The sequence below is a fragment of the Pigmentiphaga sp. NML030171 genome (genome assembly GCF_002188635.1).
GTDB classification, from domain to species: domain Bacteria; phylum Pseudomonadota; class Gammaproteobacteria; order Burkholderiales; family Burkholderiaceae_B; genus Pigmentiphaga; species Pigmentiphaga daeguensis.
In genome coordinates, this window is the sequence record NZ_NINX01000015.1 from 223284 (window position 1) to 280098 (window position 56815).

Consider the following 56815-nt stretch of genomic DNA (forward strand, 5'->3'; position numbering starts at 1 on the left):
GTTCATCCTTGCAGCATAAGCCGAATCCGCCCTTGATTCGAGTCCCGACAGGCTTCCGGATGCATCCGCCCGGGGTTACTTTGTGTAATGCTTGTCGAGTTCGTTCACAGACAGTCCGGGGCGAATCTGTCACTGTTAACCCAAGCTGCGGCGCGACGGTCGATGCCGCCAGTACACGACTACGTACTATAGGGAGTCACTCATGAACAAGAATCTCATTGCCAAGCTGATGATCGGTGCTGCCATGGTGGTCTCGGCAGCGGGATGTGCCAGCTGGGACAGCATGTCCAGCCGGCAGAAGAGCACCGTGGTCGGTGCCGGCGTCGGCGGCGTGGCCGGTGCGGCGGTGACTGGCGGCGGCATTCTCGGCACGGTGGGCGGCGCGGCCATCGGTGGCGTGGTCGGCGACCAGATCGGCAAGCGCCGCTGATCCCGGGCCGGCTTCGGCCGGCCGCTTCCAGGCACGACAGCCCCGGCTCCTCGCGGAGATCCGGGGCTGTTGCTTTTATACGACAAGATGTATCAGGGTGGCGTGGCGCCTATTCCGGGAGGATGTTGGCCGCCTTCACGACCTCCCGCCACTTGGCCAATTCCGCCTTCGACAGCTCGCCCAGCGCCTGTGCGCTCATCGCGCGCGGCGTCATGCCTTGCTTGAGCAGGGTGCCGCGCACGTCGTCGTTCTCGAGCAGCCGGTTGAAGGCGCCGTTGTAGCGCGCGACCAGTTCGCCCTTCATGCCCTTGGGGCCCCATACCGCGTACCATGCGTCCGCGTCGTAGCGAGGCAGTCCCACGGCCGCCAGCGGAGGCACCGCGGGGTAGGCAGGATCCTGCTCGCGGCGGGACGCGCCCAGGATGACCAGGCGCTTCTCCTGCTGCATGGGCACGGCGACGTGCATGGGCTGGAACATGGCCTTGATGTGGCCGGCCAGCAGGTCGGTCGTGGCGCCGGCCGAACCCTTGTAGGGCACGTGCACCATGTTCAGCCCGAGCTGGGAGACGAGCATCTCCATGCACAGGTGGTGGAAGGTTCCCTTGCCGGGCGAACCGTAGTTGACCGTGCCGGGATGCCGCCGGACATACTCGATGAACTGGGCCAGCGTCGTCACGCCCAGCGACGGATGCACGCACAGCGCGAAGTTGGTCGACCCCAGCATGGCGATGGGCGTGAAGCTGTCGATGACGTCGAACGGCACCGAGGAATAGACCAGCGGCAGCGTGAGCGCCGTGTTCGTGCTGAACGCGATCGTATGGCCGTCGGGCGCGGCCTTGGCGACGGCGCTCAGGCCGATGATGCCGGAGGCGCCCGGCTTGTTCTCGACCACGAAGGTGCGGCCGGTCTGCTCGGCCAGCCGGGGCGAGAACAACCGTGCGCACAGGTCGGGCGTGGTGCCCGGCGTGAAGGGCACCACCACCTGGACGATCTTGTCCGCCAGGCCCAAGTCGTCTCCGGCGGCGACCAGGCGGCCCGGCACGAACGCGCCCGCCGCCAGCGTGGCGATGAACGCCCGGCGTCCGGAAAGGTTTGCGGAATCCTGCATGCTTGTCTCCTCGTTCTGTGTTCGGGATCGTGGCGCCGGCAGCCGCCGGCTATTGGATTTCGTTGGCCCGTCGCACGCTGGCGATCATGGACGAGTTGATCAGGTACTGGCGGTGGGCGTCGGGGTTTGCCACCGTGGCGCGCAATTCGTCCAGGCGTTCGCGGCGAACCTTGGCATCGCGCTCTTCCAACAGGCGCTTGTTGCGTATAGTGATGGCCTGCACGTATTCCACGTTCACCGTCCGGCGCTGGCGATGGTAGCGGTCGAGCAGGTCGTCGGGCGCGCCGTGCAGCATGACCTCGGCCAGCTTGCCGGTCAGGTTCATCGCATCGTGTATGCCGCTGTTCAGCCCCATGCCCCCCAGCGGATTGTTCACGTGGGCGGCGTCGCCGGCCAGGAACACCCGGCGGTCGCGGAAATCCTTGGCGACCCGCTGGTGGACGCGATAGACGCTCTTGTAGGGAATGTCGTAGTCCTGGTCCGGAGACAGGAAGCCCTTGATCTTGCCCTGCACGAAATCCGGCGCCAGCACCTCGGCTTCGTCCATGCCGGGGGCGATCGGGAACGCGATACGCCAGATCGGCGGCGGCCCGTCGTGGGGCTGGATGAAGATCGCGCTCCATTCGTCCGGATCGGCGATGTAGGCGTTGCCGGTATAGCCTTGCTGGCGCAGGTCGTAGCGCGTGGCGAACACCAGGAAACGTTCCGGCCAGGTGAAACCCTCGAACTCGGTGTCCATGGTCTTGCGCACGATGCTGCGCGCGCCGTCCGCGCCGATCAGGTAGCTGGCGCGGATCTCCTGCCGTCCATCGGGACCGGCCACCTGCACGGTGACGCCGTCGGCGTCCTGCTCATAGCCGGCGCACTGGTGCGCGAACAGCAGGCGCGCGTTGCGGTGTTCGCGCAGCGCCTCGGCCACGATGGCCGACAGCTTGTGCTGTTCCACGTGCAGGCGGAAAGGATACGGCGTCAGGTCGGCGATCATGCCCAGGTCGAACTGGGCCACCAGCCCTTCCTTGCGATCGCGTATCTGCCATTCGGGCACCCGCAGCGCCCGCGACCGCAGCGTTTCGCCTATGCCGAGCGTGTCGAGCATCTCGACCGTGGGCGGATGGAAAGTACCGGCCCGCAGGTCCTGGGGAATGTGGTCCTCGCTTTCCAGGACGACGACGTCCACGCCTTTCTGCGCGAGCGACAGGGCGGCCACCAGGCCCACGGGGCCGGCGCCGGAAATGACGACAGGATGCTGTTGCATGATTCGGTTCTACGATGACTGGAGTGATTCGGATACGGGACAGCCGGTCAATCCCGGCTTTCGCGCCACAAGCCCAGCAGTTCCTGCACCGGACGGTCGGAAAAGCTGAACAGGATCGAGGGTTCCCGCGCCACCAGCCGATGCGCGGTCCAACTGGGGATGACGAAGACGTCGTTGGGCTCGGCCATGAATACGCGATCGTCCAGGACGACCTCGACCCGGCCCTCGAGCACCGTGAACACCGTGCCCGACGAACATCGATAGGATGCCGTGGAGAAATCCCTGGGCAGCAACTGCGCATAGGCGCCCATGGTCGGCATGGGCGAGCCGCCGGTCAGCGGATCCACGTAGCGCAGCTTGTAGCCCAGGTGCGGATCGGGCGCGCCCGCGGCCTGCATGCCCAGCAGCGACTCGCGGGTGCGCTCGTACGGATAGCAGAACAGCGGCGAGGCGCGATTGGCCGGCGGCGTCCAATCCACCGGGGCGAGCCCGTTGCCATAGCGCAGCAGGCTGTCTCCCACCGGACGGCGCAGCTCCTGGCGGTCCTCGGACGAGGCCTCGGCGAAGCTGGCGTCCAGCATGGCGACCAGTTGCACGTCCAGTCCGTCGAGCCAGATCATCGGGGCGTCGCTGTCGTTGCCGTGGTCATGCCAGGTCCATGACGGCGTGGTGACGAAATCGCCGCGCCGCATGATGGTCTTCTCGCCCTCGACCGACGTATAGGCGCCGCTGCCTTCCAGGATCAGGCGCATCGCGGCCTGGCTGTGCCGATGGGCGCGCGCCACTTCGCCCGGCAGGATGGCCTGCAGGCCGGCGTACAGCGAGGTCGTGATGGCCGCCTTGCCCCGCAGCCCGGGATTCTCGAGGATGAGCACGCGGCGCTCGGCTTCCTCGGCGGTGATGAGCGAGGTCGCCTCGGTCAGGTAGGGCCGCACCTTGCCGTACGACCAGTGGGCCGGCTGGCAATCGGAACGCGGCGTCCGCGTGACCAGGTTATGCAGCTGTTCCCACAGCGGCGCGAGATTGTCGGCGCCGATGCGGGCGTAGAACGCCTCGCGTTCGGCCCGCGTTGCCGCGGCTGCCGGTTCTTGCCTGGAATCGTTCATGTGTCTCCTCCGCCCTGCGGCGTCTCCGGCGGCGCTCAGCGCACCGCCACGTCCATCTCGCCCAGACCCTCGATGCGGGCATGCATGACGTCGCCCGGCTGCACCGTGTTCACGCCCTCGGGCGTGCCGGTCATGATGACGTCGCCCGGATACAGGGTGTAGACGTGCGAGGCCACTTCGATCAGTTCGGCGATGCCGGTGATGAGGTCGCGCGTATTGGCGCGCTGGCGGGGCTCGCCGTTGACGTCGATCGAGAAATCCAGATTGCCCGGATCGGCGATCTCGTCCGCCGTCACCAGCCAGGGGCCGAGCACGGTATAGCTGTCCGCCGACTTGCGATAGCTGCGATCCTCGGTACCGCGCACGGTCATGTCCAGGCCGATGCAGTAGCCGGCCACGTAGCCCATGGCGTCGGCGGCCGGAATGTCCTTGCCCTGCTTGCCGATCACCACCGCGAGTTCCACCTCGTGGTCGTTGCGCCTGCCCGGGAAGGCGATGCGCACGCCCTGGCTCGCGCCCACCACCGACTGCGCCGATTTCAGGAACACGCCGAACTTGGCGACCGGGCTCTTGAAGCCTTCGTAGTGGGCGATGTGCACGTTGTTGTGGATCTGGGAATCGGCCAGCGACTCGTCCACGTGGGCATGGTAGTTCAGCGGCGCGGCGATGACCTTGGACGGCGTGGCGACCGGGCTCAGCAGCCGGACGTCGGCCAGGCGCCGCGTGGCGGCGCCGGCCTTGGCGGCCTGGATGGCGGGAATCAGTTCGCCCAACCGTTCGATGAACAGATCGCCGGGCGGCACGGGCCAGGCCAGCGCGGGCAGTTGGTCTTTCACGGACGACACGTCGTAGACGGTGTCTCCTTCCACGAGGCCGATCCGGCCTTCGTCGTAGCGGCAAATCTTCATTTGGTCTCCGGTGCCGCTGGGCGGCGGCCATGAAAAATTTTGAGCACGTTCAATTTTAGGGAAACCGGGGGCCGCTAGTCAAGGCGGATGGATCCGATGGATCGCACATTGCGGACGCTTGCGCATCCCCTTGTTGGGGGATGCAGCGGCACGCACCGCAACCTCATACTCCGCCTATCCACAACATGCGCGGCGGAACCGCGCGATTTCACGGGGGAACCTGACATGAAGAAGCACATCAAGACAGCCGGCTCCGTTCTCGCCCTGGCCATCCTGGCCGCCTGTGGCGGGGGCGATGGGAGTTCGAGCGGTTCGGGAGGGAGCGGCGGCGGGGACGGAGGCGGAAGTGGCGGCGGCACGCCGGCCCCCCTGTACACCAAGCAGCAGATGGAATGGGCCGGCCATGAGAGCTTCTACACCTCGGTAGGCGTCACCCAGATCCCCGGCTTGATTGCCCAGGCGAGCCTGGGTTTCGTCCGCTATGCCGTCGAGCACGACATCACGACGGATTCGGAAGAATGCGACGGCGACTCGCCCGGCACGGTTACCGCCACGTTCACCGATGGCAATGGCAACCACAAGATCGACAACGGCGACAAGGTCACCTTCAAGCTCGTCAACTGCCGTGGCCCGGTCGGGGATGAGCTGGTCGATGGCACGGTCACCATCACCTACAGCAACGTGACCGGCGACCTCCTGGACGGATCGGCATCTTCCGGCGCCACCATGACCATCCCGCTGGCGGACTTCAAGCTGGACGGCAGCGAGACCCTGAACGGGACGGTCGTCATCGACTACGCACGTGACACCAAGGATACGGTGGACGACAGCGACGACACACTTTCGGTCCAGACCACAGCCGATCAACTGGACATCGGCTACTCCCAGGACGGCAAGAGCTACGCCACGCGCATCGAAGACTATTCCAGCGATTACACCTATGGGAGCGAAACCCGGCTGTACACATTCTCGGCCATCGGCTATCGCACCAGCGGAACGGACCCCCTGCTGGGCGCGTTCAACCACACCGTCAAGATGACCACGCCCCTCGTCTATTGGCGTGATCTGGGCGACGGTTCACCCGACGCGGGAGCATTCGAGACGAAAACCCCTGGTGAAACCATCACGACGACGATCGTCTTGACGGACACCGAGGATCTGGTCGAAATCAAGTCGACCTCCGGCCTTTCGTCGAAAATGGATTTCGCCGCCTTCGACGATCTCTGAGCCTTCCCCGCGAGCATCCCCGCGTCTTCCGCTAGCGGCCCGGTTTCCTCCGGGCCGCTTTTCGTCGGAAGCAGGACTTTAGTCCAATGTGCCGCGCCATCGGCGCTGGCAAGATGCCCTCCACTATTTCCATCGGGGGCGGGGAGCGTCATGAAACCGGGACTGAAGACGGCCGGCGCGCTGGCATTGACGGCACTGCTGGGCGCGTGCGGCGGGGGCGGCGGAGCCGAGAGCAAGAACGACACCCCGCCACCGATGACCCAGGGCGAACTGCGCACGTTTTCCAGCAGCGCCTACACCACGGGACTCTTCCTGCCGTATTTCGCGCTGGGCTACGTCAACGCCCTGATCACCCATGTCGGCGACGGCATGCCCGAAGGGCCGCAGCCGTGCGCGGAGGGGAAAGGCAGCCGCACCTCTGTCTACACCGATGCCGACCATGACGGGAAAATCAGCGCCGGCGACTCGTTGGCGATAGACATGACCGATTGCGCCACGCGGGGCCTGGGCGAGGCGCTGAACGGGCAGGTCAGGATCCTGGTGCGGGAAGTCCAGGGCGATCTTGTCGACGGGTTCAACACCTCGGGCGTCTTCACGCTTGAAGCCCCTGACCTGGCGCTCTCGGCCAACGAATCGATCGCCGGCACGCTGCAAGTCCGGTTTGAACAGACCACCCACGACATACCCGAGGACTCGGCCACGCCCGACGACATCGAGGAGATCCTGAACGTCAGCCAGTCCGGTGGCGATTTCAAGGTCCGCTACACGGAAGATGGCAAGACCTATGGCAATGCGATCAGCGACTATGCCGCCGAATCGCACTACCTGTGCGCCACCGGGACCGAACGCTATACCGCGCTGCAATTCTCCAGCCGCGGGCAAAGCGTCAACGTCGGCGACTTCGAGCAGCGCACGAAGCTGATCGACCCGCTGGTCTTCGTCCATGCCGAAGACGGCGGCGCGCCAGGCCCGATCTCCGGCCGCTTTACCGTGGAGACCCGGGGGGAAACGATCACGACCACGTTCAGCAGCCCAGCCGCGGGCGCCAGCAACGTACTGATCGAATCTTCGTCCGGCGTGCGGTGGAGCGGCTCGTCCGACGACGGCGAGCTTTAAGGCCTGTTCACGCTAGAAGGAGGCTCGCACAGGCCGGGAATGGACTCCTGTCTTCGATCGCTGAAAGCATCGGGGCCCGGCCTGCCTGGGCAGGACCGGGCCCCGGAACACGCCGAAGCGTCCGTTACTTCAGCGGCTTGAACCGCACCCGCTTGGGCTTGGCGCCTTCCTCGCCCAGGCGGCGCTTCTTGTCGGCCTCGTATTCCTGGTAGTTGCCGTCGAAGAACACCACCTGCGAATCGCCCTCGAACGCCAGGATATGCGTGGCGATCCGGTCCAGGAACCAGCGGTCGTGGCTGATCACCATGACGCTGCCGGCAAACTCCAGCAGGGCATCCTCCAGCGCGCGCAGGGTTTCCACGTCCAGGTCGTTGGACGGCTCGTCCAGCAGCAGCAGGTTGCCGCCGGCCAGCAGGGTCTTGGCCAGGTGGAGCCGGCCGCGCTCGCCGCCCGACAGGTTGCCCACGGTCTTGTTCTGGTCGCCGCCCTTGAAGTTGAAGCGGCCCAGGTAGGCGCGCGATGACATCTCGAAGCGCCCCACCGTCAGGATGTCGGCGCCGTCGGCCACGGCGTCGAACACGGTCTTGGTGTCTTCCAGCGCATCGCGCATCTGCTCGACGTAGGCCAGCTTGACGGTCGACCCGCGCACGACTTCACCGCTGTCGGGCTGCTCCTTGCCGGCGATCATGCGGAACAGCGTCGACTTGCCGGCACCGTTGGGGCCGATGATGCCGACGATGGCGCCGGCCGGCACCTTGAAGCTGAGATCGTCGATCAGCAGGCGGTCGCCATAGCCCTTGCTGACGTTCTTGAATTCGATGACCTCGTTGCCCAGGCGCTCGGCCACGGGAATGAAGATCTCGGAGGTCTCGTTGCGCTTCTGGTATTCGTGCGAGCTGAGCTCCTCGAAGCGGGCGATGCGCGCCTTGGACTTGGCCTGGCGCGCCTTGGGGTTCTGGCGCACCCACTCCAGTTCCTTCTTGATGGTCTTCTGGCGGGCGGATTCGTTGGCCTCTTCCTGCTTGAGGCGGTCTTCCTTCTGCTCCAGCCAGGAGCTGTAGTTGCCCTTCCATGGAATGCCGTGACCACGGTCCAGTTCCAGGATCCATTCGGCGGCGTTGTCCAGGAAGTAGCGATCGTGGGTGACCGCGACCACGGTGCCCGGGAACTTCTGCAGGAACTGCTCCAGCCAGTCCACGCTTTCCGCGTCCAGGTGGTTGGTGGGCTCGTCCAGCAGCAGCATGTCGGGCTTGGACAGGAGCAGGCGGCACAACGCCACGCGGCGCTTCTCGCCGCCCGACAGGTGGCCCACCACCGCGTCCCACGGCGGCAGCCGCAGGGCGTCGGCGGCGATTTCGAGCTGGTGCTCGATGTCGTCGTTGCCGCTGCCGCTGCCCGCCGCGATGATGGCCTCGAGCTCGGCCTGCTCGGAGGCCAGCGCGTCGAAGTCGGCATCGGGCTCGGCATAGGCCGCATAAACCTCGTCCAGCCGCTTCTTGGCGGTGAACACGCCTCCCAGCCCGGTCTCGACCGCCTGGCGCACGGTGTGCTCGGGATCGAGCTGCGGCTCCTGGGGCAGGTAGCCGATGCTCAGGTTCGGCATGGGGCGGGCTTCGCCCTCGATGTCCTGGTCCACGCCGGCCATGATCTTGAGCAGCGTGGACTTGCCTGCGCCGTTCAGCCCGAGCACGCCGATCTTGGCGCCCGGGAAGAACGACAGCGAGATGTCGCGCAGGATCTGCCGCTTGGGCGGCACGATCTTGCCGACGCGATTCATGGTGAAAACGTATTGGGCCATGGGTGGACGTACGAAAAGGAAAAAGGGCGCGGGGCCGGCTCGGCCGGCCCCGCTGTGGCGAAGCAGACAGTGTAGGCCGGTTCGCGCGGGAAAGGCGAACCGGCGGCCGCGCTACTCCAGCTTGATGCCGGCCTGCCGGATGATGTCGCGGTTGTTGTCGTACTCGGCGCGGATCAGGCGCGCGAACGCCGCGGCGCTGCCGCCGGTGGGCACGTTGTCGCTGCCGACCAGGCGCGCGCGCAGGTCCGGCTGCGCCAGGGCCTTGTTGATCTCGGCGTTCAGCCGGGCCAGCACCGCCTCGGGCGTGCCCGCCGGCGCGAAGACCCCGAACACCGACATCAGGTTGGCCTTGGGAAAGCCTGCCTCGGCGAAGGTCGGCACGTCGGGCAGGAAATCGATGCGTTCCGGCGCGCCCACGGCCAGCGGCCGCAGCTTGCCGGCCTTGATGTGGCCGTTCAGCACCGGGCCCAGATTGGTGGACAGCAGCTCGAACTGGCCGCCCAGCGCATCGTTCTGCTGCTGGCCGCCGCCCTTGTAGGGAATGTGAGTGATGTCCACGCCGGCCGCGCGCTTGAACTGTTCCAGCGTGATGTGGCCGACCGTGGCCAGGCCCGAGGTGCCCCAGCGCAGCGCGCCCGGGCGGCTGCGCGCCTGCCCGACCACGTCGGCCAGGCTCTTGCCCTGGAACGCCGGCGTGCCCAGCAGCACGACCGGCGAATACATCACGCTGGCGACCGGCGCGATGTCCTTGAACGGATCGTAGTTGACCCGGCCCAGCAACGGGTTCAGCGACAGCGGGCTGATCGAGGAAAATCCGACGGTGTAGCCGTCGGGCGCAGCCTTGGCGACCGCGTCCATGCCCAGCGTGCCGCCGGCGCCGGCCCTGTTTTCGACGATGACGGTCGTGCCGAGCTGGCCGCCGAGCTTGTCGGCCAGGGCGCGCGACACGATGTCGCTGACCCCGCCGGGCGGATAGGCGACGATGATGCGCACGGGCCTGGCGGGCCAGGTCTGGGCCGAGGCGGCGGTGCCGGCCAGCGCCAGCAGGCTGGCGCACAGGGGAAGCAGGATACGGTTCATGGTGGTGGCAAGGGAAGCGGCCGCGACGAAAGCCCCGGATGGCGCGCCGGCGCGGCCCGGCGGACGGCGTCCATTGTAGTGGAGTGCCGCGGCCCGGCCCTTGGTATGCTGTGTCCCAGGACGACTTCCCGTAAACGACGCCATGCTGCCCTTCGACTGGAATTTCCCCTATCCCTCGCAGAAGATGCCGCTGCTGGCGGCCAACGCCGTCAGCACCAGCCAGCCGCTGGCCTCGCAGGCCGGCCTGCGCATGCTGTACGAGGGCGGCAACGCCGTCGATGCCGCGCTGGCGGCCGCCATGGTGCTGACCGTGGTCGAGCCGGTCATGAACGGCATAGGCGGGGACCTGTTCGCCATCCTCTGGCACGAGGGGCGCCTGCACGGCATCAACGCCAGCGGCCGCTCGCCCGCCGCCTGGACCCTGGACCACTTCCGCGGCCGTGCGTCCATGCCGGTCACCGGATGGGATGCCGTCACGGTGCCCGGCCAGGTCGCGGGCTGGCGCGCCCTGTCGGAACGCTTCGGCAAGCTGCCCTTCGAGCAATTGGTGCAGCCCGCCCTGCACTATGCCCGGGAAGGCTTCCAGGTCACCCCGCAGATCGCCCGCCTGTGGGCCCGCCAGGCCCCCAACCTGGCCAAGGAGCCCGGCTTCGCCGAGGCCTTCTTCCGCGACGGCCGCACGCCCAGCGCCGGCGACCGCTGGCGCTTCCCCGAACAGGCCGACACCCTGGCCGACATCGCCCGGACCGGCGGCGACAGCTTCTATCGCGGCGCGCTGGCGCAGAAGATCGTCGACTTCGCGCAGCGCACCGGCGGCACGATGACCCTGGCCGACCTGGCCGCCCATGAAGTGCAATGGGTCGAACCCTTGCGCCAGGACTTCCGCGGCTACACCCTGCACGAGATCCCTCCCAGCGGCCAGGGCATCGCCGCCCTGGCCGCGCTGGGCATGCTCGAGCACCTGGACCTCGAAGGCATGGGCCTGGACAGCCCCGCCATGTACCACGCCATGGTCGAGGCCATGAAACTGGCCTTCTCCGACCTGCACGAACACGTCGCCGACCCCGACGCCATGCGCCTGGGCCCCACCGACCTGCTGGACCCGGCCTACCTCGCGCAACGCGCCGCCCTGATCGACCCCGCCCGCGCCACCACTCCCACCGCCGGCACCCCCAAGCTGGGCGGCACCGTCTACCTGGCCGCCGCCGACGCCGACGGCACCATGGTCTCGTTCATCCAGTCCAACTTCCAGGGCTTCGGCTCGGGCGTCGTGGTGCCCGGCACCGGCATCTCGCTGCACAACCGCGGCATCGGCTTCAACCTGCGTCCCGGCCACGTCAACTGCGTCGCCCCCTCGAAGAAACCGATGCACACCATCATCCCCGGCTTCGTCACCCGCAACGGCCAGCCCGTCATGGCCTTCGGCGTCATGGGCGGTTCGATGCAGGCGCAGGGCCACATGCAGATGATGGTGCGCCTGGGCGCCTTCGGCCAGAACCCCCAGGCCATGAGCGACGCCCCGCGCTTCCGCGTGGAACCCGGCGAGGTCCGCCTGGAAGCCCACACCCCCGCCGCCGTGGTCGACGGCCTGCGCAAGCTGGGCCACACCGTCGAAGTCTCGGAACGCCACAGCCTGGACTTCGGCACCGCCCAGCTGATCTACCGCAGCGACGAAGGCTACATCGCCGCCTCCGACTCCCGCCGCGACGGCCAGGCCGTCGGCTATTAGCGCCCGGCCCAACGAGTCGGCGGCCCGGCCTACACCGGTGCGGGCTGGTCCGCCGACTCCTCCTCCACTTCCCGAGTCTCCAACCGGACCAACCGTCCCCCCACCCTCCGCAAGGGCTCCAGCAACCCCGCCATCAACCCCAGCTGCGTCAACACCAACCGGTGCCCATCATCGGCGTCGTCCTCGGGCAACTGCTCCAGCGCCCGCGCCAACGCCCCTTCCTCGCCCGCGCCGGCATCCAGCCCCCCCTTCCCCGCCAACCCCGCCGCAATCCCGTCCAGCGCCTCGATCACTGCCATCGTCATCCGCGCGATCTGCGCATCGCTCGCATGGTCCGACAGGCTTTCCCGATGCGCCCCCAGCCCCGACAGATAATTCAGCAAGGTGTGCGACAACGTCAGGAACCGCAGTCCCGCGTCCGCGTCCCGCCGGAAATGCCCCGGCTCGGCCAGCATGTTCGACATCGCCATCGACAGGGCCGCGTCCGCATTGTGCGCATTGCGCCGCGCCAGCCGATAGGCCAGGTCGTCGCGCTTGCCCGTCTCGTACTGGATCATGATCTCGCGCAGGTAACGGCTGTTCGCGGCCAGTGCATTGGCCGCCACCTGCGTCAGCCGGCGCCCCTGCCAGTCGGGCATCACCACCAGCACCGCCAGGCCCGCGATGCCCGCGCCGATCAGCGTATCCACCAGGCGCGGCACGAACAGATCGTAGCCGTTGCCGATCTGGTTGAAACACAACAGCACCAGCACCGTGATCGCCGCCGTCCCGATCATGTAGCGCGTGGAACGCGTCGCGAAGAACGCCACGCCCGCCACCACCGCGAACAGCGCCTGCACCAGCAGGCTCGAGAACAGCTTGAACAGCACCCATCCCACCAGCAGCCCCAGCACCGTACCCAGCACCCGCTGCACCAGCCGGGTGCGCGTGGCGCCATAGCTCGGCGCGCAGACGAACAACGTCGTCAGCACGATCCAGTATCCCTGCTGCGGATGGACCAGATGCAGCATCCCGTAGCCCGCCGCCATCGCCAGTGTCAGCCGCACGGCGTAGCGGAACACCGGCGCCCCCGGCGTCAACTGCAGCCGCACGCGGTCGAAGGCCTCGCCCATCGACTGGGGCGAGCGGTCCAGCAGGCTGTTGTCCTGCTGCTGCTCGTCCAGCTTGTCGGGGTTGCTCGCGCTGCCCAGCCGCCGGTCCAGTTCCGCCAGGTTGGCCGACAGCGCGTTCACCGACCGCAGCAACCGCGCCCATTCCGGGCGCCCCTGCCGCCGCAGATGCTCCAGCGAGGCGTCCAGGTCGGCCCGGGCCTGCCGCGCCTCGTCCCCGGCATCGAAGGGCAGGCGCATCCGTATCGCCCGCGCCAGGCGGCGGCAGGCCTGCCCTTGCAGGCCCAGCAGCCGCTGGCAGCGGAACATGATGTCGCTGTGGAAGAATGCGTCGGCCAGTTCGTCATAGGGGTAGTGCGAGGAACTGGCGCGTTCGTGCACGTCCTGCGCAATGAAATACAGGCGCAGATAGCGCGCCGTCTTGCGGCCCGGCCGGCTCTGGCCCAGGCGGCTGAAGATGCTTTCCTTGGCCGCGTTCAGCGCCGCCACCACCTTGCCGTTGAGCTGCGCCAGCTCCAGCCGGCGGGCCTCCAGGTCGATGCCGCGCACGGGCTCGAACAGCGAGCCCTTCAGCACCAGGTAGTCGCCCAGCACGGCATACAGCCGCGCCAGCCGCTGCTGCACGGGCTGGTGCACGAACAGCGCCGCCCACATCACCGACAACAGGCCGTACCACGCCGCCCCCGCCATCAGCAGCGCCGGCTCGTGCCAGAAGCCGCCCTGGCCCCTGCCCTGCTCCACGCCGATGGTGGTGTAGATGGCCAGGATCAGGGTCGCGTATCCGATCGCGCGGTAGCGTTCGCCGATGGCCCCCAGCATGGTCAGGCAGAACGTGGACAACACCATTCCGGCCAGGAACAGCCATGGGTGGGGAAACAGGGCCTTGACGGCGACGGCCGCCACGGCGAAGCAGGCCAGCGTGACGACCTGGGCCAGCAGGCGGCCGCGCCAGTTGTCGTCGGTCTCGGCCAGCGCGCAGGCGATGACCCCCAGGAAAGCCGGAATGACCAGGTCCATCCGGTCGTGCCACCAGCACAGCGCCATGACGCTGGCCAGGGCGATGAACACGCGCAGGCTGTAGACGAAGGTGTCGTGCGCCCAGAGGCGGCGCAGGGTATCGGGAATGGAGGCGGGACGCATGGGCGCAGCAAGGAACGAGCAGACGTAACTATCGCACGCAGGACTCGTGCCAGGGCCCCCGGGGCATACGACGGCCGCCCGGGTTGCGCGGACTTCACGCCACCTGGCCGGACCCGGCGGCATGCGATAATCGGGACCGGCGGGCGTCTTCGGCCCGCCCGTCGCATCTGTGCAGCCCAGGCCCATGAAACAATACCTCGACCTCGTCCAATCCGTCCTCGACAACGGCTCGTGGCAAGTGAACCGAACGGGCATCCGCACCCTCAGCCTGCCCGGCGCCTCGCTGCGGTTCGACCTGCGGCAGGGCTTTCCCGCCGTCACCACCAAGAAGCTGGCGTTCAAGTCCGCCATCGGCGAACTCGTGGGCTTCCTGCGCGCCTCGCGCAATGCCGCGGAGTTCCGCGCGCTGGGCTGCAAGGTCTGGGACCAGAACGCCAACGAGAACGCGCAATGGCTGGCCAATCCCTATCGCGAAGGCGAGGATGACCTGGGTCCGGTCTACGGCGTCCAGTGGCGCCAATGGCCGGCCTACAAGGTACTGGACGCATCGCGCACCGCCCAGTTGCAGGACGCGCTGGGCCGCGGCTATGCCCGCGTGGCCGAGTTCGACGAGGACGGCGCGCGCAAGGTGCTGCTCTACAAGGCCGTCGACCAGTTGCGCCAGTGCCTGGACACCATCCACAACAATCCCGGCGATCGCCGCATCCTCTTCCATGGCTGGAACTGGGCGCAGATCGAGGAAATGGCGCTGCCGCCCTGCCATCTGCTCTATCAGTTCCTGCCCAACGCCACCACGCGCGAGATCTCGCTGTGCCTGTACATCCGGTCCAACGACATCGGCCTGGGCACGCCGTTCAACCTGACCGAGGGCGCCGCGCTGCTGCACCTGGTGGGCCGGCTGACCGGCTACCAGCCGCGCTGGTTCAGCTATTTCATGGGCGATGCCCATATCTACGAAAACCACCTGCCCATGCTGCGGGAACAACTGACCCGCACGCCCTTCCCCGCGCCGCAGCTGGCCCTGTCGGACCGCATTCCCGACTATGCCGTCACCGGCAAGTACGAGCCGGAGTGGCTGGAACGCGTGGAGCCGGGCGATTTCTCGCTGGTCGGTTACCAGCACCACGCGCCGCTGACGGCGCCCATGGCCGTCTAGGGCCGGTTCACCCGGGCGCCAGGCCCAACGCCTCCAGTTGCCGCGCGACGTCCGGCAATTTCACGATGGCCGCGATCTCGCCCTGCAGCTTGTCGATGATCGCCTGCGGCGTCCCGGCCGGCGCCATCACGCCATACCACGAATTGATCTCGTAATCGGGAAAGCGCTCGGCGATGGTGGGCAGTTCCGGCTGCAGCGCCGGGCTGATGGTGATCGGCCCCATGTGCGAGCGCACCTTCGAGCAGCACGGCTTCCCGATGCCGGCCGATTTCGTCGAGGCGCTGTCAGTACAGTTCGTGCTGGCGAACCTCCAGCAGACCGATGCCATCGCCACCATGACGCGCGACATCGCCCACCACTACCGTCGCCAGGGCCTGGTGTCGGTGCTGCCTTTCAATTTCCCGAAATTGATGCGCCCCTTGGGCATCACATGGAACCGCGACCGGACCATGTCCCCCAGCACCACGCTGCTGATCGAATGCCTGGAGGAGGCCGCCGCGTCCGGCGCGCCGGCCTAGGGGGCCTGTTCCCCTGGGACCCGCGGCCGGACCGGCGTACCCGCGTCAGCCCACGTGCTGGCGCAGGAGCTCCAGCGAGCGCGACAGCGCCAGGTCGGCGCTGGGCTTGTCGTACGAACCGCGCATGTCGCAGTTGAAACCGTGGCCGGCCGCATAGGTGTGGACGATCACCTCGGGCTGCGCGGCGCGGACCTTCTCGACGTCGGTCATCGGAATGGCGTGGTCCTTCTCGCCGAAATGCGCCATGGTCGGGATGCGGGGCTTCTTGTCGGCCATGCCGGCGATGCCGCCGCCGTAGTACGGAATGGCGGCCGACAGGCCATCCAGGCGTCCCGCGGCGGCCCACGCCACCGTGCCACCCCAGCAATAGCCGACGATGCCGACCTTGCCCGCCTCGCTGGCGATGGCCAGGGCGGCGGCGACGTCCTTCAGGGCGTTGTCGATGGAGACCTTCTGCATCAGTTCGCGCCCCTTGGCGATGTCGTCGGGCTCATAGCCCAGTTCGACGCCCGGCTGGACGCGGTCGAAGAACGCGGGGGCGATGGCCAGGTAGCCTTCCTGGGCATAGCGATCGCACACGCTGCGGATGTGGACGTTGACGCCGAAGATCTCCTGGCACACGATCAGGCCGCCGCGCGGCTTGCCCGCGGGGTCGGCACGATAGGCGGAAATGGTGACACCGTCGGAGGCGGTCAATTCGATCTGCGTTCCCATGATTCCCTTGTCGATTGGTGATGAATGATTGTCGTTGCGGTCCGGCCGCGGCGCGAACCGGGCCCACAGCCTTGCGTTGTATCAGAAATCCCGCGGGCTGGCAGCCTCCCGTCTCAACGGGCGAGCCACCGGAGGCCCGGGAGGTTCGTGCTAGATTGCGGTCTGGATACGCCAGACTTTTCCCCGCCATGCCCGCCCAGCTCATCCTTGTCGTCGCCTACGCCCGCAACCGCGTCATCGGACGCGACAACGCCCTGCCCTGGCGCCTGCGCGGCGACCTGGCGCATTTCAAGCGCACCACGCTCGGCCATCCCATCGTCATGGGACGCAAGACCTGGGAATCGCTGGGCCGGCCGCTGCCGGGCCGCCGGAACATCGTCATCACCCGCGATCCGGCCTATGCGGCCGAGGGCGCGACGGTGGTGCACACGCTGGAGGATGCCCTGGCCGTGGCCGGGGACGCCGCCCGGGTGTTCGTGATCGGCGGCGCGCAGATCTATGCCGCGACGCTGGATCGGGCGGACACCATCATCGCGACGGAAGTGCACGCGGACGTGCCGGGCGACGCCTGGTTTCCCTTGCTGCCCGCCGGCCAATGGCGCGAATCCTCGCGCGAGGCCCAGCCGCCCGAGGACGGGCTGGGCTACGACTTCGTCACCTACGACCGGATACGGGCTTAGGCTAGGCCAGCGTGCGCCCGGCCAGGCCGTGCAGCCAGGCCATGAACGGCAGGGTCAGCAGGACGCGCTCCCCACGCGTTTCCTGGCCCGCCGCCAGGGCCAGCGGGCAGAAATCCGGCGACAGCATCACCGAATGCAGGGGCGAACCGGGCTGCTGCCGGCGGCACAGGGTGGTCTCGGACTCCAGCCAACCCATGCCCAGCGTCGCGCTGCGCTTGACCAGCAGCGTGGCCTGCCGGTCCGGCACGTCCAGCACCAGCAGCGTGACGCGGCTGCCGGCGATGGCGCCGGCGGCGAGCGCCGCCAGCACCACCAGCACCGATGCGATCACGATCGGTTTGCGCATCGCCGCCTCCCTCAGCGCGCCACGGGACGCAGGGTCCACGAATCGGCCTTCACGGCATCGATCGCGCCGCGGCTATAGACCATCGGGAAGTAGTCGCCCTTGGCCCAGGCCTCCAGCAGGTTGTCGTAGTACGGGCTTGCCGGATCGGCGGACTGCCCCGGCACGTTGATCGCGAGCGACTTGTCCCAATCGGCCACGTCGATGATCTGCCGGTAGGATGCGCCGCTGGTCACGCGGAAATCCGACGTCCGGTAGGAAGCGCGGTGGACGGTATCGCCGGTCCCCCCGACGGGGAAGCGCTGCGTGGCCAGGTCGCCGGCCGTGCCGGCATCGAGGAACGCGGCCAGTTCGTGGTCGAACTTGATGTGGTGCAACGACCCCCACTTCCACGTCGAGACGTCCCCGCCCAGCCGCGTCTTCAGGTCGCCCATGGCCGACTTCAGCGTGTCCAGCAGCAGCGCGTTGCGCCCCGCCACGGGATCGGGCCCGAACACCGCATCCGGCGACGCGAGCCGGGCGAACACCACGGGCTTGGACAGCGTACCGAACACCGAACGCCCCGCAGGCGGCACGATGAGACTGGTCACCTGCGCGGACACCTTGGGCAGCCAGGCCTCGAAGATGGTGGCGGCCACGGAGTCGACGCTGGCCACGTAGTCCCAGGCACGCAGGCGCTGCAAGGCCTCGGCCACGTCCGCATCGCCGGAGTTCAGGCCCGCCAGCATGGGAACCAGCGTGCGCGCGGGTATCGACAATTCGTCGATCTGCAGCTTGGCCGAGTCCCGCACGGTGTGCCGCGTGGAGGTCTTGAGCACCTCGACGATGCGGTCGTAGCGATAGGGTTCGGCCCAGCCCATGGTGTTGGTCAGGTCGCGGTAGGCGTAGTCGTCGGGCACGTTGTACTGGTTGGCCGTGGCGAAGAAACCCTCGCGGGGGTTCAGGATGCGCGGCAGCAGCGAGCCGGACAGGTAGCCCGCCCATTCGTAGCGCCCGTCGCCCGGCACCGGCAGCAGCCCCGACCAATCCGGGTTGGGCCGTATCGGCACCAGCGAACCGCCGAACCAGCCGATGTTGCCGTCCACGTCGGCATAGACCATGTTCTCGCCGGGCGTGAAATGGCGCGCCATGCCTTCGCTGAACTCGGTCCAGTTGCTGGCCTGGTTCAGCCGCAGGCTGGCCAGGTAGGCCGCGGTGCCCGGGAACTCCAGGTAGGCGGCGCGCACGGCGTAGGCCTTGTTGGCGGCGGCGTCCTCGTACACCACCGGGCCGTGGCGCGTGAATTTCAGTGTCACGCTCTGCTCGGCCTGGCCGCGCACGGGCACTTTTTCCTCCACCTTCCTCATGGTTTCCCATGCCCCCTTGTAGCGGTACTGGTCGGGGTTGGCCGGATTGGTCTCGTAGACGTACAGGTCTTCCTCGTCGCCGTAGGCGAAGATGGTCAGGCCGAACGCGATGCGTTCGTTGTGCCCCATCGACACGCCGGGCAGCGCGGGTTCGCCGGCCCCGATCACGTTCCAGCCTGGCGCGTGCAGGTGCACCATGTAGCGCAGCGAAGGCATGCTGATCGCGCGGTGCGGGTCTCCGGCCAGGATAGGCTTGCCGGATGCCGTGCGATCGCCGGACACGGTCCAGTTGTTGCTTTCGTGCTGGAGGGCCAGCAGTTCCTCGGGCTCGCGCTTGGCGGTGCCGCCGCTGGCCGACAGGGCCGAGGCCAGGCGCTCGCGATCGGCCGGCGCCAGCGGGCTGCGCGGGAAATCCCCCACCTCGAACGCCATGCCGTTGCGCGCCAGCTGATACTCGGCCAGGATGGCCGTGGTCAGGGTCCCGACGTCCAGTCCGGCCGGCACTTGCAGGGTCTTGACCGGCTGCTGGTCGGTCAGCTCCTGGGTGGTCGCCAGGCCGACGGCCGCGATGCGGCGCGCCATGGAGATCTCGGTGCTGACGTTGCGCGTGATGCCGTAGATGCGGATCAGCGACGACGTGGGCGACCAGCGGCCGGGTTCGGTGCCGGTCAGGCGGAACTCGATGGGCAGCTTGGCGGGATCGGCCTTGACCTCGTCGATGTAGGCGTTGATACCGTCGGAGAACGCGGTCAGGATTTCCTTGCCCTGCGGGTGGTAGCTGGCGAACTCCGCCTCGGCATCGCCGCGGAACAGGAACTTGCGTGCCGCGCGATCGGCCGGCACGAAGCGGGCACCGAACTGCTCGGCCATCTTGCCTTCGCCGCGCCGCCTCCACTGGTCCAGTTGCCAGAGGCGGTCGCGCGCGGCGTTGTAGCCCTGGGCGAAGAACAGGTCGCGCTGATTCTGGGCAAAGATGTGGGACACGCCATGACGGTCCCGTACGATCTCCACTTGCTCCTTGACGCCCGGCACCTGGGTGCCCGGACCCGGCGGGGGATTCGAGCCTCCGCCGTCACCATCGCCGCCTCCGCCACAGGCGGCCAGCAACAAGGCGGCCGCCGCCAACGACGACCATCGGATTCGTCCGTACCTGTCCATGTCTGTCTCCGTTTTTTCTTTGCGACACTTCAGTCATTGCGTCCACCGCACCGATGCGGCGGGCCGCCTTACGCCATGCGCTTTTTCTTTCTCTCCCCTTGCAGATGAACCGCCCCATGGGCGGGACGGCAGGCGGACCGCGCAATATCCATGCCATCGAGCACGGGCCGCGTGCATGCGAAAACCGGCCCCCATGGGGGCCGGCATTGCCATATCTCAGAAAAACAACGAAAAATTTGTCCGGACAACCGCACTCGGCGGTCCCGCCCGGATCAGCCGCCCCGCTGTCCCGGCTGCCACAGATAGTCGCAACGCGCCACCTCGCTCATCCAGACCAGCCCGTCGCCGACGTGCCCGGTCGTGGCCGCCTGCTTCAGGGCCTGGTACAGGACATCGGCGTGGTCGTCCGCCGCCACCATCTCGATGCGCACCTTGGGCGAGAAATCCAGCAGCTCTTCCTTGAGGTTCTGCGGCTGGTGCCGCCCCGGCGCGCTGCACCCTTCCACGTGACTGACGGTCATGCCCGGAAAACCCGGCGTGCGCATCAGCGCCTCGCGTACGTCGTCCAGGCGCACCGGCCGTATGATCGCCTTGATTTCCTTCATTCGATTTCTCCTTGCGTTCGCCTATGCCTCGGGCGATTCCTCGTCGAACCAGCGGTACAGCGTGGGCAGCACCAGCAGCGTGAGCAGCGTGCAGGTGATCAATCCACCGATCACGACCACCGCCAGCGGCCGCTGCACTTCCGAGCCCGGTCCCGTGGCGAACAGGAAAGGGACGAGGCCCAGCATGGCCACGGTCGCCGTCATCATGACCGGCCGGAACCGCATGGTCGCCCCTTCCACCACCGCCTCGGCCAGCGGCATGCCCTCCATCCGCAGCTTGCGTATGTAGGACACCATCACCACCCCGTTCAGCACGGCGATGCCCCACAGCGCGATGAAGCCCACCGACGCCGGCACGGACAGATACTCGCCCGTCACGAACAGGGCAATGATGCCGCCGATGGAGGCGAACGGCAGCACGGTGATGATCAGCGTCGCGTAGCGCACCGAGTTGAACAGCAGGAACAGCAGGAAGAAGATGGCGGCCACGGTGGCGGGCACGATGATGGACAGGTGGCCCAGCGCTCGTTCCATGTTCTGGAACTGCCCGCCCCATTCCAGGTAGTAGCCCGTGGGCAGTTGCACCTTGCCCTGCACCGTCTGCTGCAACTCCGCCACGAATCCGCCCAGGTCGCGGTCCTGCACGTTGATGGCAACCACCACGCGCCGCTTGCCGCCCTCGCGGCTGATCTGCGCCGGCCCGTCGCGTACCTCGATGGCGGCCAGGCTCTCCAGCGGCACGCGCACACCATGCGGCGTGGTAAGCAGGATCTGGCGGATGGCCTGCACGCTGCCGCGGAACTCCTCGGGCAGGCGCACGGCCGCCGAGAACCTGCGCTCGCCCTCGTAGATCTCGGTGGCCGTCTTGCCGGCGATGGCCACCTCGATCACGTCGTGCACGTCCGACACGTTCAGGCCGTAGCGGGCAATGGCCTGGCGATCGATGTTGATGGACAGGTACTGCTGGCCGCTGACCCGGTCCACCCGCACGTCGCGCGCACCCGGCACCGTCTCGGCCACCCGCGCGATCTCCTGGGCCTTTTGCAGCAGCCGGTCCAGGTCCTCGCCGAACACCTTGACCGCCACGTCCGAGCGCACGCCGGTGACCATTTCGTCGACCCGGTCGGAAATGGGCTGCGCCATGATGATCTGCGCGCTGGGAATCACCTCCAGGCGCTTGCGGATCTCCTCGGCGATGGTGTCCTGGGTCCAGCCCTCCGGCCACTCGTCCTGCGGCTTGAGGCTGACGATGGGCGTGGACTCGTTCTGCGCCTGCGGGTCGGCGGGACTCTCGCCGCGGCCCACCCCGGAGATCGCCGATTTCACGCCGGGCACGCCCATGACGATCTTCATGGCCTGGCGCTCCAGTTCGATCGATTCCTCGAGCGAGATGTTGGGCACGCGGTTGATGCCCGGCACGATCGATCCCTCCTTCATCTCCGGGATGAAGGAGGTGCCCAGGAAAGGCAGCACGGCCACCGACGCGCCGAAGGCAAGCACGGCCATCACGACCGTCTTCTTCGTGTTGCGCAGCACCCAGTCCAGCATGCGCAGGTAGCGCCGTTTCATGAAGGCGATCATGCGCGTGTCGTGCTCGGCCCCGCCCTTGAGCAGATAGGAGGACAGCACCGGCGACAGGGTCAGCGACAGCACCAGCGAGATCGCCAGCGCGATGGCGATGGTGTAGGCCAGCGGCGCGAACATCTTGCCTTCCATGCCCTGCAGCGTCATCAGCGGCAGGAACACCAGGATGATGATGCCGATGCCGAACACCACCGGTGTCGCCACCTCGGCCACCGCCTTGAGGATGATGCGGACCTTGCGCTCGCCGCTTTCCTTGGCATGGCCCAGGTGGGCGAAGGCGTTCTCGACCACGACCACGGAGCCGTCCACCATCAGTCCGATCGCGACCGCCAGCCCTCCCAGCGACATCAGGTTGGCCGATATGCCCAGCCGGTTCATCGCGAAGAAGGTGAGCAGCGGCGTCAGCACCAGGGTCGCCACGACGATCAGCGAGGACCTCACGTCGCCCAGGAACAGGAACAGGATCACGACGACCAGCACGACGCCCTCCAGCAGCACCTTGGCCACCGTCCACAAGGCCGCGTCGACCAGCTCGCTGCGATCGTAGTAGGGCACGATCTGCAGGCCGTCGGGCAGCATGCCCTGGCCGTTGATCTCGGCCACACGCTGCTTGATGCGCGCCACCACTTCCTTGGCGTTGCCGCCGCGCATCATCATGACGATGCCGCCCACGGACTCGGTCACGCCGTTCTTGACCACGGCGCCGTAGCGGACCTCGTGCCCCATCCCGACCTCGGCCACGTCCCGCACGTACACGGGCGTGCCGTTGGATTCGGCCAGCACGATGTTGGCGATGTCCTGCAGGTTCTCGATCAGGCCCACGCCCCGTATCAGGTACTGCTCGGCGTAGTGAGGCAGGATGCCCCCGCCCGAGTTGGCGTTGTTGCGCGCCAGCCCTTCGTACACCTGGTGCAGCGTGATGCCGTAGTGGCTCATGCGGTCCGGGTTGACCCGGACCTGGTACTGCTTCACGTAGCCACCCTGCGAATTGATCTCGGCCACCTGCGGAATCGAACGCAGCAGCGGACGCACCACCCAGTCCTGGACGATGCGCCGTTCCGTCAGCTCCTTCTGCGTCAGTTCCCGATCGCCGTCGTCGGGCCTATCCAGCGTGTACTGGTAGACCTCGCCCAGGCCCGTGGACACGGGCCCCAGCACGGGCGTCACGCCGGTGGGCATGCGCGAGCCGATCTCGATCAGCCGTTCCATCACCAGCTGGCGCGCGAAATAGACATCGGTCGCGTCGGTGAACACCAGGGTGATCAGCGACAGCCCCGGCTTGTTCAGCGAGCGCATTTCCTCCAGCCCGGGCAGGCCGGTCATCGCGATCTCGATGGGCACGGTCACGAAGCGTTCGACTTCCTCCGGCGAGCGGCCGGTGGCGTCGGTGGCGATCTGGACCTGGACGTTGGTGACGTCCGGGAAGGCATCCACCGACAGCTTGCGCATGGCGTCCAGGCCGACCACGAGGGCCACCACCGCCAGCACGGCGATGATCAGCCGCTGCTGCAGGGCAGCGCGGACGATTTTCTCGAGCATGATCGTTACTCCGGATCGACGCCAGCGCGCTGGTTGTTGAGGTGGAAGGCTCCTTCGACGACGATGCGCTCACCGGCCTTCAGGCCCGAGGCCACCACGCGCTTGCCGTTGGACGAGGCGCCCATCTGCACGTGGGTCGCGCGAAAGCGGCCCGGCTCGATCTCGACGTAGACCAGGTCCTCGTTCTCGAAACGCACCACGGCCGACGCGGGAATCACCAATTGCTCGGTGGGCCGGCTGGCGATCAGCATGGTCGCCAGCATCGCCGGCTTGAGCCGGCCGTCGGCGTTGTCGATGGAGGTCCTGACCGGCACGGTGCGCGTGGCGGGATCGACCACCTGGCCGACGAAGATCAGCTCGCCGGAGATCTTGCGGTTGCCCAGCGCCGGCACCTCGATGTCGACCGTCTGGCCCGCCGCCACCAGGTCGGCCTGCTGTTCGGGCACCTCGGCCACCGCCCACACGCGCGACAGGTCGGCCACCGTGAACAACGAATCGGCGGGCTGGACCACCTGCCCCGGCGACACCTTGAACTCGACCACGGACCCGCGCAAGGTGGACACCACCGGCGAGAAGGAACTGATCTCGCCCGACTGCCCCATGCGCGCGATCGCCGACGGCGACATGCCCAGGACGCTCAACTGGTCGGAGGCGGCGCGCAGCTCGGCCGCGGCCACCGCGTATTCGTTCTCGCGCCGCTGCAGTTCGGCCTTGCCGATCACGTCGGCGGCGAACAGCAGCCGCGCGCGCTCGCGGGCGTTCTGCTGCAGCTCGGACTGGGCCTTGGCCTTCAGGTAGGCCAGCTGGGCGCTGCCCAGTTCGGTGCTGTGCAGGCGCGCCAGCACGTCGCCGGGCTTGACCGCCGCGCCCAGCGTGGTGTTGATGTCGGTGACCCGCCCCGTCACCGGAGCGCCGATCCGGGCCATGCGCTGGCGGTCGAAATCGATGCGGCCCGCCACGCGCAGCACGTCGCTGAACGGCTCGGTCGAAACCGGGGCGATCTTGATGCGGGCCAGCATGGCCTCGCTCGCGACCACGATGCTGGGGTCGAGGACTTCGGCCGGCTCGGCCTCGTTCGCGGGCTTGTCGCCGCAGGCTGCCAGGACGAGGCAGACAGCGGCCAGGAGGCTCCACCGCGCGGCGGCGGGCAGGGTCCGGCGTGCGCCGTGGGAGGTCGTGCGGAAAGGGCGCGGAATCATGAGGGGTCACCTGCGGAAGAGTTGGCCAGCAGCCGCTCGATTTCCACGGCGGCCATTTGCAGATCGAATTGGGCGGCGATGAGGTCGTTGCGCGCGGTGCGCAGCACGCGCTGCGCATCGATGTAGTCGATGATCCCGCGCTCGCCGTAGCGGTAGGCGGCCTCGGCCACGTTCAGCGCGGCCTCGGCCTGGCGCACGATGCCCGACTCCAGCGCCTCGACCTGCGAAGCGGCGATCTGGTATTGCTGGTAGGCGGAATCCAGTTGCTGGGTCAGCTCGAATTCGCGGGCCTCGAGCAGGCTGCGCGCGCGCATGGCGGTGGCGGCGGCCTCGTCGATCGGCCCCTGCCGGCGGTCCCACAGGGGCACGCTGACCACCACGCCGAACTGCGTGTCGCGCGTGTCGGGATCGCGGCTGGACGTCGCCTTGAGCGCCACCGAAGGCATGCGCAGCGAACGCTCGTAGTCCACGGCGGTGCGGGCCCGCTGCAATTCGGCCCGGAACTGGGTGAGCTCGGGATTGCCCGCCAGCATCACCTCGCGCAGCCGCTCCAGGTTCTCGAGGGACGGCTTCCCGCTCAACTGGCCTTCCACCGCGAAACCCGCCGGCAGGATGCCGCCGACCTGCTGGCGCAGGAATGACTTGGCCTGGTTCACGCGCAGCAGGGCGCTCTGGCTGTTCTTCTGCGCGTTCAGCAGTTCGGCCGCGACGCGGATCGCCTCGTACTTGGGCGCATCGCCCACGTCCACCCGGACCTGGGCACGGTTGTACAACTGCTGGGTCAGCGCCAGGTCCTCCTGCGCCGCGGCGAACTCGGCCTCGCGCCGGAGCGTTTCGTAGAACCCGCGCTTGACCTGGGCCACCAGCCCCGCCACGAAGAACTCCTGCCCCGCGGTCACGGCCCGCAGCGTGCCCGTGGCCAATTCGTACCGCAGCCGGCGCTGGTTGGGCAGATCGATGCGCTGCGTGAGGGACAGCGTCTGGCCGATGCCGGTGGCGGCACCCGGCTGGCGCGCCGATACGCGGCCAGTGGTGAATTCCACCTCGGGGTTGGGATAGGCGCGCGCGGTGGTCAGGCCGGCCTGGGCGGCATCGACGCCGGCCGCGGCGGCCTCGATACCCTTGTTGCCCTGGAGGGCAAGGGACAATAGCTGGTCGAGCGTGTAGGGCTGCGCCGCAGCCGCGTGGGTACACATGCCCGCCAGCCACACTGACAGAACGAGTGTGATGGGCTTCATGATGATCGTAGGAACGGACACGCGCGGCGGCACAAGGCCGCCGGCAAGGCGCGTGCGGCGGCTACCTGCCGCCGCAGACGAGGGTGACGCGGATCAGGCCGTCAGTGACGGCGGGCGGTAGGCCCGGAACACCGGAGCCGGCGCGGGCGGATGCTGCGACGCGATGAACAGCGAGTCGCCCAGGACGGGCTCGGCGATCGCGACGCACAGGGGAAGATCGAACTCGTGGGGATCGAGCGGCGCCCCCGCGTAGGAATTGTCGTTGGCCGGCGGCCGGCAGACCAGGTCGTCCACCGCCACGTCGCCCCAGTCGGGCTCGGAGATCTGCTCGACGATGTCGAATTCCTCGTCCAGCTCGAATTCCCAGCGCGGCATGTCGATCCGGACGGCGGCGCCGGCCTGGGGCGCCTCGCGCATTTCGTGGCCGGCCGCCACGGGCAGGTGGGACGCGACACGGGCGTGCTGGTAGCTGGCCACCACGTGGGCCTTGAGCTGGCACGCGGCGGACTCCGCCCACACCCATTGCAGGGGCAGGCACAGCAATACGAGGAACACGTACCAATGTCGCATGTGCAGCATTTTAAGCGCTGCGAGAGTTTTTGCAATTCACTCTCATTTCGCCCCGAATGCGCGGCGGCGCGGCCCCCGCGGGGCTCACCGCCCGTCCGGGGTGGTCATGTTGCGGCGGACGCGTTGCAGCAATCCTATCAACTGCCCTTGTTCGGCCTCGGTCAGGCCACGCAGCGCGAAATCGGCCAGCTCGTCGCCCACGTTCAGCGCCTCGGCCAGCATGGCCTCGGCCTTGGCCGTGGCCTCGACACGGAACGCCCGCCTGTCGCCGGGCACCGGCATGCGCGTGACCCAGCCGCCCTCCTGCATCCGGTCCAGCATGCGGGCGACGGTCATGGGCGTGACGTCCAGCGTCTCGGCCAGTTGCGCCTGCGTCATCGGGCCCAGGAAGGACAGGTACAGCGCCAGGCGGCACTGCGCGCGGCTGAGCTCGAGCCGCCCGCGCGCGCGGCGGTCGAATTCGGTGCTCATCAGCCGGCCGATGTCGGACACCAGGAAACCGAAGCGCTTGTCGTAGGGAGTCGCCATGGGAGGACCGGAAGAAGAACGCGCGATATTGTCGCCCATCGCCGTGCGTTCGGGAATATGTAAGCAAGCATATGATATACGTGCATATCATTCCAGACCAGCCGGGCATCCGCCGTGCAAACCTCCGCCGCGCCGCTCAACCGGCGCATGATCACGCTGTCCATCATGCTGGCCACGCTGATGCAGACGCTGGACAGCACCATCGCCAACGTCGCACTGCCCCACATGCAAGGCACGCTTTCCGCCTCGCAGGACGAGATCAGCTGGGTATTGACCTCCTACATCGTGGCCGCCGCCATCGCCACGCCGCTGACCGGCTGGCTGGCCGCGCGGCTGGGCGTCAAGCGCCTGCTGGCGGTCGCGGTCAGCGGCTTTACCGTGGCCTCGCTGCTGTGCGGCATGTCCGAAAGCCTGGCCCAGATCGTCGGCGCCCGGCTGCTGCAAGGCCTGTTCGGCGCCGCGCTGGTGCCGCTGTCCCAGTCCATCCTGCTGGACATCAATCCGCGCGACAAGCAGCCGCAGGCCATGGCGATCTGGGGCGTGGGCGTGATGGTGGGGCCGATACTGGGTCCCACGCTGGGCGGCTGGCTGACGGACAGCTACAACTGGCGATGGGTGTTCCTGATCAACCTGCCGATCGGCGCCTTCGCGCTGTTCGGCGTGCTGACCTACCTGCCCCGCTCCAAGCCCTCGGCGCGGCAGGCCCTGGACTTCTTCGGGTTCATCACCCTGTCGCTGGCCATCGGGGCGCTGCAGGCCATGCTGGACCGCGGCCAGCAGTTGGACTGGTTCGGCTCGCTGGAGATACGCATCGAGGCCGCCATCGCGCTGGTCAGCTTCGTCTTCTTCGCGCTGCATACGGCCACGGCCGGCAAGGGGTCCTTCTTTCGTTACGAACTGCTCAAGGACGGCAACTTCGTCACCGGCACCTGTTTCATCTTCGTGATCGGCGCGGTGATGTACGCGACGCGGGCGCTGCTTCCGCCCATGCTGGAGGCATTGATGGGCTACCCGGTGGCGACCACGGGCCTGGTCACCGCGCCCAGCGGGGTGGGCACCATGGTGGCCATGCTGATCGCGGGACGGCTGGTCGGGCGCATGGACGTGCGCATGATGCTGCTGGCCGGATTCCTGGTGTCGGCGGTCGCCCTCTACCAGATGATGGGCTACACGCTGGTCCTTTCGCAAAGCGACATCGTCTGGCCGGGCGTCATCCAGGGCGTGGGGCTGGGCTTCGTTTTCGTCCCGCTGAGCGCGGTCACCTTCGCCACGCTGGCTCCCGAGCTCCGGGCCGACGGCACGGCCATCTTCAGCCTGGTGCGCAACATCGGCAGCAGCATAGGCATCTCGGTGATCCAGGCCCAGGTCACGCGCAACACGCAGGTCGTGCATGCCTCGCTGGTCGAGCACATGAATCCGGCCAACGCCGCGCTCGTGCAGAACTATGACCTGAGTTCGCCCTCGACGCTGGAGTCGCTGAACCGGATGGTCACGCAGCAGGCGTCGATGATCGCCTACGTCGACGCGTTCAAGCTGATGTTCATCGCCACCCTGTGCGTGGTGCCGCTGCTTGCCATCGTGCGGTCACGCCGGCGCGCGGCGGGCGAGGACGCGCCGCACGTGGCCATGGACTGACCGCCGCCGGGCATGGCCGCTCAGCGGCGGCGGCCGGATACCTGCCGTGGCGTCAGCCGGCGTCGACCGAGGCCTGGTAGCCCGCCGCGTCCAGCAGGCCGGCGGTATCGGCCATGTTGTCCGGCCGGAGCTTGAAGATCCAGGCGGCATAGGGTTCCTGGTTCAGTTGCTCGGGGCTGGCCGAGAGCGCTTCGTTGAAGGCCACGATCTCGCCCGCCACCGGGGCATAGATGTCGGAAGCCGCCTTCACCGACTCGACCACGCCCGCCGTCTCGCCGGCCTGGAGCCGGGCCCCCACCTTGACGTCGCCGACGTAGACCAGGTCGCCCAGCTGGTCCTGCGCATGGTCCGTGATGCCCACCACCAGCAGGTCGCCGTCGGCGCGGATCCATTCGTGGGTCTTGGCGTACTTGAGTTCGGAAGGAAGATTCATGGAGGCGGATCCAGGTAGTGAGTCGAAGAGATGGGGGAATTGTAGTGAACCTTGGGGCGGGCGACGCGGGTCAGGGCTCGCCGCTGTCGAGCACCTTGCCGCGCCGCACGAAGGGCAGCCGGCAGACCACCGCCGGGACGCGCCGGCCGCGGATCTCCACCTCGGCCGCGTCGCCGGGCGATACGCTGTCCGGCAAGCGGGCGAAACCGATGGACGTGCCCAGCGTGGGCGACATGGTGCCGCTGGTGACCATGCCGGCGCCCTCGGCCGTGTGGACCGCCATCTGGGCGCGCATCACGCCCCGGTCCAGCAGCCTGAGCCCCAGCAACTGCCACTTCAGGCCGTAGGCCAGCGCCGCGCGCCCGACGAAGTCGCGCTGCGGGTCATGGTCGGACACGGTCCAGGCCAGTCCGGCCTCGGCCGGCTGGGTCAGTTCGTCCATGTCCTGCCCGTACAGGTTCAGGCCGGCCTCGACCCGCAGCGTGTCGCGCGCCCCCAGGCCGCAGGGCGCGACGCCCGCCGCCAGCAGGTCGCGCCACAGGGCGGGCGCCTCGGCGCAGGGCAGCACCACTTCCACGCCATCCTCGCCGGTGTAGCCGGTGCGCGCGACCAGCACGCCCTCGGCCCCCTCGGCCGTGAACGGCGCCAGGCCGCGCGCCAGGCGGCCCAGCGCCGGCCTCGCCTGCGCCAGCCGTTCCCGGGCCTCGGGCCCCTGGACCGCGATCATCGCCAGTTCGCGGCGCGGTTCGATCGTCACGTCGTAGCCGCCGGCCTGGGCGACCCGCGCCATCCACACCAGGTCCTTGTCGGCCGAGGCGGCGTTGACCACGAGCCGGTAGTGCTCCGGCGTCAGCAGGTAGACGATCAGGTCGTCCACCACCCCGGCCTGCGGATTGAGCATGCAGGAATACAGCGCCCTGCCCGGTTCGGCCAGGCGATCCACGTCGTTGGCCAGCAGATGGCGCAGGTAGGCGCGCGCCTGGCTTCCCGCCACGTCCACGTTGAGCATGTGCGAGACGTCGAACATGCCCGCGCCGCGCCGGACGGCATGGTGCTCGTCGATCTGCGAGCCGTACGAGACGGGCATGGACCAGCCGCCGAAGTCGATCATCTTGCCGGACAAGGCCAGGTGCTCGGCGAAGAGCGGAGTCTGTTTCAGGGGGAGAGACGCGGTCATGCGGATTCCTGCGCAACGGGATGGACGGACGTCAGCCGCGCACCGCGGACCACGAAGCGGGCGAGGCGCCGGCACGCGTGCCCTGCATGGTGCCGCCGTTCACCTTGCCGCGATAGCGCACGCCGTTCACCGAGAACGAGATCTCGTCGCCGCGCAGGGTGGCGTCGTCGATGGGCCGGGCATCCAGGGTGCCGCTCAGCCGCTGGTATTGCTGGGCCAGCTTCAGTTCGCGGCCGTCGAGCTTCCAGGTGCCCTCGACCCTGGCCGGCACGATCCACAGCAGCGCCGAGCACCACGTCTGGCATTGCTCGGTGACCGTGGCCTGTTCGTCGGGCCGCCAGTCGCCCATGGGGAAGGTATTGGATACCACGCGGGTGCCGGGCTTGAGCTCCAGCAGCCTGGGCCGCAGCTTCTCGTTGATGGTGGGCAGCAGGAACAGCGTGATGACCGTGGCGCGGGAAAGATCGGTCTCGAACAGGTCGGCCTTCTCGAACGTGGCGACGCGGGACACGCCCGCGGCCTGCGCATTGCGGCGGGCCAGCTCCACCATGTCGGGGTTGTATTCGATGCCGTGGGCCTTGATGCCCCGCTGGGCCGCGGTGATCACCAGGCGCCCGTCGCCCGATCCCAGGTCGATCAGCGTGTCGCCGGGCGCTGCCTTGGCCATGTCTATCATCTTGTCGACCAGGCTCTGGGGGGTCGGCCCCCACACCACGTCCTTGCCTTCCTGGCCGACGTCGGGAACATACGACGACCCCGGCTTTTCCGCCGCCTGGACACTGGCCAGGGCAGGCAGCGCGCAGGCGGCCAGGACGGCCATCCCCCGCGCGCACCGGCGCAACAACTTCGACTGCGACGAACTACCCAACAACGCGAGCATCATGGGGTTTCCCCTTTTCTGGTGAACGAGTGAGGCGGGACGTGGGTGCGTCGGATTCGATTGTGCCTGACTCGATGTCGCCGCGAAAGCGGGCCGGGCCTCCAGGGGATTCTCAATCACCGAGACAGGTGTTTGACCCGTCTTCGAAGCAGGTGACATAGTCGCCGGCGTCAAGGCGTCGCTGCTTGCGCAGCCGCCTGCGCCGCTCGTGCCGGACGCGGCACGATTCCCACATGAGAAATGCGAGGAGACAGTCATGGCCGCATTCCCTTTCCCCCCTGCCTGGCGGCCTCTGGCCGTCCTCTGTCAGATCGCCCTGCTGGCGGTCTGCGGTTTGCCGCAGGCGGCGGCGCAATATCCCGATCGCCCCGTGCGCATCGTCACGCCCTTTCCGGTCGGCAGCGGGGTCGACGTGAACCTGCGCATGGTGACCGAACGCCTGTCCAGGGCCTGGGGCAAGCCCGTGCTGGTCGAGAACAAGCCTGGCGCCGCGGGTTTCATCGCCATCGAAGCGGTCAGGCGCGCGTCCGCCGACGGCTACACCCTGCTGCAACTGGATAGTGCGCAGATGGCCGCGCAGCCCTATCTGTTCAGCAAGCTTCCCTACGACCTGAAGCGTGACTTCACGCCGGTCACGACCTTGTTCCGCAACTATTTCTTCGTGGCGGTGCCCACGGACAGCCGCTACCGGAGCGTGGGCGACCTGATCGCCGACGCCAAGGCGGCCCCGGGGGCCATCAACTACGGATCCTGGTTCGTGGGCAGCCCCGGACACCTGGGCGGCGCCATGCTCGACCAGGCGGCGGGCACGTCCATGACGCACATCGCGTACAAGGAAATGTCCCAGCTCTACACGGCCGTGGCCAGCAGCCAGGTTCCCTGGGCATTCGGCACCATAGGAAGCATGAACGCGCTCTACAAGGGGGGCAAGCTCAGGTTGCTGGCGGCCGCGGCGCCTTCGCGGGTGCAAGGGTTCGAGTCGGTCCCGACCATGGGCGAGGCCGGCGGGCCGCAAGGTTTCGAGCTCAGCGCCTGGGTGGGCATCCTGGCGCCTCGGGGCGTTCCGGACGCCGTCGCGGCCAGGATCCGCCGCGACATCGCCACGGCACTGCAGGACCCGGAACTGCGGGAACGCTACATGCAGCTGGCCTACGAGCCGCTGGCGATGACGCCCGAGCAGTTCCAGGCCCAGCTCGATGCCGATTCGCGCAGATACGGGCAGATCATCAAGCGCTTGAACATTTCCCTGGATTAGGACCGGGCCTGGGCCAGGATGCTGCGCAGCATGTCCACCAGTCTGAGCGCCGCCGGCGACAACGCGTGGCCGGGCAGCGTGACGATCGCCATGCTGCGCACCAGGGTGGGGCGGACGATACGCAGCTTCTGCACGCTCGGGCCCAGCGTGCGCGGCAGCGCGGTCGCCGGCAGGATGGCGGCGCCCAGGCCGGCCGTCGCCATGGATATCAGCGTCTGCGAATGCATGAACTGAAAGCGCGTGGCCAGGTGCAGGCCCTGCGCGGCCATCGCTTCCTCGACGATGGCACGCAGCGCGGTGCCCTGTTCGAGCACCAGCAGGGGCATCGCCGCCAGGGCCTTGAGCGAGATGGTCTTGCGATCGCCGTCCAGCAGCGCGCGGGGCACCAGCGCGACCAGTTCGTCGGTCAGCAGGGGCTCGAAGCGGAACTCGGGTGAACCGGTCATCACGCTGATGCCGAAGTCCACTTCCCGCTTCCTGACGCTTTCGAACAGTGCCGCCGCGGTGATCTCGCGCACGAAGACCTGGATGCCGGGATACCTGCCCTGGAAGGCGGCCAGCACGTCGCCCAGGTAGGCGCCGGCGATGGTGGGCGCGCAGGCCAGCGCGATGCGCCCGCGCTGGACGTCGGCGGCCTCCTGGATCGCCTGCAATCCGCCCTCCACTTCTTGCAGGGCGCGGCGAACGCACTGGAGCAACTGCTCGCCTTCGCGCGTCAGGGTGACCTGGCGCGTGGTGCGATGGAACAGCGGCACGCCCAATTGCTCTTCCAGGCGGCGGATCTGGCCGCTGACCGCCGAACCCGAGCGGTGGGCGCGTCCGGCGGCCGTACGGAAACTCCGGCTCTCGCCGACCAGCATGAAGGTATGCAGCAGTTTCAGATTGACCGAGGAGATCGGATCACCGGGTCTGGCCATGGAAGCTCGCTGGTTTCGCGGACGAGGGATTGTACGGAAAATCTTCCTAATCCTAACAATAATCGCGATTGTCGTTCCACCGGACGATTCCTACACTGCACGGCATGGAAACCGCACGATGCCCCCGACCGGCGGGCACGATGCGGCCGGACCGCCCAGGTCCGCGCCCCCCGGAGACAAGCCATGAACCGTTCACGATCCGTCGGACTCCTGCTGTCCACGCTGGCCGCCGCCCTGCTCGCGGCCGCCCCGGCCGCCGGTCAGGGCGACTACCCCACCAAGCCCATCCGCATCATCGCGCCCTTCCCGCCCGGGAATTCGTCCGACGTCGCCGCGCGCTTCCTGGGCGAACAGCTGGCTGCGCGGCTCGGGCAGCCGGTGGTGGTCGAGAACAAGGTCGGCGCGTCCGGACAGGTGGGCGCGGCCTATGTGGCCAAGTCCGACCCCGACGGCTACACGCTGCTGATGACCTCCACCTCGGCCACCATCAGCCCGGCCATCTACAAGTCGATCCCGTTCGACATCCTGGGCGACTTCTCGCCCGTCGTCCGGGTCGCCGTCGCCCCCATGGTCCTGCTGGTCCGCGCCGACGCGCCGTACGCCAGCCTGGAGGACTTCGTGGCGCAGTTGCGCAGCCACCCCGACCGCTATACCTACGCCACCGCGGGCAGCGGGACGATCCAGCACCTGGCCATCGCCGCGTTCCTGTCCCGGCTGAAAACGGACGTGCTGGGCGTCCCCTACAAGGGCAGCCCCCAGGCGCTGACCGACCTCATCGGCGGCCAGGTGCAGTTCATGTTCGATGCCGTGCTGTCGGGCAAGCCGCACGTGGACTCGGGACGGCTCAAGCCGCTGGCCGTGGCCAGCCTGGCGCCCATCGCGCAGATGCCGGGCGTGCCGGCGGCCGCGCAGTCCGCCGTTCCGGAGCTCAAGGACTTCGAAATCGAAGGCTGGGTGGGCCTGCTGGCCCCGCGGGGAACGCCGGCCGCGATCACCCGGCGCCTGAACCGCGAGATCGTGGCGGTCCTGACCTCGCCCGACATGCGCGAGCGGCTGGCCAAGGCCAACATCGCCGCCGCCCCGGCCAATACGCCGGAAGAGTTCTCGCAGTTCCTGCGCAAGGACGCCCAGCGCTGGAAGGACATCGTGGCCGCCGCCCGCATCCCCCAGGAATGACCATGGCCCAGGACACCGCCGATATCGCCGCGCTGTGCGCGCTGCTGCGGCAAGCCTCGGCCGCGGCCGCCCACGAAGCCATGGAGCGCGCGGGCCACCTGTCGCCCTCGCTGTCCGCCCTCGTGCCCGGCGTGCTGTGCGTGGGGCCGGCGCACACCGTGCGCGCGCCCGCCGGCTACGGCGACGAGATCGTGCGCGCGGCGGACGAAGCGCCGCCGGGCTCGGTCATCGTGATCGACGTCGGCCCCGCGCCGGACGCCTGCACCTGGGGCGGCACGGGAACGGCCGTCGCCCAGCGCCGCGGCGTCTCCGGCGTCGTCAGCAACGGGCGGGTCCGCGATCTTGCCGAGATACGCCGCGCGCGCTTCCCCGTATTCGCCCACGGCGCCGTGGCCACCGGCTGGTCGAGCGGGCGCCGGGGCGAGACGGGCGTGCCGGTGTCGGTGGGTGGACGGCTGGTCCATGCCGGCGACATCCTCTGCGCCGATGACGACGGCATCGTCGTCATTCCGCGCGCCGGTGCCGCCCGCTTCCTGGAACGGCTGCAGGCGCGCCTGGACTTCGAACGCGAGGCCGCCCGCATCGTGGACGCAGGTGGCCGCTACGCCGATGTCATGGCCCGCAAGGCCGCCCATACGGTACCGTCATGAACCGCATCGCAACGAGGATTCCGCAGACGGGCGCCGAGAAAATCCTCGCGCGCGCCAGCGGCAAGCCCTACGTCCGGCCCGGCGACATCGTTTCGCCCGAACCCGAACTGGTCATCATCCACGACGGCTACGTGGAGTCGGCCTACAACGAACTGTCGAGCCTGGGGTACCGCCGCATCGCCCGCCCCGAGCGCGTGATGTTCGTGACCGATCATGAGGTGGCCTACGCCAGCCCGGCCTCGGCCCTGCGCGCCCGCCGCATCCGCCAGATCGCCCGCGACTGGAACGTGGGCCGCTTCTACGACGCCGGCCGCGGCGGCCACGGGCACCTTTTCCCCATCGAGACGGGCCTGGTGCGCGCGGGCATGTTCCTGTCCTGCTACGACATGCACGCCACGAACTTCGGCGCGGTCGGCGCGGTCGCTTGCGCGCCCGGCCCGGAAATCGTCTCGGTACTGGCCACCGGCTCGGTCTGGGAACAAGTGCCCGCGACCGTGCGCGTGCGCCTGCAAGGCACCACCGGGCCGGCGCTGACCGCCCGCGACGTCGGTTTCCATGTCACGCGCCTCTTCGCCAGCGGCCGGCTGCCCGCGCACGACAACCGCGTGATCGAGTTCGCGGGCGACCATGCGGCCAGGCTGCCGCTGTCGGAACGCGTCGCCCTCTGCAACTCGCTGACCGAGATCGGCGTCGCCAATGTCTGGTTCACCCCGGCCGGCGATGGCGCCGTCCACGCCGGCGATGCCGACGCGCCGGTCGAGGCCGAGGTCGACATCGACCTGGCGGGCCTGGCGCCGCAGGTCGCCCTGCCCGGCGGCCCGCACCTGGGCACGGATGTCGGCGAAGTGGCCGGACGGCACGTGGACCACGCCTACATCGGGTCGTGCGGATCCGGCATGTACGAGGATTTCGCCGCGGCCGCGGCCCTGCTGCGCGGCCGCCGCATCGCCGGCCACGTGCGCATGTTCATCGTCCCGGGCACCGTCGAGACCTCGCTGCGCATGGCCCGCGACGGGCTCGCGGCGGTGTTCCAGGAAGCCGGGGCGATGCTGCTTCCTCCCGGATGCGGACCGTGCGCGGGCGGAGTGATGGGCCCCCTGGCCGATGGCGAGACCTCCATTTCCACGGCTGCGACCAATCATGCCGGCCGCTTCGGCGCGAAGTCCGCCCAGGCCTACCTGGGCAGTCCGCTGACGGTCGCGGCATCGGCCCTGGCCGGCTGCATCGCCGATCCGCGGGAGCTTGCGCCATGACCGACACCATGCGATGCGTCGGGCGCTGCCACGTGTTCGGCGACGACATTCCCCTGGACGACGGCCTCATCCCCTTCGAGATGGCGATACGCCGCATCGACGATCCGCAGCGACTGCTGCCCGAGTTGCTCAGGATGGTGGATCCAGCCTTCCCCGACAGGGTGCGACCAGGGGACATCATCGTGGCCGGCACGAACTTCGGCTGCGGCAAGCCCCACTTCCAGGGTTTCATCGCGATGGCGGCCCTGGGCCTGTCGGTGCTGTGCGTATCGATGCCGTACAAGACGCTGCGCGGCGCGATCTCGAAAGGTGTCCCGGTCCTGGCCGGCCTGCCCGCCGGCGACGCGTTCGCGCGCACCGGCCATCGGCTGGACGTCGATTTCCGCACGGGCGCGGTCGTCAACCTGGACACGGGGCAACGCGTCGACGTCCCGCCCCTGTCCCCGCTGCTGGCGGACGTGGTCCGGCGCGGCGGCACTCGCGGCACGCTGGCCGCGTGGCTGGATACCCATCCCGACATGCGCCTGCCGGTCGAGGCGCCGCGCGCATGATCAGACCGCCTGGCCGCAAGCCACGCCGGAGGCCCAGGCCCACTGGAAGTTGTAGCCTCCCAGCCAGCCGGTCACGTCCACCACTTCGCCGATGAAGTGCAGGCCGGGAACGGCCTTGGCTTCCATGGTCTGCTGGTCCAGGCCGCGCGTGTCGACGCCGCCGCGCATGACCTCGGCCTTCCGGTATCCCTCGGTGCCCGACGGGATCACGGTCCAGCGCTTCATGCCCTCGGCCACCTGCCGCAACGCCTTGTCGGGCAGGTCGGCGATGCGCTGTTCCCCCAGCCCGGGATGGGCGGCGGCCAGCCACTGCTCGGCCAGCCGGCGCGGCACCATGCCGGCCAGCACGTTGCCCAGGTGCTGGCGGCCGCCGGCCTTGGCGGCCAGCAGGTCGGCCACCAGGTCCACGTCGGGCGCGAGGTCGATGACGATGGCCTGGCCCGGCTGCCAATAGCTCGAAATCTGCAACACCGCCGGACCGGACAGGCCGCGATGGGTGAACAACAGGTCCTCGCGGAACGCGGCCGCGTGCCGGCCGGCGCCGGTGCGGATGTCGACCTCCAGCGCGACGCCGGCCAGGGGAACGAAGGGCTTCCATGACGCGGCATCGAAGGTCAGCGGCACCAGCGCCGGGCGGGGTTCGACGATCTTCAGGCCGAACTGCCGCGCGATCTTCAGGCCGAAATCCGAGGCGCCGATCTGCGCGACGGGCAGCCCGCCGGTCGCGATGACCAGGCGTCGGGCGTGGATGGCGCCGGACGAGGTGCCCAGCGCGAAGCCCGCCTCGCCCTGGTCCACCGATTCGACCGTGCACGGCATGCGCCATGCGACGCCGCCCGCGTCGCATTCGGCGCGCAGCATGCGGATGATGTCCTCGCTGGACTCGTCGCAGAACAACTGGCCCCGGTGCTTTTCGTGCCAGGCGATGCGGTGGCGCGCCACCAGCGCCAGGAAATCGCGCGGCGTGTAGCGCGACAGCGCCGAGCGGCAGAAGTGCGGGTTGGCGGAAATGAAGTTGGCGGGTCCGGCGTCGCGATTGGTGAAGTTGCACCGCCCGCCGCCCGAGATGCGGATCTTTTCGGCCAGCCGCCGGGCGTGGTCGATCAGCACCACGCGCCGGCCGCGCTGGCCGGCCACCGCCGCGCACATCATGCCGGCCGCGCCCGCGCCGATGACCGCGACATCGTACGTCGCGGCCGGCCGTAATGCGGACATCAGTCGTCCTTCACGCAGTCCACGTAGTGGCGGACTTCGCCGCCGGGCAGCACTTCCTCGACCAGGCCGTGGATGTCGGTACCGAACCCGGGGAACTGGGCGTTGAACTTGCGCGCGAACTGCAGGTACTTGACGATGGTCTGGTTGAAACGCTCGCCCGGGATCAGCAGCGGGATGCCCGGCGGATACGGCGTCAGCAGCACGCTGGTGATGCGGCCTTCGAGCTGGTCGACGTCGACACGCTCGATCTCGCGATGCGCCATCTTGGCGAAGGCGTCCGACGGCTTCATCGCCGGCACCATGTCGCTCAGGTACATCTCGGTGGTCAGGCGCGCGACGTCATGGGCCCGGTACATGTCGTGGATGCGCGTGCACAGGTCGCGCAGCCCCACCCGCTCGTATTGCGGATAGTCATGGCAGAACTCCGGCAGGATGCGCCACATCGGCTGGTTCTTGTCGTAGTCGTCCTTGAACTGCTGCAGCGCGGTCAGCAGGGTGTTCCAGCGGCCCTTGGTGATGCCGATGGTGAACATGATGAAGAACGAATACAGGCCGGTCTTCTCGACGATGACGCCGTGCTCGGCCAGGAACTTGGTCACGATGGACGCCGGAATGCCGGTCTGGCCGAACGTGCCCGACACGTCCAGCCCCGGCGTGACGATGGTCGCCTTGATGGGGTCGAGCATGTTGAAGCCCGGCGCCAGCTCGCCGAAACCATGCCACTCGGCGTTGGTGTCGAGCAGCCAGTCGTCGCGCTCGCCTATGCCGTCGGACACCAGGTCGTCCGGCCCCCAGACCTTGAACCACCAGTCGCTGGAGCCGAATTCGGCCTCTACCTTGCGCATGGCGCGGCGGAAGTCCAGCGCCTCGAGAATGCTCTCCTCGACCAGCGCCGTGCCGCCGGGCGGCTCCATCATCGCCGCGGCCACGTCGCACGAGGCGATGATCGCATACTGCGGCGAGGTCGACGTATGCATCAGGTAGGCTTCGTTGAAGATGTGCCGGTCCAGCTTGCGGCTCTCCGACTCCTGCACGATGATCTGCGAGGCCTGCGAGATGCCCGCCAGCAGCTTGTGCGTCGAGTGCGTGGCATACACCACGGCCTCGGCGCTGCGCGGACGGTCCTTGCCGATGGCATGCATGTCCTTGTAGAAGTCGTGGAATGCCGCATGCGGCAGCCAGGCCTCGTCGAAGTGCAGCGTATCGATGGAACTGCCCAGCAGCTCCTTGATCATCTCGACGTTGTAGACCACGCCGTCGTAGGTGCTCTGCGTGATGGTCAGGATGCGGGGCTTGCGGCCCGCGTTGTCCTTGGCGAAGGGGTTGGCGTCGATCTTCTTCTGGATGTTCTCGGGACGGAACTCCTCCAGCGGAATCGGCCCGATGATGCCCAGGTGGTTGCGCGTGGGCCGCAGGAACACCGGCACCGCGCCCGTCATGATGATGGCGTGCAGGATGGACTTGTGGCAGTTGCGGTCCACCACCACCACGTCGCCCGGCGCCACGTTGGCGTGCCAGACGATCTTGTTGGACGTGGACGTGCCGTTGGTCACGAAGAAGCAGTGGTCGGCGTTGAAGATGCGCGCCGCGTTGCGCTCGGATGCCGCCACGGGGCCGGTGTGGTCCAGCAGTTGCCCCAGTTCGTCCACCGCGTTGCAGACGTCGGCGCGCAGCATGTTCTCGCCGAAGAACTGGTGGAACATCTGGCCCACCGGGCTCTTCAGGAACGCCACCCCGCCCGAGTGCCCCGGACAGTGCCAGGAATACGAACCGTCCTGGGCGTACTTGACCAGTTCACGGAAAAACGGCGGCGGCAGCGATTCGAGGTAGCTCTTGGCCTCGCGGATGATGTGGCGCGCCACGAACTCCGGCGTGTCCTCGAACATGTGGATGAACCCGTGCAGCTCGCGCAGGATGTCGTTCGGGATGTGCCGCGAGGTACGGGTCTCGCCGTACAGGTAGATGGGGATCTCGGCATTGCGGAAGCGCAGCTCGCCGATGAAGGCCCGCAGCTTGCTGACCGCATTGGCCACATCGTCGGGCATCCCTTCGCCGAACTCCTCATCGTCGATCGACAGGATGAATGCGCTGGCGCGGCTCTGCTGCTGCGCGAACGACGACAGGTCGCCGTAGCTGGTCACGCCCAGCACCTCCATGCCCTCGGCCTCGATGGCCGCGGCCAGCGCGCGTATGCCCAGCCCGGAAGCGTTCTCGGAACGGAAGTCTTCGTCGATGATGACGATGGGGAAACGGAATTTCATTGAGGTCCCCCCCTACGCGCTGACGCGCGCCCCCCAGGGGGCGGCACTGGCGGACTGGCAAAGCCAGATCCGCTGTGCCCTGGATGGGCACGTGGCGGCAGGGAAATCGGTTGAAAAACGGCCGGCCGCAAGCAAGTTACCTCGCACAGCGCCTCCGGGCGTAAAAATAAACAACGACTAGCGTAAAACAATTCAGTGTCGGTTTGAGGACCACCCCACGCACCCCACTGCCCCCAGACCCAGGATGCGGTGGATCCGGCTCCGCCGGTCCACCCGCATCGCCCCCTGGGGGGCGCGCGTCAGCGCGTAGGGGGGGGCTACGTCCGCGGCAACGTCACACCCTGCTGGCCCTGGTACTTGCCGCCGCGGTCCTTGTAGGACGTCTCGCAGACTTCGTCGCTTTCCAGGAACAGCATCTGCGCGCAGCCCTCGCCGGCGTAGATCTTGGCGGGCAGGGGCGTGGTGTTCGAGAACTCCAGCGTCACGTGGCCTTCCCACTCGGGTTCCAGGGGCGTGACGTTGACGATGATCCCGCAGCGCGCGTAGGTGCTCTTGCCCAGGCAGATGGTCAGCACGCTGCGCGGGATGCGGAAGTACTCGACCGTGCGGGCCAGGGCGAAGGAGTTGGGCGGGATGATGCAGACGTCGCCCTTGAAATCCACGAAGGATTTCTCGTCGAAGGCCTTGGGATCGACGATGGTCGAATTGATGTTGGTGAAGATCTTGAATTCGTCGGCGCAGCGCACGTCGTAGCCGTAGCTGCTCGTGCCGTAGCTGACGATGCGCTTGCCGTCGTGCGCCCGGACCTGGCCGGGCTCGAATGGCTCGATCATGCCTTCGGCCGCCACGCGGCGGATCCAGCGGTCGCTTTTGATACTCATGGACGGGGTCTCGTCAGGGGACGTCTACGTGAAAGGGGGAATTGTAGCTGGACTGGGGATATCCCCAATACCCCCCGCCCCGTTCGAATCAGTCCAGCCGGATGTCGAGCGCCTTGATCACCTGGCCGTACCGGCGGGAATCCTCGGCGATGGCCTTGGAAAGATCGTCCGGCGTCCCGCCCAGCCCCACCGTGCCCTGGCGCGCCAGCAGTTCCCGGGCCTGGGAAGACCGCATTGCCCGGGTGACCGCGCGGGCGATCTTCTCCCGCAGGGCCAGCGGGGTGCCGGCCGGAGCCATCAGCCCCGACCACGAGACCGCGTCGCCGAAGGAAAGCCCGGTGGCTTCCTTCAGCGTCGGCATCTCGGGCACCAGCGGCGAGCGTTGTTCGGCGACGACGCCCAGCGCCTTGACCCGCCCGCCGCGTATGAACGGCAGCGCCGCCGGCAATTGCGCGATCATCATGTCGATCTGGCCGCCCGCCACGTCCGCCAGCGCCGCCGACACGCTGTTGTAGGGCACGTGCAGCAGGCCGACGCCCGCGCGCCCGGCGAAGATCTCGGCCGCCAGGCAGGCCGCCACCGCGCAGGCGGCCGCCCGCAGGAGATTCGTCCGGGCAAGGGAAAAGCGTGAGGTCTTCATGGCATATCCTTGGAAACGATCGGATCCGGGCGCCGCGGGCGGCGCCCCAAGCTATTCGCAATCGGGACAGAACGAAGGCGGGCACATCATCCGGGCGGTACGCCGCAGCGGGTCCCAGTCCTGGACCTGGCCCCAGACCTTTTCGGCGAAGGCCTGGGCCTCGGCGCGCAGGCCGCCCAGGTCGACGTCGGGAATGCGGCCGTCGCGCATGCGGATCTCGCCGCCGGTGACGACCAGGTCCACGTCGTCGCCCACCCCGCACTCGACCAGGCTGCATATCGGATCCCAGATCGGCCCGTAGCGCAGCACGTCCTTGCGCCCCAGATTGATGGCGACGATGTCCGCCCTGGCGCCCGGCGCCAGCCGCCCCAGGTCCTCGCGGCCCAGCGACCGGGCGCCGCCCAGCGTGGCCGCCTCGAACACCTCCTGCGCGCTGGCCGCCGTCAGGTCATGGCTCATGACCTTGCCGTGATAGGAAGCCGTGCGCATGTTCATGATCATGTCGCGCGGATAGGTATCGCTGCCTATCGTCATGTTCACCCCGACCTCGCGGTACGACTTCCACGAATCCAGCACGCGGGCCCGGCGCACGATGTTGATCGGGCAGTGGGACACCGAGACCTGGCTCTTCCCCATGCGCTCGAGATCGCGGCCGCCCGAATAGTTCAGGCGCGGGCTGTCGGAGATGAAGTTGGCGTGCCCGATGTTCAGCGCCGGGCTCAGCATCTGCACGCTATCCAACAGTTCGATGGGCGTCTTGCGATGTTCGCGCACGGTCTCGTAGAACTCGATGACGTTGTAGCCGGCGTGCGTCGCCATCGGCACGCCCAGGTCGCGCGCCGCCGCCACGGTCCGGCGCAGGATGTCGATGCTGCAGTTCTCGACCTCGCGCGGCACCAGGATCCCGTGGACCAGGTCGCTCGGATCGCGCTCGACCCGCTCGATGAACGCCACCGCGTCGTTGAACAGGTGCAGGCCGCCGTCGGGATAGGGCACGCGCGTCAGGTTGCCATCGTCGTCCGAGGCCCAGCGCCCGCTGTCATAGCCCGGCCCCAGGTAGCCCCGCACCCCCAGCGCCTCGCACTGCCTCCACAACGCCTCCTGGACGATCACGTGCCCGCCCAGTTCGACGAAAGTCGTCACGCCGTTGCGCAGCAGTTCGCTGACCGTGAACGCCGCATGCAGGGCGATGCCGGGATCCACCTGCGCCTCTTCCTTGGTCAGGTAATTGGGATAGCCCTGTATGCGCGTGCCCGACCGGGCGATCGTGACGTCCATGTAGGGCTGGCCGAAGAGGTCCGCCCGGCCGTGGTCGGTCAGCAGTTTGTGCAGCGCGCGGTGACCCGAGTGCACGTGCGTGTCGATGAAGCCCGGCGACAACAGGCAGCCCGGCGCCTCGATGACGCGGTCCGCCTCGCCCCGGTAATCGTCCCCCGCGTAGACGATACGGTCCCCGTCGTAGACCACGCAGGCCTGCCGGTAGAGCACATGCCCGCCGTTCTCGTATCCCACCACCCAGTCGCCGTTGATCCTGGTTTTCATGCTGGTCTTTTTCCCTCGTTCTGCGAATATTGATCCTGCGATGCACTGCCCGAGACAGGTTCTCAGCATGCTGAGCAATTGCCGGGACTGTCAACGCGGCGGAGCTGGTCGAAAGGAACCCGCAACCCGGCTCGCAGGTACCGCGGAACGGATACAGGCACTACCCGGGAATGCGCGAAATCGACGAAGAACGAGCCCGATGCGGGCAGAAGCGGGACGGACGGCGCACGACCCCATAGCGAGGATCTGGCCGGACCGCGCCTTCCCGCCAGGAATGGCTATCTCGATTCCGTTATGGAATATTTGATTATCACGGCCGCCCACCGGCCCCGACGAAGCCCGGACCCATGGATATCAAGCACGTCGACCTGCACCTCCTGATGATCTTCGACGCGGTGCTGGCCGAAGGCAACGTAACCCGCGCCGCGGATCGCATCGACATCAGCCAGTCCGCCGTCAGCAAGGGGCTGGCGCAGCTGCGCGAGATCTTCCGCGACCCGCTGTTCCTGCGGAACGGGCGCGGCGTCGTCCCCACCCACAAGGCCATGGAGATGGCCACCGGCGTGCGCCACGCCATCCTCGCCCTGAACGGACTGGCCTCGCCGTCCGAGCCCTTCGCGCCGCACGCCGCCCGCATGCACTTCAACATCGCGGCCACGGACTACGTCACCTTTACCCTGCTGCCCGCGCTCATGCGGCGCCTGGCCTCGGAGGCCCCTTCGGTGTCGGTGGCCATCCACCCCATCGAGCCCCTGATGCCCGAGGAATTGCTGCTGCTGGGCAAGGTGGACCTGGTACTGTCGCCGGTGGCCACCGCCACCTATCCCATCTACCGGCAGGAATTGTTCAGGGACGACTACGTCTGCCTGCACCGTATCGGCCACCCGCTGGATGGCCAGACGCTCGGCCCCCGCCAGTTCGCCTCGGCGCGGCACGTCGCCATGCCGCGCCAGAACGGCGCGCGCGAGCGCGTGCTGCAGGATGCGATGCAACAGCACGGCATCTCGCGCGACGTCGCCGCGCAGGTTCCCCACATGCTCGCCATCGCCCCCACGCTGGCCTGCACCGACCTGATCGCCACCGTCACCCGCCGCATCGCCCTGGCCTTCTGCGGTCTCTATCCGCTGCGCATGGCGCCCCATCCGCTGCCGCTGGGCGAGTTCGTCGTCTCGCAGCTCTGGCACGAACGGACCCATCCCAGCCAGTCCCAGCGCTGGCTGCGGGAATTGATCTTCGAGGTCTGCCGGGAGTTGTGATGTAAGGCGCTAGCCGGCGGCGGGCGCCGCCAGCCCCGCTGCCAGGAAATCCAGCAGGCGCGACAGGGTCAGGTCGACGCTGGCGGCGGACACCGGCGTGGCGCGCACGTCCGGCATCAGCCGGGCGACGCGGCCGTTGTCGGCGCGGATGTACATCATGCTGCCGAACACGCATTGCAGCCGCAGGTAGAGCTCATCCCGCGTCAAGTGGGGACAGGCGCGGGCCAGGATGTCGACGAACAGCCGGCCGACGTCGTCGTGGACGCCGAACACGATGTTCTTGACCGCCGGATCGGGCTCGACCGAGCAGATGGCCGACAGCCGGTTGAAGCGGGCGCCCTCCTCGGTCTGCCCCACGCGCATGCCCGGTCCGATGAAGGCCTCGAGCACGGCGCGCACCTCCGGCCGCGCCTGCGGGTCGGCGGGCACGCAGGCCTGCAGCAGCGCGTGCCGCTCGTCGTTCATCCGGCCCACGCGCGCCTCGAAGATCGCCCGCAGCAATCCTTCCTTGGTCCGGAAGTAGTAGTGCACGGCGGCCATGTTGACGCCGGCGGTGGCGGTGATCGTGCGCAGCGATACGCCGTTGTAGCCGTGCTCGGCGAACAGCCGCTCGGCCACGTCGACGATGCGGTCGCGGGTAGAGGCGGATTCGGCGGGATCGGCGGCGGGGCTGGGCATGGAGTCGTCCGGAAAGCGATAGGGAGCCTATGTTACCCGCAAAGCCTGGATTTTTGTTTCAGTCGATTGATTGAATCATTCGTTTGACCGAATGGCTGGGAATTCCTATGATGGACCCTGACGCGCCATCCGGCGCCCGCATGAGGAACCCCCATGAACGGAAAGATCCGCCGTGTCGTGACCGGCCATGACGAGCAGGGCCGCGCCGTCGTGCTGGAGGACGGCTATGCGCCCAACGTCCGCCACGATGCCAGCCGCCCCGGCTACTACCTGACCCAGCTGTGGCTGACGCCCACGGCCCCCGCGCCCATCGACAATGGCGCCGACCCCACCCTGGGGCCGGTGTCGCTGGCCCCGCCGAAACTGGGCACGGTGGTGCGCATCATCGAATTCCCGCCCGCCGGCCTGGAACTGCGCGACGTGGATGCCGATGCCGCCAAACAGGCGTTCTCGATGTTCGGCGGCCAGCATGCGCTGACCGCCCAGGGCGGCGGCAAGCAGCGCCACCCCTTCATGCATCGCACCGAAACCATCGATTACGCCATCGTGCTGTCGGGCGAGATCACCATGCTGCTGGATGAATCCGAGGTCACGCTCGGCGCCGGCGAAGTCCTGATCCAGCGCGGCACCAATCACGCCTGGACCAACCGCACGAACGAGCCGGCCCGCGTGCTGTTCGTCCTGGTCGACGGCAAGTTCGATCCGGCCCTGCCCGTGCAGCAGTAACCCCCACTCCAAGAGGAGACCAAGCATGTCTTTCAAGAAGATCCTGTTCGTTCCGCTCCTGGCCGCCATGTGCGCCACGGCCACCGCCCAGACCTACCCGTCGCGCCCGGTCGAGCTGATCGTTCCGTACTCGGCGGGCGGCAGCGTGGACGTCATGGCGCGCGCCTTCGGCCGCGAACTGTCCGAGATCCTGTCGACGCAGATCGTCGTCAACAACCGCGACGGCGCGGGCGGCACCATAGGCGTGGCCGCCGTGGCCTCCGCGCGTCCCGACGGCTACACGGTGCTGTTCTCGCCCTCGTCGCCGCTGACCCAGGCCCCCTTCCTGATGGGCCGCCTGCCCTACCAGCCCGACAGCATCACGCCGATCTGCCAGATCTTCGAGAACCCGTTCGTCATCGCCGTGCGCAAGGACTCGCCCATCCACAGCGTCAAGGAACTGCTGGACCAGGCGCGCCAGCAGCCGGGCAAGCTGTCCTACGGCCACGCCGGTCCCGGATCGGTACCGCACCTGGCCACGGCCAACCTGGCCAAGTCCTCGGGCGTGAACTTCAACGAGATCGCCTTCCGCGGCGATGCCCAGGTCATCCCGCAACTGCTGGGCGGCCACATCGACTTCGGCGCCCTGGGCGTCTCGTCGGTGGTGGGCAAGGACCTGCGCATCCTGGCGGTGTACGGCGACAAGCGCCTGGCCGGCCTGCCCGAGGTACCCGCCATCACGGAGTTCGGCATCAAGCACGCGGTCATCGCCCGCAACGGCCTGTACGTCAGCCGCGGCGTGCCGCAGGCCGCGCGCGACAAGCTCCAGCAAGCCTGCCACGCCGCCACGCAGAAGAGCGAATTCCAGAAGGCGGCCGGCCAGCTCTACCAGCAGGTCAACTACCTGGACAGCGCCACCTTCGCCAGCCGGCTGGCCAGCGACAACGACACCAACCGTGCGCTGATCCAGTCGCTCGGCCTGCTGAACACCGGCAACTGAGCGCGGCCATGTACGAGATCATCGATGCGTCGCTGCACGCCTTCATCGACGTCGAGCCCGACAGCGACTTCCCCATCCAGAACCTGCCCTACGGCATCTTCTCCACGCCGGACGGCGGGCTCCGGGCCGGTACCGCGCTGGGCTCCTGGGTGGTGGACCTGCACGCGCTCGAGCGCGCGGGACTGCTGCCCACGCCCTCGGGACCGGCGCTGTTCGGCCAGGGCAGCCTGAATGCCTTCGCCGCCGCCGGCCGGCCCGTGTGGAACGCGGTCCGGGCACGCCTGGCGGCGCTGCTGTCCGGCACCGACGCGCGCCTGCGCGACGACGCCGGATTGCGCTCCCGCGCGCTGCTGCCCATGCAGGCGTGCACGCTGCACCTGCCGTTCGAGATCGCGTCCTACACCGACTTCTATTCGTCGGAGGACCACGCCACCAACGTGGGCAAGCTGTTCCGGGATCCGGCCAATGCGCTCACTCCCAACTGGAAGCACCTGCCCATCGGCTACAACGGCCGCGCCAGTTCGGTGGTGCTGTCCGGCCACGACGTGCACCGCCCCATGGGGCAACTGCCCGTCGCCGGCGGCACGCCCGAGTGGGGGCCCTGCCGCCAGTTGGACTTCGAACTGGAAACGGCCTTCTTCGTGGGGCCGGGCACGGCCCTGGGCAGCCGGCTGGATCCCGATGCCGCGATCGCGCGCATTTTCGGGATGGTGCTGATGAACGACTGGAGCGCCCGCGACGTCCAGCGCTGGGAATACGTTCCCCTCGGCCCCTTCCAGGCCAAGGCGTTCGCCACATCGATCTCGCCGTGGGTGGTCACGCTGGACGCCCTGCAGCCCTTCCGGGTGGACGCCCCGCAACAGGATCCGGTGCCGCTGCCCTATCTGCGAGAAACCGATCGCCACGCCTACGACATCGAACTGTCGGTGGAACTCGGCACGCCGGACGGCGCATCCGCGACCATCACCCGCAGCAACTTCCGGCACCTGTACTGGACCATGGCGCAGCAACTCGCGCACCACACCAGCAGCGGCTGCAACCTGCGCACCGGCGACCTGATGGGCTCGGGCACCATCAGCGGGCCGAGCCCCGAGGCGCGAGGCTGCCTGCTGGAGCTGACCGAGAACGGCAGGCAACCCCTGGCCCTTGCAAACGGCAGCACGCGCGGCTTCCTGCAGGACGGCGACGAAGTCGTCATTCGCGGCCATGCCCGCCGAGGCGCGCTGCGCGTGGGTTTCGGCAGCGTACGGGGGCGGGTGCTGCCGGCCATTCCCTGAACGCGCGGGGGGCCGCAACGCCCCCCGAGTCTGCGTCAGTCGTCGAACAGCACGAAATACAGCAGGTCCAGGCCGTTCAAGGTGCCGCCCTTGGCCACCGCCGACAGGCGATTGCTCAGGCGGTAGCTGAGCTTGACCACACCGTCGCGGCCCGACAGCGCCTGTTCGAAACTGGCGTAGAGCCGGTCGGACAGGCGCTTGCCCACCACCAGGAACTGGTTGTTCGACAGGGCGTAGGCCGACGAGGTACTGTCCCCCGCCACCGTGCGGTCCGGCAGCAGGCCGCGGCTGCTGCCCACGTTGCCCGACCGCACGCCGATCTCGTCCAGCCCGAGCTGGCGCGAGATCGGTTCGCTGCCCTGCGGCCCCAGCAGCGACGTCGCCGCGCTCAGCAACAACGTGGCATCGGCGCCGCCTCCGCCTTCGTCGGGGCCCCGGCCCAGCAGCAGCCACGAGAGTTTTTCCACGTCGCTCACCTCGGGCGTGGAGACCAGCGCGATGCGGGGGCGGCGCGCCGTGCCGCTGATCCGCACGCCCGCCTCCACGCGCGGGCCGACACGCACCGCCACGACATCCAGCAGGGGATCGTCCAGCGGCCCCTGGAAAGTCAGCACGCCGCGGCGCACCGTCAGCGTCTGGCCATAGGCATCGAAGCGGCCGCCGCGCGTGCGGACCGTGCCGCTGGACGACAAGGCGCCGACCATGCCGACGATGCGCAGGTCGCCGGTGATGCCGGTATCCAGGCCGTAGCCTCGCAGGTAGAAGCGGTCGCCCAGCTTGGCGCCGACGTCGATGGCGATGCCCAGCGTCTTCTTCTGCCGCTCCTCGCCGGTACGGCGCACGTACACGTCGTCCGACAGCTTGGCCGGAGCCTGGGTGCCCATGTCGACCCAGCCGGTGTCGGCTTCGAACAGGCCCGCGATACGCATGCGGTCCGGGATGATGTCCATGTCCACCCGCCCCGAGCCGGCCACGAAGCGATCGGCGCGCTGGATCGCGGGGAAGCGTTCGGCCTTGAGAGTCGCGTGGCCCGAGGCCTGAGACATCCGCCAATCGGCGCTGATTTCCATCCAGCCGCCCTGGCTCTCGTTCTTGATCCACTGCTGCACCCGCGAATCGCGCGGGTTGACCCGGATCACGCTGGGAAAACGCAAGGATTCCAGCACGATGCGGTCATCCTCCAGCGTGGCCTTCAGCGTGCCGTCCAGCAGCCTGAGCCCGTCGTCCAGCCGTACGATCCGGATGCCTTCCCCCTGGAGGCCGCCGGAGGCATGCCATTGGCCGCCCGACTGGGCGACGCGCGCCGAACCGGCCACCTTGCCGCCCACCTCGACGCTGTCGCCGATGAACAGGCTGACCCAGCTCAGGTCCTTCAGGTCCACCTGGGCATCGAGCTGGGCCGGACGGTCACGGTCCAGGCCGATCGCGCCGCCACGGGCGATGACGCCGGCCTCGCCGTCCACCCGCACGCTGCCCACGCGGTCGCCCTCGACCAGGGCTTGCAGGACGATGCGGCTGTGGCCCGCGTTGCCATCCGGCGTCGCCCTGAGGCTGGCATCCAGCGTGCGCAGGCCCAGCGCCATGGGCGGCGTGCCGGGCACCCACAGGTCACCGCTGCGGCGGCGGATGTTCGCCGTCCCTTGCAGCGAACCGGCGAAACGCATGTCCCAGTCGGCATCCAGCACGATGACGCGCTCGCGCGGAATGGGCTTGCCGCCCAGTGCCTCGAGCAGGATCTCCGGCGCCCAGGCCAGTCCCTCGGCGCGGCCGCGCGACTCCCAGCGGCCGCCACCGCCGCGTGCCCCCTCGTTGACCAGCTTGCCGGTCTGCCCGCCCGGCAGGCGCAAGGCGATGCCAGCGGGCCCCACTTCCCATTGCCATTGCGGTGCCGCCGCGGACGGCACGTAACTCAGTTCCACCGGCGCCTCGAGCGACATGCCCAGCGGCGCGCGGGACAGGTCGAACTGCCCTACCTTGCCGCGCCAGCCGGGCGGCGCGCCCCGGCCCGGACCCGCGCCCCAGCCGCCGTCGAAACGGATCGCCAGCGTGGCCGGCGCCGACCGGTCGGCCGGCACGAACTCGGCATCCACCGTCCCTTCATGGCGCGCCATCGTGCCTTGCAGACGCAGGGTGGCTTGGCTCATGGTGGCCTGCGGCGCGCTGGACACGGCCACGTTGTCGATGCGCAGGTCGATGTCGGCCGGCGCGGCCGCGAACCCGCCCTGCGGACGCTTGCCGTTGACCGGCGATCCGCCCAGGCTCGTGCGCCCCTGCACCTTGCCCACGCGCACGCCGCCGGGCAACTGCAGGTCGCCCGCGTCCAGCGTCATGTCCAGCACCGGCGCATCCAGCGTTTCACCCAGCGAGCCGCGCGCGGACAGGCGGCCGTTCAGCAGCGATGACAAGGTCTGCAGGCGTGGCGCGTCCAGGTCGAAATCCAGCTTGTCGCCCGGGCGCCCGAACGCGCCCTTGGCCGTCAGCCGGTTGCTGCCGGCGTTCAGCGCCGCGTCGGCGCGCGTGACGCGCATGCCGGCAAAAGCCAGTTCGCCGTGCCCGCCCAGGGGCTGCCCGTTCCAGCGGCTGCCCTCCTCGATGCGCAGTTGTGCCGTCCCGCCCAGTTCGGGCAGCAAGGCCCCTTTCACCTCGGCTCGCGCCGAGACCTGGGCCGGCGGCAGGGCCTCGCTGCGCACCCAGTGGCTGGGGTCGAAACGGTCCAGCCGCAGCTCGGCGGCGAAGCGCCGGGGCTCGGCCAGTTGCAGTTCGCCCTTGCCGTTCGCGCGCGCCTCGCCGGCGGTCAGCGCGAACTGCGGAATGCGCACGACCTCGTCGCGCACGCCGGCCTCGAGCTTGAGCGCCAGCGGCACCTTGCGCGACCGGTCCGACAGGTCCGCGGTCAGCGACTGGACCGCCGCGTCGGCGGAGAACGTCAGCGTGCCCGCCAGCCTGGTCGGCAGCGCCGCGCCGTGCAGCCGCGACGCATCGATGCCGCTGGCCTGCAGCCGGCCCCGCACGCGTCCGGCGTCGCCGGCCGCGGCGTCGCGGCGCCAGTCCATCTGGCCCGACAGGCTCCCGCCCCCCGCGAACTCGATCAGGAGCGAGGCAACGTCCAGCGCGTCGAAGGTCTCGACCGGCGCGCTCAGTTGTCCCGATATCGCGGCCACCGGCACGCCGTCCTTGTCCAGCGGGCGCGGGGTGGAATTGGTCAGCGCGAACGGGCCTTGAAGCAGCGGCCGGCCGCTGCCGTCGGCCACCGCCAGGTCGGCGGTCAGGCCGAGGTTGGCGGATGGCGCGCCGGGCATCCAGGCGGCGGGATCGATGCCGTGCAATTGCAGCTTGAGGCCGCGCAGCGGGAATCCTTCCAGCAGCGCCGCCTGCCCCTCCGCATTCACGTCCACGCCCGCGCCGTCGCCCCTCACGGCGAAGGCCAGGCGTTCCAGCGATCCAGTGGCCGAGGCGCCCAGGTCGAACGCGTGCGCCGCCTGATGGCCGCCGGCATGCAGCGCCAGCTTCACCGGGAACGGCGCATCCGCGCCCACGCTGGCCTCGCCCCGCAGCGTCGCCTCGGCCTGCGGCGCCGCCACGTGCAGGTTGGCCAGCAGCACCCGGTGCTCGGCGCCCGACGACGTCGCGCGCAGGTCGATGCCGTCGAAACTGGCGGGCAGCCGTTCGCCATCCATCTCGATGTCCAGCGTGCCGAGCCCCAGCTTGTCCACGTCGATGGCAAGCGGCAGCCGCAGCGAGGTCAGCGGCGTGGCGGGCTCGTCGGACGGCCGCAGGTTCAGCCTGGCCCGCCGCGCCGACAATTCGGAAACGTGCAGCCGCGCCCCGCGCAGCGCGCGCCAGCGGACATCCAGGCGCAGCCTCTCCAGGTCGGCATCCAACGTCGGCAGCCGCAGTTCCAGCGCATCGATGTCCAGTCCGCCCAGCAGGGACCCGCGCACGCCCTCCAGGCGGACGGATCCGCCCGCCAGTTGCACGCCTGTGCGCACGGCCCAGGCCGCGCCGCTGGCCGAGGACGCGATCCATGCGCCCGCGCCGGCCACCGCGGCCACGCCCAGCGCGAAGACGCCCGCCACGGCCCAGGGCCAGCGGCGGCGACGCGGAGCGGGCTTGGGGGAAGGAGTGACGGGCCCGTTCAAAATGCGATCCCCAGGGAAAAGTGCAGGCGGATGTTCTTGTCGCGCAGCGCGTAGGCCAGGTCCACGCTCAGCGGCCCCGCCGGCGTGCGGACCCGCAGGCCCGCGCCCACGCCGGTCGCCAGCTTCATGTCCGAGAAGCGCGAGGCGACGTTGCCGGTATCGACGAAGATCGCCCCGCCCAGCCGGTCGTCGAAGTAACGCGTGGCCTCCACGCTGGCGACGAACAGCACGGCATCGCCCAGCACCGCGTTGCCCACCTGGCGCCCCAGGCCCAGGTAGCGATACCCGCGCACCGAACGCGCGCCGCCGGTGCGGAACGAGAAATCGTCCGGCACGCGATTGAGATCCTGCGCCCACAGGCGCCCGACCTCGCCGCGCACCGTGATGACGTCGCGCTTGGTGGGCGACCACCAGAACTGGCCGCGCGCGGTCAGCCGGTGGAAATGATTGCTGGCGTCGAGCGCGGTGCCCGCGCCGGCGCCCAGCGCGAACAGCGTGCCTTCGCGCGGGTCGTACTTGTCGTTGACGTCGCGGCGGATGATCTCGGCGGTGGCCGTGGCCGTGTTGGTGGTGAAGGAGTTGTAGCCGTCGATGTCGGTCATTTCGTGCGCGACCCGCGCGCCGTAGCGGGTCTCGTACTCGACGCGGCTCTGGAAACCGGCGGGATAGGTCTTGGCGCGGATGGCGCCCACCGCCAGCCGCCGCACGTGCAGGCCCTGCACGTCCGAGTCCTGCGCCAGCACGCCGAAGCTGTCGCGGAACCCGTTCTCGTTGGGCGCGAGATGGATGTCGGCATAGCCGAGCTTGCGCAGGCGGTCCAGCCGCAGCCCGGTCTCGAGCTCCACCGGCTGGCCCAGGACCACGTTCTGCCGGTAGATGGTCTCGATGCGCGGTCCCGCCTCGTCGTCCACGCCCAGCGCGACACTCATGCGGCGGGGACGCGATTCGACCACGTCCGCCAGCACCGGCAGCGTCAGGTGGCTGGGCCCCTGGTAGGCCCGCTCGGTGCGTGTCTGGTCCGGCTCCAGCCCCTTGGGCATCAGGGCCGGATCCTCTTCATGGTTGGGCGCGATGCCCTGGCGGTCGATGTCGAGCTTGGCACCCGAGAAGAACGGAGAAGACTGGAGCGTCTGCTGCCAGTCCACCATGCGGTCGCGGTCGTAGGGCTCGCCCGGGCGGATGCGGACATAGCGCTCGACCGTGCCCTGGGGCACGCGCTTCAGGCCCCGGACCTCGACGCCCGACAGGCGCACCGCAGGGCCGCTGTCGAGCTTGACGTGCAGCGCCGCCCGGGCACGGTCGGCGTCCACGTCCGCCGCCGTATCGACCAGGCGGGCCACCGGGAAATCGCGCTCGGACGCCGCGTCCAGCAGGTTGCGCTTGGCGGTTTCCCATTCGTCGTTGCGGAACGGGCTGCCTTCCTTCAGTTCCCAGTCCTGGCGCAGCTTGGCGACGCGCTCCTCGAACTCCGGACCGGATATGGCGCCCAGGAAAGAGATGTCCACGGTCTCGATGAGGGTGCGCTCGCCCGGGACGATGGTGATGTCCCAGGTGGGACCCGCCACGTCGGTGCCGGCCTCGAACTGGACCTCGGGCGAGAAATAGCCTTCGGTGGCCAGGGCGTCCAGCGTGGCCTCGCGGGCGCGGCGGCGCAGGCGTATGCCCTCGCCGCCGTCCTGGTCGTCGGCCATGTCCGCCATGCTGTCCACGGCGTGCGTGACGGCTTGCAGGGCGCTGGCAGGCAGCCCGCCCGGATCGATGGTGATCTCGGGCCGCGCCGCGAACGCGGGCTGGGCCAGCAAGGCGCACAGGACGGCGGGCGCGAAAGGCAGGCGCATCACGTCCGCGGAGCAGGCAATACGTTTCCGTTCGCGACTGCGGCGCCAGCCCCGTCGGCGCCCAGGAGAGGATCGATCATGCCGGGTACGGCCGCGCAGGCCCGTTCGACTGACAAACTCATGACGCTTCCGCTGTATTGATTTTCAACCGCAAGCATAGCGGATCATGCGCGTGTTCCGTGATCGCGCGCGGAGTATTGTTTCCATCTGTTTACGGCCGCTCCGGCGCCCGTAAGTAGCATTGCCCATTTGGAATACGGCCATCCTCGGCTAGACTACGGGGTCTTCATAACAGTAGGTGGGGGAAATTCGGTCAAATAAGACCGGTTTCGCTGGCGTTACAAGCGTTTTCCAACCAAAAGGGGAATGCCCGCCTGACCGACCCGCCTGAAAAAATGGAAATTGGCTTACTTCTGATTTTGTTCATCGCCAACGGCATTTTCGCCATGAGCGAGATCGCCGTTGTCACCGCCCGCAAATCCCGCCTGCAACAGCGCGCCGACGAAGGCGACGCCAAGGCCCGCGCCGCGCTCGAACTGGCCGAACACCCCACGCGCTTCCTTTCCACTGTCCAGATCGGCATCACCTCGATCGGCATCCTGACCGGCATCGTGGGCGAGGGCGCCCTGGCCAAGCCGCTGGCCGAGGCCATCCGCGACCACTTCCCGGCACTGGCGGACGCGGCCAGCGCGATCGCGCTGACCCTGGTGGTCATCGTCATCACCCTGATGTCCATCATCATCGGCGAGCTGGTCCCCAAGCGGCTGGGCCAGATGCACGCGGAGACCATCGCGGGCCTGATCGCCGCGCCCATGCGCCTGCTGTCGTGGGTCGCCACGCCCTTCGTCAAGCTGCTGTCGCTGGCCACGGACACGGTGCTCAAGCTCATGGGCGTCAGGGAAAACAACGACCAGCTCGTCACCGAAGAAGAAATCCAGGTACTGATGGCCCAGGGCGCCACGGCGGGCATCTTCGAACAGGCCGAGCAGCAAATGGTGCGCAACGTCTTCCGGCTGGACGAACGGCGCCTGTCCTCGCTCATGGTGCCGCGCTCGGACATCGTCTACCTGGACGTCAACGCACCGCTCGAGGTCTCGCGGGCGAAGATCGAAAGCTCGCACTACTCCCGCTTCCCCGTCGTGCGCGAAGACCTGTCGGACGTGATCGGCTTCGTGCGCGCCAAGGACCTGCTGGCCCAGCTCATGGCCGGCGAGCCGCTCGATCTTGCCAGCCGGCTGAGCCCGGTGCTGTACGTACCCGAAACGTTGACCGGCACCGAGCTCGTCCAGAATTTCCGCGACTCGCACACCCAGACGGCGCTGGTCGTGGATGAATATGGCGACGTACAAGGCCTGGTGACCTTGCGCGACGTGCTCGAAGCCATCGTCGGCGAATTCCATACCTCCACCGCGCCCGAGGAATCCTCGGCCGTGCAGCGCGAGGACGGCTCGTGGCTGCTCGACGGCCTGCTCGACGTGCACGAGATGGAGGATATGCTGGGTTTACAGCATCTACCCGAAGGCGATTCGGGCACTTACCATACGCTGTCCGGCATGCTGATGCTGCTGCTGGGCCGCATCCCGCACACCGGCGAGCAGGTCGACTGGGCGGGCTGGAACTTCGAAGTGGTCGATATGGATGGCAAACGCATCGACAAGGTCATCGCCACCCGCATCGAACCGGTCGAAACCCCGGAAGAACCCTATTGAACCTGGCCGCGGACGTCCCCACCTGCAAGGTGAGCCCGAAAAACCGGGAACTTTTCCAAGCCCGCCGCCGCCCAAACGCTTTCACCGCCCGCTCCGGGCGCTCCCGCCCGACGCACCACCTATGACTGACACCATCGCCAAATTGCTACGCACCGCCTTCGTGGCGGGCATCGCCCTGGTCGGCATGATCATGGCGGCCATCCTCCTCGCCTCGACCGCCGTCGCCCTGGCCATCGTCTATGTCGTGGCCAAGCTGCGCGGCAAGCCGTTCGTCGCCAATACCTACTGGAAGCGCTCCCAGACCCGCTGGGGCTTCGGCGGCGGCAACGCCGAGGGCGCCACCGCGGCGGCGGCCCCCGCCCGCTCCACGAGCGGCTACGCCAACCGCATGAAGCGCAGCGACATCGTCGACGTCGAGGTAAGAGAGCTGTCCTGAAAGGCAAGCCCTCCCCCATGCGGCCTTCGGCCGCTCCCTCGCCAACCTACCGATACAACCCGCGTTTGGCCAGCCACTCGTTGATCAGCGCGGACACTTCCAGGTTGTTCTTGTCCATCATCACCAT

Annotated in this window: 49 protein-coding genes (1 of these 49 running past the window's edge); 19 read left to right on the forward strand and 30 right to left on the reverse strand. The window is 68.5% G+C overall.

Annotated features, from left to right (window positions below):
• The first annotated feature begins 202 nt into the window (after window positions 1–202).
• Window positions 203–430: a glycine zipper 2TM domain-containing protein gene (locus tag CDO46_RS03590; protein WP_087837185.1), complete on the forward strand. Its 228-nt coding sequence runs from the start codon at window positions 203–205 to the stop codon at window positions 428–430.
• A gap of 109 nt (window positions 431–539) precedes the next feature.
• On the opposite strand, the gene CDO46_RS03595 is transcribed toward CDO46_RS03590, so the two are convergent.
• The 4 genes from CDO46_RS03595 to CDO46_RS03610 are packed head-to-tail and all read right to left on the reverse strand — an operon-like array spanning window position 540 to window position 4807.
• Complete coding sequence (locus CDO46_RS03595; protein WP_087837186.1) at window positions 540–1538, reverse strand: tripartite tricarboxylate transporter substrate binding protein; 999 nt, start codon at window positions 1536–1538, stop codon at window positions 540–542.
• Between the two features lie 49 nt (window positions 1539–1587).
• Window positions 1588–2793 (reverse strand): NAD(P)/FAD-dependent oxidoreductase, encoded by a 1206-nt coding sequence (locus tag CDO46_RS03600; protein WP_087837187.1) that lies wholly within the window; start codon window positions 2791–2793, stop codon window positions 1588–1590.
• Between the two features lie 47 nt (window positions 2794–2840).
• Window positions 2841–3899, reverse strand: coding sequence for a gentisate 1,2-dioxygenase (gene gtdA / locus CDO46_RS03605; protein WP_087837188.1), 1059 nt, complete (start codon window positions 3897–3899; stop codon window positions 2841–2843).
• 35 nt (window positions 3900–3934) lie between these two features.
• A complete protein-coding gene (locus CDO46_RS03610; RefSeq protein ID WP_087837189.1) occupies window positions 3935–4807 on the reverse strand; it encodes a fumarylacetoacetate hydrolase family protein in 873 nt (290 codons plus the stop codon).
• Window positions 4808–5032: 225 nt separating this feature from the next.
• Between CDO46_RS03610 and CDO46_RS03615 the strand changes: the two genes are divergently transcribed.
• Both CDO46_RS03615 and CDO46_RS03620 read left to right on the forward strand, forming a co-directional pair.
• Window positions 5033–6034 (forward strand): hypothetical protein, encoded by a 1002-nt coding sequence (locus CDO46_RS03615; protein WP_087837190.1) that lies wholly within the window; start codon window positions 5033–5035, stop codon window positions 6032–6034.
• 150 nt (window positions 6035–6184) lie between these two features.
• On the forward strand, window positions 6185–7150 hold the full coding sequence (locus CDO46_RS03620; protein WP_087837191.1) for a hypothetical protein: 966 nt from the start codon (window positions 6185–6187) through the stop codon (window positions 7148–7150).
• 124 nt (window positions 7151–7274) lie between these two features.
• On the opposite strand, the gene ettA is transcribed toward CDO46_RS03620, so the two are convergent.
• Complete coding sequence (ettA, locus tag CDO46_RS03625) at window positions 7275–8948, reverse strand: energy-dependent translational throttle protein EttA (RefSeq protein ID WP_087837192.1); 1674 nt, start codon at window positions 8946–8948, stop codon at window positions 7275–7277.
• A 111-nt stretch (window positions 8949–9059) separates the two neighbouring features.
• Window positions 9060–10028 (reverse strand): tripartite tricarboxylate transporter substrate binding protein, encoded by a 969-nt coding sequence (locus CDO46_RS03630; protein ID WP_087837193.1) that lies wholly within the window; start codon window positions 10026–10028, stop codon window positions 9060–9062.
• A gap of 142 nt (window positions 10029–10170) precedes the next feature.
• Between CDO46_RS03630 and ggt the strand changes: the two genes are divergently transcribed.
• On the forward strand, window positions 10171–11757 hold the full coding sequence (ggt, locus tag CDO46_RS03635; RefSeq protein ID WP_087837194.1) for a gamma-glutamyltransferase: 1587 nt from the start codon (window positions 10171–10173) through the stop codon (window positions 11755–11757).
• Between the two features lie 29 nt (window positions 11758–11786).
• Here ggt and yccS read toward each other — a convergent pair whose 3' ends face one another.
• On the reverse strand, window positions 11787–14006 hold the full coding sequence (gene yccS, locus CDO46_RS03640; RefSeq protein WP_087837195.1) for a YccS family putative transporter: 2220 nt from the start codon (window positions 14004–14006) through the stop codon (window positions 11787–11789).
• A 184-nt stretch (window positions 14007–14190) separates the two neighbouring features.
• Here yccS and CDO46_RS03645 point away from each other — a divergent pair, with 184 nt between their 5' ends.
• Window positions 14191–15162, forward strand: a complete 972-nt coding sequence (locus CDO46_RS03645; RefSeq protein WP_087837196.1) for a thymidylate synthase — start codon at window positions 14191–14193, stop codon at window positions 15160–15162.
• Window positions 15163–15169: 7 nt separating this feature from the next.
• On the opposite strand, the gene CDO46_RS03650 is transcribed toward CDO46_RS03645, so the two are convergent.
• Window positions 15170–15385, reverse strand: a complete 216-nt coding sequence (locus CDO46_RS03650; protein ID WP_165963002.1) for a tripartite tricarboxylate transporter substrate-binding protein — start codon at window positions 15383–15385, stop codon at window positions 15170–15172.
• On the opposite strand from CDO46_RS03650, the gene CDO46_RS03655 reads away from it, so the two are divergent.
• A complete protein-coding gene (locus CDO46_RS03655; RefSeq protein WP_165963003.1) occupies window positions 15384–15680 on the forward strand; it encodes a LysR substrate-binding domain-containing protein in 297 nt (98 codons plus the stop codon). The two genes, CDO46_RS03650 and CDO46_RS03655, sit on opposite strands and share 2 nt — an antisense overlap.
• 45 nt (window positions 15681–15725) lie before the next feature.
• Here the strand turns inward: CDO46_RS03655 and CDO46_RS03660 are convergent, their stop codons facing one another.
• A complete protein-coding gene (locus CDO46_RS03660) occupies window positions 15726–16394 on the reverse strand; it encodes a dienelactone hydrolase family protein (RefSeq protein WP_087837198.1) in 669 nt (222 codons plus the stop codon).
• Window positions 16395–16582: 188 nt separating this feature from the next.
• On the opposite strand from CDO46_RS03660, the gene CDO46_RS03665 reads away from it, so the two are divergent.
• The gene (locus CDO46_RS03665) at window positions 16583–17074 is read left to right on the forward strand and encodes a dihydrofolate reductase (protein ID WP_087837199.1); all 492 of its coding nucleotides are present in this window, start codon (window positions 16583–16585) and stop codon (window positions 17072–17074) included.
• A 1-nt stretch (window position 17075) separates the two neighbouring features.
• On the opposite strand, the gene CDO46_RS03670 is transcribed toward CDO46_RS03665, so the two are convergent.
• The 8 genes from CDO46_RS03670 to CDO46_RS03705 all read right to left on the reverse strand — a co-directional run bounded on the left by CDO46_RS03670 (window position 17076) and on the right by CDO46_RS03705 (window position 27184).
• Complete coding sequence (locus tag CDO46_RS03670; RefSeq protein ID WP_087837200.1) at window positions 17076–17420, reverse strand: hypothetical protein; 345 nt, start codon at window positions 17418–17420, stop codon at window positions 17076–17078.
• An 11-nt stretch (window positions 17421–17431) separates the two neighbouring features.
• On the reverse strand, window positions 17432–19921 hold the full coding sequence (locus CDO46_RS03675; protein ID WP_087837201.1) for a penicillin acylase family protein: 2490 nt from the start codon (window positions 19919–19921) through the stop codon (window positions 17432–17434).
• A gap of 272 nt (window positions 19922–20193) precedes the next feature.
• Window positions 20194–20526 carry a P-II family nitrogen regulator gene (locus CDO46_RS03680; RefSeq protein WP_087837202.1) on the reverse strand — a complete coding sequence of 111 codons (333 nt, stop codon included), beginning with the start codon at window positions 20524–20526 and terminating at the stop codon, window positions 20194–20196.
• A 21-nt stretch (window positions 20527–20547) separates the two neighbouring features.
• A complete protein-coding gene (locus CDO46_RS03685; RefSeq protein WP_087837203.1) occupies window positions 20548–23649 on the reverse strand; it encodes an efflux RND transporter permease subunit in 3102 nt (1033 codons plus the stop codon).
• Between the two features lie 5 nt (window positions 23650–23654).
• Window positions 23655–24848, reverse strand: coding sequence for an efflux RND transporter periplasmic adaptor subunit (locus CDO46_RS03690; RefSeq protein ID WP_087837204.1), 1194 nt, complete (start codon window positions 24846–24848; stop codon window positions 23655–23657).
• Window positions 24845–26086 carry a TolC family protein gene (locus tag CDO46_RS03695; RefSeq protein WP_087837205.1) on the reverse strand — a complete coding sequence of 414 codons (1242 nt, stop codon included), beginning with the start codon at window positions 26084–26086 and terminating at the stop codon, window positions 24845–24847. Before CDO46_RS03695 ends, CDO46_RS03690 begins: the two co-directional genes overlap by 4 nt.
• 93 nt (window positions 26087–26179) lie before the next feature.
• Window positions 26180–26665, reverse strand: a complete 486-nt coding sequence (locus tag CDO46_RS03700; RefSeq protein ID WP_087837206.1) for a hypothetical protein — start codon at window positions 26663–26665, stop codon at window positions 26180–26182.
• Window positions 26666–26740: 75 nt separating this feature from the next.
• The gene (locus tag CDO46_RS03705) at window positions 26741–27184 is read right to left on the reverse strand and encodes a MarR family winged helix-turn-helix transcriptional regulator (RefSeq protein WP_087837290.1); all 444 of its coding nucleotides are present in this window, start codon (window positions 27182–27184) and stop codon (window positions 26741–26743) included.
• A gap of 147 nt (window positions 27185–27331) precedes the next feature.
• Here CDO46_RS03705 and CDO46_RS03710 point away from each other — a divergent pair, with 147 nt between their 5' ends.
• Window positions 27332–28819, forward strand: coding sequence for a DHA2 family efflux MFS transporter permease subunit (locus CDO46_RS03710; protein ID WP_254914552.1), 1488 nt, complete (start codon window positions 27332–27334; stop codon window positions 28817–28819).
• Window positions 28820–28871: 52 nt separating this feature from the next.
• Here the strand turns inward: CDO46_RS03710 and gcvH are convergent, their stop codons facing one another.
• The 3 genes from gcvH to CDO46_RS03725 all read right to left on the reverse strand — a co-directional run bounded on the left by gcvH (window position 28872) and on the right by CDO46_RS03725 (window position 31312).
• A complete protein-coding gene (gene gcvH, locus CDO46_RS03715) occupies window positions 28872–29252 on the reverse strand; it encodes a glycine cleavage system protein GcvH (RefSeq protein WP_087837207.1) in 381 nt (126 codons plus the stop codon).
• A 70-nt stretch (window positions 29253–29322) separates the two neighbouring features.
• On the reverse strand, window positions 29323–30429 hold the full coding sequence (gcvT, locus tag CDO46_RS03720; RefSeq protein ID WP_087837208.1) for a glycine cleavage system aminomethyltransferase GcvT: 1107 nt from the start codon (window positions 30427–30429) through the stop codon (window positions 29323–29325).
• A 31-nt stretch (window positions 30430–30460) separates the two neighbouring features.
• Window positions 30461–31312: a class I SAM-dependent methyltransferase gene (locus tag CDO46_RS03725; RefSeq protein ID WP_254914549.1), complete on the reverse strand. Its 852-nt coding sequence runs from the start codon at window positions 31310–31312 to the stop codon at window positions 30461–30463.
• Between the two features lie 253 nt (window positions 31313–31565).
• Between CDO46_RS03725 and CDO46_RS03730 the strand changes: the two genes are divergently transcribed.
• Window positions 31566–32564: a tripartite tricarboxylate transporter substrate binding protein gene (locus tag CDO46_RS03730; RefSeq protein WP_087837209.1), complete on the forward strand. Its 999-nt coding sequence runs from the start codon at window positions 31566–31568 to the stop codon at window positions 32562–32564.
• Here the strand turns inward: CDO46_RS03730 and CDO46_RS03735 are convergent.
• Entirely contained in the window at window positions 32561–33481 is a 921-nt protein-coding gene (locus tag CDO46_RS03735) for a LysR family transcriptional regulator (RefSeq protein ID WP_087837210.1), read from the reverse strand. The genes CDO46_RS03730 and CDO46_RS03735 overlap by 4 nt on opposite strands.
• 183 nt (window positions 33482–33664) lie before the next feature.
• Between CDO46_RS03735 and CDO46_RS03740 the strand changes: the two genes are divergently transcribed.
• From CDO46_RS03740 to CDO46_RS03755, 4 genes are read left to right on the forward strand one after another with little or no spacing between them, the layout of a single operon-like run.
• Complete coding sequence (locus tag CDO46_RS03740) at window positions 33665–34657, forward strand: tripartite tricarboxylate transporter substrate binding protein (protein WP_176400651.1); 993 nt, start codon at window positions 33665–33667, stop codon at window positions 34655–34657.
• 2 nt (window positions 34658–34659) lie between these two features.
• A complete protein-coding gene (locus CDO46_RS03745; RefSeq protein WP_165963005.1) occupies window positions 34660–35307 on the forward strand; it encodes an RraA family protein in 648 nt (215 codons plus the stop codon).
• Window positions 35304–36560: an aconitase family protein gene (locus CDO46_RS03750; protein WP_087837213.1), complete on the forward strand. Its 1257-nt coding sequence runs from the start codon at window positions 35304–35306 to the stop codon at window positions 36558–36560. The genes CDO46_RS03745 and CDO46_RS03750 overlap by 4 nt, the downstream gene beginning before the upstream one ends.
• Window positions 36557–37111, forward strand: coding sequence for a 3-isopropylmalate dehydratase (locus tag CDO46_RS03755; RefSeq protein ID WP_087837214.1), 555 nt, complete (start codon window positions 36557–36559; stop codon window positions 37109–37111). The genes CDO46_RS03750 and CDO46_RS03755 overlap by 4 nt, the downstream gene beginning before the upstream one ends.
• Here CDO46_RS03755 and CDO46_RS03760 read toward each other — a convergent pair whose 3' ends face one another.
• From CDO46_RS03760 to CDO46_RS03780, 5 genes are all read right to left on the reverse strand, one after another.
• Entirely contained in the window at window positions 37112–38326 is a 1215-nt protein-coding gene (locus CDO46_RS03760) for an NAD(P)/FAD-dependent oxidoreductase (protein ID WP_087837215.1), read from the reverse strand.
• Complete coding sequence (locus CDO46_RS03765) at window positions 38326–40587, reverse strand: arginine/lysine/ornithine decarboxylase (RefSeq protein ID WP_087837216.1); 2262 nt, start codon at window positions 40585–40587, stop codon at window positions 38326–38328. Before CDO46_RS03765 ends, CDO46_RS03760 begins: the two co-directional genes overlap by 1 nt.
• A 317-nt stretch (window positions 40588–40904) precedes the next feature.
• A complete protein-coding gene (gene dcd / locus CDO46_RS03770) occupies window positions 40905–41468 on the reverse strand; it encodes a dCTP deaminase (protein ID WP_087837217.1) in 564 nt (187 codons plus the stop codon).
• Between the two features lie 88 nt (window positions 41469–41556).
• Window positions 41557–42108 (reverse strand): tripartite tricarboxylate transporter substrate binding protein, encoded by a 552-nt coding sequence (locus CDO46_RS03775; RefSeq protein WP_087837218.1) that lies wholly within the window; start codon window positions 42106–42108, stop codon window positions 41557–41559.
• Between the two features lie 51 nt (window positions 42109–42159).
• Window positions 42160–43650 (reverse strand): chlorohydrolase family protein, encoded by a 1491-nt coding sequence (locus CDO46_RS03780; RefSeq protein WP_087837219.1) that lies wholly within the window; start codon window positions 43648–43650, stop codon window positions 42160–42162.
• Between the two features lie 347 nt (window positions 43651–43997).
• On the opposite strand from CDO46_RS03780, the gene CDO46_RS03785 reads away from it, so the two are divergent.
• Window positions 43998–44906 carry a LysR family transcriptional regulator gene (locus CDO46_RS03785; RefSeq protein ID WP_087837220.1) on the forward strand — a complete coding sequence of 303 codons (909 nt, stop codon included), beginning with the start codon at window positions 43998–44000 and terminating at the stop codon, window positions 44904–44906.
• 9 nt (window positions 44907–44915) lie between these two features.
• On the opposite strand, the gene CDO46_RS03790 is transcribed toward CDO46_RS03785, so the two are convergent.
• A complete protein-coding gene (locus CDO46_RS03790; RefSeq protein WP_087837221.1) occupies window positions 44916–45584 on the reverse strand; it encodes a TetR/AcrR family transcriptional regulator in 669 nt (222 codons plus the stop codon).
• Between the two features lie 153 nt (window positions 45585–45737).
• Between CDO46_RS03790 and CDO46_RS03795 the strand changes: the two genes are divergently transcribed.
• Genes CDO46_RS03795 through fahA form a run of 3 tightly spaced genes read left to right on the forward strand, consistent with a single transcriptional unit; the run spans window position 45738 to window position 48566 of the window.
• Window positions 45738–46310, forward strand: coding sequence for a cupin domain-containing protein (locus CDO46_RS03795; RefSeq protein WP_087837222.1), 573 nt, complete (start codon window positions 45738–45740; stop codon window positions 46308–46310).
• 25 nt (window positions 46311–46335) lie between these two features.
• Window positions 46336–47289 (forward strand): tripartite tricarboxylate transporter substrate binding protein, encoded by a 954-nt coding sequence (locus CDO46_RS03800; protein WP_087837223.1) that lies wholly within the window; start codon window positions 46336–46338, stop codon window positions 47287–47289.
• 8 nt (window positions 47290–47297) lie between these two features.
• Window positions 47298–48566, forward strand: a complete 1269-nt coding sequence (fahA, locus tag CDO46_RS03805; RefSeq protein WP_087837224.1) for a fumarylacetoacetase — start codon at window positions 47298–47300, stop codon at window positions 48564–48566.
• A gap of 35 nt (window positions 48567–48601) precedes the next feature.
• Here fahA and CDO46_RS03810 read toward each other — a convergent pair whose 3' ends face one another.
• A complete protein-coding gene (locus CDO46_RS03810; RefSeq protein WP_132978947.1) occupies window positions 48602–52705 on the reverse strand; it encodes a translocation/assembly module TamB domain-containing protein in 4104 nt (1367 codons plus the stop codon).
• Window positions 52702–54543 (reverse strand): autotransporter assembly complex family protein, encoded by a 1842-nt coding sequence (locus tag CDO46_RS03815; RefSeq protein WP_087837226.1) that lies wholly within the window; start codon window positions 54541–54543, stop codon window positions 52702–52704. The genes CDO46_RS03810 and CDO46_RS03815 overlap by 4 nt, the downstream gene beginning before the upstream one ends.
• 395 nt (window positions 54544–54938) lie before the next feature.
• On the opposite strand from CDO46_RS03815, the gene CDO46_RS03820 reads away from it, so the two are divergent.
• On the forward strand, window positions 54939–56252 hold the full coding sequence (locus tag CDO46_RS03820; protein ID WP_087837227.1) for a hemolysin family protein: 1314 nt from the start codon (window positions 54939–54941) through the stop codon (window positions 56250–56252).
• A 121-nt stretch (window positions 56253–56373) separates the two neighbouring features.
• On the forward strand, window positions 56374–56688 hold the full coding sequence (locus CDO46_RS03825) for a hypothetical protein (protein ID WP_087837228.1): 315 nt from the start codon (window positions 56374–56376) through the stop codon (window positions 56686–56688).
• Window positions 56689–56734: 46 nt separating this feature from the next.
• Here the strand turns inward: CDO46_RS03825 and CDO46_RS03830 are convergent, their stop codons facing one another.
• Window positions 56735–56815: the final stretch of an esterase gene (locus tag CDO46_RS03830; RefSeq protein WP_087837229.1), read on the reverse strand. The gene runs 957 nt beyond the window's last position; the window shows 81 of its 1038 coding nt (coding positions 958–1038); its start codon lies off the right edge, out of view; the stop codon is at window positions 56735–56737.

Excerpts from the sequence above, each read along its gene's own strand:
- CDO46_RS03590 (WP_087837185.1), top strand. The coding sequence starts at position 203 with ATGAACAAGAATCTCATTGCCAAGCTGATGATCGGTGCTGCCATGGTG.
- CDO46_RS03595 (WP_087837186.1), bottom strand. The coding sequence starts at position 1,538 with ATGCAGGATTCCGCAAACCTTTCCGGACGCCGGGCGTTCATCGCCACG.
- CDO46_RS03600 (WP_087837187.1), bottom strand. The coding sequence starts at position 2,793 with ATGCAACAGCATCCTGTCGTCATTTCCGGCGCCGGCCCCGTGGGCCTG.
- gtdA (WP_087837188.1), bottom strand. The coding sequence starts at position 3,899 with ATGAACGATTCCAGGCAAGAACCGGCAGCCGCGGCAACGCGGGCCGAA.
- CDO46_RS03610 (WP_087837189.1), bottom strand. The coding sequence starts at position 4,807 with ATGAAGATTTGCCGCTACGACGAAGGCCGGATCGGCCTCGTGGAAGGA.
- CDO46_RS03615 (WP_087837190.1), top strand. The coding sequence starts at position 5,033 with ATGAAGAAGCACATCAAGACAGCCGGCTCCGTTCTCGCCCTGGCCATC.
- CDO46_RS03620 (WP_087837191.1), top strand. The coding sequence starts at position 6,185 with ATGAAACCGGGACTGAAGACGGCCGGCGCGCTGGCATTGACGGCACTG.
- ettA (WP_087837192.1), bottom strand. The coding sequence starts at position 8,948 with ATGGCCCAATACGTTTTCACCATGAATCGCGTCGGCAAGATCGTGCCG.
- CDO46_RS03630 (WP_087837193.1), bottom strand. The coding sequence starts at position 10,028 with ATGAACCGTATCCTGCTTCCCCTGTGCGCCAGCCTGCTGGCGCTGGCC.
- ggt (WP_087837194.1), top strand. The coding sequence starts at position 10,171 with ATGCTGCCCTTCGACTGGAATTTCCCCTATCCCTCGCAGAAGATGCCG.
- yccS (WP_087837195.1), bottom strand. The coding sequence starts at position 14,006 with ATGCGTCCCGCCTCCATTCCCGATACCCTGCGCCGCCTCTGGGCGCAC.
- CDO46_RS03645 (WP_087837196.1), top strand. The coding sequence starts at position 14,191 with ATGAAACAATACCTCGACCTCGTCCAATCCGTCCTCGACAACGGCTCG.
- CDO46_RS03655 (WP_165963003.1), top strand. The coding sequence starts at position 15,384 with ATGTGCGAGCGCACCTTCGAGCAGCACGGCTTCCCGATGCCGGCCGAT.
- CDO46_RS03650 (WP_165963002.1), bottom strand. The coding sequence starts at position 15,385 with ATGGGGCCGATCACCATCAGCCCGGCGCTGCAGCCGGAACTGCCCACC.
- CDO46_RS03660 (WP_087837198.1), bottom strand. The coding sequence starts at position 16,394 with ATGGGAACGCAGATCGAATTGACCGCCTCCGACGGTGTCACCATTTCC.
- CDO46_RS03665 (WP_087837199.1), top strand. The coding sequence starts at position 16,583 with ATGCCCGCCCAGCTCATCCTTGTCGTCGCCTACGCCCGCAACCGCGTC.
- CDO46_RS03670 (WP_087837200.1), bottom strand. The coding sequence starts at position 17,420 with ATGCGCAAACCGATCGTGATCGCATCGGTGCTGGTGGTGCTGGCGGCG.
- CDO46_RS03675 (WP_087837201.1), bottom strand. The coding sequence starts at position 19,921 with ATGGACAGGTACGGACGAATCCGATGGTCGTCGTTGGCGGCGGCCGCC.
- CDO46_RS03680 (WP_087837202.1), bottom strand. The coding sequence starts at position 20,526 with ATGAAGGAAATCAAGGCGATCATACGGCCGGTGCGCCTGGACGACGTA.
- CDO46_RS03685 (WP_087837203.1), bottom strand. The coding sequence starts at position 23,649 with ATGCTCGAGAAAATCGTCCGCGCTGCCCTGCAGCAGCGGCTGATCATC.
- CDO46_RS03690 (WP_087837204.1), bottom strand. The coding sequence starts at position 24,848 with ATGATTCCGCGCCCTTTCCGCACGACCTCCCACGGCGCACGCCGGACC.
- CDO46_RS03695 (WP_087837205.1), bottom strand. The coding sequence starts at position 26,086 with ATGAAGCCCATCACACTCGTTCTGTCAGTGTGGCTGGCGGGCATGTGT.
- CDO46_RS03700 (WP_087837206.1), bottom strand. The coding sequence starts at position 26,665 with ATGCTGCACATGCGACATTGGTACGTGTTCCTCGTATTGCTGTGCCTG.
- CDO46_RS03705 (WP_087837290.1), bottom strand. The coding sequence starts at position 27,184 with ATGGCGACTCCCTACGACAAGCGCTTCGGTTTCCTGGTGTCCGACATC.
- CDO46_RS03710 (WP_254914552.1), top strand. The coding sequence starts at position 27,332 with ATGATCACGCTGTCCATCATGCTGGCCACGCTGATGCAGACGCTGGAC.
- gcvH (WP_087837207.1), bottom strand. The coding sequence starts at position 29,252 with ATGAATCTTCCTTCCGAACTCAAGTACGCCAAGACCCACGAATGGATC.
- gcvT (WP_087837208.1), bottom strand. The coding sequence starts at position 30,429 with ATGACCGCGTCTCTCCCCCTGAAACAGACTCCGCTCTTCGCCGAGCAC.
- CDO46_RS03725 (WP_254914549.1), bottom strand. The coding sequence starts at position 31,312 with ATGATGCTCGCGTTGTTGGGTAGTTCGTCGCAGTCGAAGTTGTTGCGC.
- CDO46_RS03730 (WP_087837209.1), top strand. The coding sequence starts at position 31,566 with ATGGCCGCATTCCCTTTCCCCCCTGCCTGGCGGCCTCTGGCCGTCCTC.
- CDO46_RS03735 (WP_087837210.1), bottom strand. The coding sequence starts at position 33,481 with ATGGCCAGACCCGGTGATCCGATCTCCTCGGTCAATCTGAAACTGCTG.
- CDO46_RS03740 (WP_176400651.1), top strand. The coding sequence starts at position 33,665 with ATGAACCGTTCACGATCCGTCGGACTCCTGCTGTCCACGCTGGCCGCC.
- CDO46_RS03745 (WP_165963005.1), top strand. The coding sequence starts at position 34,660 with ATGGCCCAGGACACCGCCGATATCGCCGCGCTGTGCGCGCTGCTGCGG.
- CDO46_RS03750 (WP_087837213.1), top strand. The coding sequence starts at position 35,304 with ATGAACCGCATCGCAACGAGGATTCCGCAGACGGGCGCCGAGAAAATC.
- CDO46_RS03755 (WP_087837214.1), top strand. The coding sequence starts at position 36,557 with ATGACCGACACCATGCGATGCGTCGGGCGCTGCCACGTGTTCGGCGAC.
- CDO46_RS03760 (WP_087837215.1), bottom strand. The coding sequence starts at position 38,326 with ATGTCCGCATTACGGCCGGCCGCGACGTACGATGTCGCGGTCATCGGC.
- CDO46_RS03765 (WP_087837216.1), bottom strand. The coding sequence starts at position 40,587 with ATGAAATTCCGTTTCCCCATCGTCATCATCGACGAAGACTTCCGTTCC.
- dcd (WP_087837217.1), bottom strand. The coding sequence starts at position 41,468 with ATGAGTATCAAAAGCGACCGCTGGATCCGCCGCGTGGCGGCCGAAGGC.
- CDO46_RS03775 (WP_087837218.1), bottom strand. The coding sequence starts at position 42,108 with ATGAAGACCTCACGCTTTTCCCTTGCCCGGACGAATCTCCTGCGGGCG.
- CDO46_RS03780 (WP_087837219.1), bottom strand. The coding sequence starts at position 43,650 with ATGAAAACCAGGATCAACGGCGACTGGGTGGTGGGATACGAGAACGGC.
- CDO46_RS03785 (WP_087837220.1), top strand. The coding sequence starts at position 43,998 with ATGGATATCAAGCACGTCGACCTGCACCTCCTGATGATCTTCGACGCG.
- CDO46_RS03790 (WP_087837221.1), bottom strand. The coding sequence starts at position 45,584 with ATGCCCAGCCCCGCCGCCGATCCCGCCGAATCCGCCTCTACCCGCGAC.
- CDO46_RS03795 (WP_087837222.1), top strand. The coding sequence starts at position 45,738 with ATGAACGGAAAGATCCGCCGTGTCGTGACCGGCCATGACGAGCAGGGC.
- CDO46_RS03800 (WP_087837223.1), top strand. The coding sequence starts at position 46,336 with ATGTCTTTCAAGAAGATCCTGTTCGTTCCGCTCCTGGCCGCCATGTGC.
- fahA (WP_087837224.1), top strand. The coding sequence starts at position 47,298 with ATGTACGAGATCATCGATGCGTCGCTGCACGCCTTCATCGACGTCGAG.
- CDO46_RS03815 (WP_087837226.1), bottom strand. The coding sequence starts at position 54,543 with ATGCGCCTGCCTTTCGCGCCCGCCGTCCTGTGCGCCTTGCTGGCCCAG.
- CDO46_RS03820 (WP_087837227.1), top strand. The coding sequence starts at position 54,939 with ATGGAAATTGGCTTACTTCTGATTTTGTTCATCGCCAACGGCATTTTC.
- CDO46_RS03825 (WP_087837228.1), top strand. The coding sequence starts at position 56,374 with ATGACTGACACCATCGCCAAATTGCTACGCACCGCCTTCGTGGCGGGC.